We start from the raw sequence: 57,671 nt of genomic DNA on the forward strand, positions 1-57,671 counted from the left end.
AGCCATTGAAGATGAACCGTTGGATTCTGTAATTTCAGAAACTACGCGTACAGTGTACGGGAAATCTTCAACAGAAGGCATAACCGCTAGAACGCCACGTTTAGCAAGGCGGCCATGACCAATCTCACGACGTTTAGGTGAGCCTACAAAACCAGTTTCACCAACACAGTATGGAGGGAAGTTGTAATGCAGCATGAAGTTATCTTTCTTCTCACCCATTAGACTGTCAATAATCTGAGCGTCACGTTGTGTACCGAGTGTTGCAGTCACTAACGCTTGTGTTTCACCACGTGTAAATAGCGCACTACCGTGAGTACGTGGTAACACGCCCGTCATCACATGAAGTGCACGAATACTTTCTGGATCGCGACCATCGATGCGAGGCTCACCTTTAATAATACGTGTACGCACAACTGTTTTTTCTAAATCATGCAGGTATTCACCAACTTGCTTAGCGGCTAATTTTTCATCTGCGGCTAATAATTTTTCTTTAACTTCAGTGGTAATAGCTTTAACAGCGTCGTAACGAAGCCCTTTATCACTGATTTGGTAAGCTTCTTCAAAACGCGCTTGCGCTTCAATCGCAACAGCCGCATCTAATGCTTCGTTACGTACCGGAGCAGCCCAATCCCAAACAGGACAAGCTACGTCGCTAGCAAATTCTTTAATCGCATTAACAACAACTTGTTGTTGATCGTGACCATAGACAACCGCACCAAGCATCACATCTTCACTTAATATGCCAGCTTCCGATTCAACCATTAATACAGCACTATCAGTACCCGATACAACCAAGTTAAGATCACTTGTTTCTAATTCAGTTTTGGTTGGATTTAGTAGGTATTGACCTTCTTTATAACCAACACGTGCGCAACCAATAGGACCGCCAAATGGCATGCCAGAGATAGAAAGCGCCGCAGATGTTGCTATCATTGCAACAATATCAGGATTTATTTCTGGGTTAATAGAAACGACAGTGGCAATGACCTGCACTTCATTTTTAAAACCTGCTGGGAAAAGCGGACGCACTGGACGGTCAATAAGACGTGCAATCAACGTTTCTTCTTCACTTGGACGGCCTTCACGTTTAAAGAAACCACCTGGTATTTTACCCGCAGCGTATGTTCTTTCTTGATAGTTTACTGTTAGTGGGAAGAAATCTCGCTCTTGATCATCAGCGTTTTTACCAACAACAGAAACAAATACACAGGTATCGTCCATACTACACATAACAGCAGCAGTCGCTTGACGTGCCATTACACCCGTTTCGAGGGTGACAGTATGTTCACCATACTGAAAACTTTTTACAATAGGAGTCACTTTTATATCCTTTATTTAATTTATAATTTTTTCGCTTTTTATCGCGCCGATAGTATACGTCAACACTCAGTATTTAAAACAAATTTAAAGAAAAAAATTTGTTTTACTTCACTATTTAGCTGGCGTTTATTGGATTTCACGCTTTGTTAAAATATGAACATTAATTAGTAATAGCAAAGGAGTTGATGAAGTAATCAATTCTTACGCAGGAAAAATTGGCACTCACAAAACATGGGTTATAGGAGAGAGTAGCCCTCGCCTCAGAAAATTGTCTGCAGTGATTTTGAACTGCTTTTGATTTTCTTGGGGATAATAATATCAGGTGCATATTACAGTAAGTTACTGAAGGTAAAGAGCACAGAAAAATAGCGATGGATTAGAAACAAAAAAGAGCCATATAGGCTCTTTTTGAAATCAGGTATCAATTCGAATTAACGACGTAGACCTAACTCTGCAATTAATGCTGTGTAAGCAGCAACATCTTTACGTTTTAAGTAGTCAAGTAATTTACGACGTTGACTAACCATGCGTAATAGACCACGACGGCTGTGATGATCATGGATGTGCTCTTTAAAGTGACCTTGTAAATGGTTGATTTGTACTGTGTACAAAGCAACTTGGACTTCAGAAGAACCAGTATCGTTCTCAGAACGACCAAATTTAGCTACGATTTCAGCTTTCTGTTGTGCACTTAGTGACATAACATACTCCGATATTTTACGGTTAAGTGAATTAACCTATTTAAATTATTATCGCCGATCACTAATTCAGCGATAAAGTGAAGTGCAGATTTTATAGATTAAGAGAAAACTACGCAATGTTTATTTGCACCTTATTTCTGCTTATTAGACAATTCAAGCTAATTAAAAATTAGTCTATAGATAATTGCATTTTTTAATGAAAACAGTTTATTGTTAAATAGATAAATGTATTGACCACAACAAATACAAAATTCATCTAATTAAATCCGTGGATTATATGGAGAAAGTTTACTTACATGACTGTATTTCTGATTATAACAGGTGTATGTTTTTTACTTGCCAGCCTTAAACCGATTCTTTTTATCTGCCAACAAGATAGTAATGTTGGTTGGAAAATTTTACTGGTTTTTATTATCTTATTTATCTTCAGTTACCTGCTTTTTCTTTATTTTTTATACGGTAACGCTTCACACACTTTGGTTGAAAAAAGCCTATCTCTGATTCTATTTTTAGGCGGACTTTTTGTTCTGATGGTTATAAAATTGGGTCAGAAAAGCATTAAAAAAATTCAAAATGCTTCCTATCAAGAAAAATATAATTCACTTCACGATTCCTTGACAGGGCTTGCTAACCGTCAACATTTTTTAAACGTTATCAACAAAAAAATAAATCAAGGAAAACCCTTTTCAGTCTTCGCTTTAGATATCAATCACTTTAAAAAGATAAACGATATGCTCGGGCACCTTTCTGCTGATCAGATGCTAATAAAAATAGCATCCGTTATAAAAAAACAATTCCTAGCGAATGTTTTATTGCTCGGGTCGGTGGTGATCAATTCATACTAATATCGAATGTCGTTACAGATAAAGATATTGAGAATTTAATGCGCACTATCCACCTGGCACTCAAACGTCCCTTTTGCATCAATAGCTATAACCTTAAAATCAGTATCTCGATTGGTGGCGCTATCTGCCCCAAAAATTGCACTCATGTTCCTATTCTATTACAACAGGTAGATGCAGCAATGAGTGCGGCGAAAAAGAAACAGAGCGAATATATAATTTATAATGAGAATTTAGAGAGCGATGCTCAATTTCACCTTGAAATATCCAGTAAGTTAAACAGTGCCCTTGAGAAAAATGAGTTCGAAGTATATTACCAACCACTAATCAAAATTAAAACAAGCACTGTCTACCACTTTGAAGCACTGATTCGCTGGCAAGTCGCACAAGGAAGCTTCATTCCGCCAGATAAGTTTATTCCCATTGCAGAGCAGAACAATTTGATCAAAGGGATAACTCTTTTCGTCTTAAATGAAATTTGCACACACTTGCTGGTACTTAAACAAGCCAGTATTGATGCCTGCATTCATATCAATTTATCTGCGTTAGATCTACTTGATGACTGTTTTTCAATACAGCTCGATAAGCTTATTAAAGAAAACAGAATTTTACCACATCAATTGGTTTTAGAAGTGACTGAAACAGCGGCGATGAATGATATGGCCACCACTAAAGAGGTATTGCGGCGGCTATCTAGACAAGGCTTTTTAATCAGCCTAGATGATTTTGGTACTGGGTACTCTTCTCTTTCCATGCTCCTAGAGCTACCAATTAAACAAATTAAGATTGACCGCTCCTTTGTTAACTTGATGCAACAAGAAAATAACAATTATTCAATTGTTAAGTCGCTTATTTTTTTGGCTCACCAGTTAAATTGTTCGGTGGTAGCGGAAGGCGTTGAAACGAAAGAACTTGCAGATCAATTAATTTATTTAGAATGTGATTATTTACAAGGCTACTATTACAGTAAACCGTTACCTATTGGCCAACTTCTTTGTTATTGCCAGCAAGCCGGAAATTAAAATACATGCTTATGTAGATAACTCAGGTTGTTGTAAAAGATTATAAAATTACCACAGAGACCACGGAGACGCTGCGCGTTACACCGAGAAAACCCAAATATAAGTATTTTTCTCCTTTAAACTCTGTAATTGAATGTAAACCAAAACATAGTTTTGCAGTTGCATGAAATTTGTGTGATAAATATTTACTTTTGTGTATTGATCTGAGTTAAGTGCATAGTCATGTTAAAATATAAATCATTATACTGACGTCACGGTTGGCGCATGTGCCCCCTGTCACCTTCATCTAGCTTTGCCATATAAATCTACCAAGCTGGTTAGAATCCATCAGTGAATCAATTAACGTGACATTATTCTTGCTAATGAAGAACCTGATGCTGCAGCAAGCTATCCTCAAGTCCGAATAGTGTGGAAAATGGCGCTAATCAGCCATCAATTTAGTCTATTGGAAGATAATGGTAATAAAGGACCGATAGTAAAATGTGCAAAGAGGTTATATTTCCAACTCAAGACCAATACTCGTGCAGCCCTTCTCGCACTCCACTCCCACATCACTTTTAGTGGAAACGCTTAATTTAAGCGGCCTTTGGCAAGCAACGCAGAGCACCGTTTCACCCCTGCCTATTCTTTTAATCAAATTACGCTGTTCATTAAAAGAGTTTGCCGTTGATTTATTGATCGCTGAAAAGTCTAATTTAGCCATTATTATCACTATGGTTGTCACTGTAGAAATCTGATTGATAAAAATAAATGCCCTGATAGAGATCCGAGCATTTTTATTGTTTTTATAAGTTAGCTAATCGCTTAGGTGCGATTAAGCCATCATCGTTCATCTGCCCGACGCCAATAAAGGTATGCTCATCACCCACTGTCAAACGCACAATCGTATCATCTGGGGCGCCAGAGATTTGTACAGGCTGGCCATGCAAAATATAATCCCCCATCTCCAGCGATAGATTAATTTCCGGATAGTTTTTTACGGCGCTGTCCATGGCTAATAAAAGCGGATCTAATAGTTCATAAGGGCTGACATCCGACTCTTTCGCCTGCTCAATTAACGCTTCTAGCTGATCGACAGTCACCATCCGTTGATAGGGGTAATCTGCAACCTGCGTACGACGCAGCATCGACACATGTGCACCACATCCGAGTAATTCGCCCAGATCGTCAACAATAGTGCGGATATAGGTACCTTTACTGACATGAATGTCTAAATCAACTTCATTATTTTCAAATCGTAATTGATTGATTTCATAGACTGTAATCGGTCTGGCATCACGTTCGATGGTAATACCTTCACGCGCATATTTATAAAGCGGTTGGCCTTTATGTTTTAATGCCGAGTACATCGACGGCACCTGCATAATATCGCCACGAAAAGTATTGAGTGCATCATCAAGCTGCTGCTGATTAACTGCAACGGCACGCTCGCTAACCAGATCACCTTGTGAGTCACTGGTTGTTGTACGAATACCTAAAGTTGCAGTGACCGTATAACGCTTATCAGAATCAAGTAAGAACTGAGAAAATTTGGTTGCTTCACCTAAACAGATGGGCAGCATCCCCGTTGCAAGTGGATCCAACGCGCCTGTATGTCCTGCCTTATTAGCAAAGAAAATACGTTTAACACGTTGTAATGCATGGTTTGAGCTGATACCCGTTGGTTTATCCAATAAAACAATACCATTTATTGAACGCCCCTTTCCTCGTCTTGCCATTACTCGTCGTCCTCTTCCGTACGCTCAGATTCAGCCAGTTTGGTTTTGTCTACTTTGACCGCATTGCTGACCAACTCAGAAATACGCAAACCTTCCGTTAAGGTTTCATCAAAACAAAAGCGCACTTCCGGCACAATACGTAAACGCATCGCTTTACCCAGTAATCGGCGGATATATCCCGCTGCCGCGTTAAGGCCTTCTAAGGATTCATCATTAGTTTGTTCCCCAATTGTTAAAAAGGTAACAAATACTTTTGCGTAAGCAAGATCGCGAGTGACATCTACACCAGAGATAGTCACCATACCAATACGTGGATCTTTTACTTCCTGTTGTAATATACGCGCCAACTCTTTTTGAATCTGTTGAGATACGCGCGAAGTGCGGCTATATTCTTTTGCCATTTTTAACTCCAGAATTACTTGTGTGATTATTCTTTATAAATACGAATGGAGGCATAAAGCCTCCATTTTTACAGTAAAGTTAATTTGTACTTATAGAGTACGTTTAACTTCAATTATTTCAAATACTTCAATCTGATCGCCAACACGCACGTCATTGTAGTTCTTAACACCAATACCACATTCCATGCCATTACGCACTTCATTGGCATCATCTTTAAAGCGACGTAGGGACTCAAGTACACCTTCGTAAATAACGATATTCTCACGTAATACACGGATAGGGTTATTACGTTTAATCGTACCTTCAGTCACCATACAACCGGCAATTGCGCCAATTTTAGGTGATTTAAAGACTTCACGAACGTCTGCAATACCAGTGATTTCTTGTCTAAATTCAGGAGCTAATAGACCGCTCATTGCAGCACGAACTTCATCGATTAGATCGTAAATAATGCTGTAATAGTGTAAATCAACGCCTTCATTATCGATCAGTTTACGTGCAGAGGCATCCGCACGCACGTTAAAGCCAATAACAATAGCACCTGAAGCAGAGGCAAGTGATGCATCGGTTTCAGTAATACCGCCAACACCACGGATAATGATGTTAACTTTCACTTCATCAGTCGATAATTTGTTTAATGACTCACAAATAGCTTCGAGCGACCCTTGTACATCTGCTTTAAGTACGATATTAAGCTCAGAAACCTCGCCCGCTTCCATATTTGCAAACATGTTATCAAGCTTCGCTTTCTGTTGACGAGCAAGTTTGATATCACGGAATTTACCTTGACGGTATAGCGCGACTTCACGTGCTTTTTTCTCATCTTTAACAACAGTCGCTTCATCACCTGCCATTGGCACGCCCGAAAGACCTAATACTTCGACAGGGATAGATGGACCCGCCACTTCGATAGGTTGACCATTTTCATCACGCATTGCACGAACACGGCCATATTCAAGACCACAAAGCACAATATCGCCCTGCTTAAGTTCACCATGCTGAACTAAAATAGAAGCTACCGGACCACGGCCTTTATCTAGACGGGATTCAATAACCACACCTGATGCTGGACCTGTTGCTACTGCAGATAAATCTAACATTTCAGCTTGTAGAAGAATACTGTCTAATAATGCGTCAACACCCGTTCCCTCTTTTGCAGAAACGAAAGCAAAGATATTTTCGCCACCCCATTCTTCGGAAATAATGTTGTGCTGAGAAAGCTCACTTTTAACACGATCAAAATCAGCACCCTCTTTATCAATTTTATTAACCGCAACAATTAATGGCACTTTGGCAGCTTTAGCATGTTGAATTGCTTCAATAGTTTGCGGCATAACACCATCGTCCGCGGCAACCACTAGTATTACGATATCCGTCGCTTTAGCACCACGAGAGCGCATCGACGTAAACGCCGCATGTCCTGGCGTATCTAAAAACGAAATCATGCCTTTAGCAGTTTCTACGTGATAAGCACCGATATGCTGTGTAATACCACCCGCTTCACCATCAGCCACTTTTGCCCGACGAATGTAATCTAACAGCGATGTCTTACCATGGTCAACGTGACCCATAATAGTTACAACAGGTGCACGAGAAGTACGTAAGCCGCCTTCCTGCTGCGCCTCAGCCATGACCGATTCTTCTAATTCATTTTCTTTGGTTAGAATAACCTTATGACCCATCTCTTCTGCAACAATCGTAGCCGTTTCTTGATCTATCACTTGGTTAATGGTCGCCATAGCGCCCATTTTCATCATCACTTTGATGACTTCTGTCGCTTTAACTGCCATTTTATTAGCAAGCTCAGCAACAGTGATAGTTTCACCTATTCTCACATCGCGCTCGACAGGAGCAACGGGCTTTTCAAAAGCTTGTTGTAATGCAGAAGGAGTGTTAGGTCGCATTTTTTTCTTACCACGACGAGCACGACGTCCCTTCTCTTCTTCTTGTATAGAAGCAGCTGCTTTTTTCTTTTTCTTACGGCGAGATGGACCTTCTGCTTTTGAATCAGATACGTCTTCTGCTGCTCTTGCCTCTACAGATGAGGTCATATGATAGTCAACATCGGCAGCTTTTTTACGCGCTTCTTCTTCTTCTGCCCAGCGGGTAGAGTTTTCTTCAGCTAATTTTTTCGCTAATTCGACCTGTTTTTCCGATTCTTGCTCAGCTTTAACTAAGGCATCATGCTCTGCTTTTTTAAGAATATCAGCCGCTTCTTTCTCTGCCAATATTTGTTCAGCTGTTTTTTCCGATTTAACATGCACCTGCTTTTCTTTATTAGCTGCAGCCGCTTTTTTGGCCTTTTCATCAGCCAATTTTTTAATAGCTAATTTTTCAGCTTGTGCTTGTTCTGCAATTGCTTTTTTGGCATTAATATCCGCTTGGACTCTTGCTTCTTCAGCTTGAATAGTTGCAAGTTCAGCTTCTTTAGATGCTTCTATTTCGCTATCTGTACGTTTAACATAAGTGCGTTTTTTGCGTACTTCAACATTAATTGCATTCGCTTGACCTTTAACATTTAAAGTCGATTTCGTTTTACGCTGCAGGGTCATTTTCTGTTTAGACTCGCCACCATGCAATTTTTGTAAAAAGTTAGTAAGTGTTTCTTTTTCTTTTAAACTCACTTTATCTGATGCTAATTTATTAATACCGGCATCCGCGAACTGTTTAACCAATACTTCTTCCGATTTATTTAAATCTTTGGCAAGGTCTTTTAGTAATATATCTGACATTATTATTTCTCCTATCTGATGCTTATTCAGTGTCTTCGCTGAACCAACAGATGTTACGAGCAGCCATAATCAGCTCCCCTGCTTTTGCTTCATTCAGTTCATCAATTTCGATTAGATCATCAACTGCTTGTTCTGCTAGATCTTCAAGCGTAATGATACCTTTACTTGCAAGTACGAATGCCAAATGGCCTTCTAAGCCTTCAAGTGCAAGTAGATCGGCCGCTGGTTTAGCGCCTTCTAAACTTTCTTCTTGTGCGAGTGCTTTCATTGCCAAGACGTTTTTAGCACGTGCGCGCAACTCGTCCACCATCTCCTCATCAAGACCTTCAATTTCTAATAACTCATTAATTGGCACGTAAGCAATTTCTTCTAGTGAACTAAAACCTTCAGAAACCAATATACCGGCAAACTCTTCATCTATTTCCAATGCATCAGTGAATACGCTAATAACACTATCCGCTTCTGCCTGATGTTTTTCTTTTAACTGTGCCACTGTCATTACGTTTAACTCCCAACCGGTAAGTTGAGATGCTAAGCGAATATTTTGTCCGTTACGGCCAATTGCCTGCGCAAGGTTTTCTTCCTCAACGGCAATATCCATACTGTGAGAATCTTCATCGATGACAATAGAAGCGACTTCTGCAGGAGACATTGCGTTAATTGCAAATTGTGCTGGATTTTCATCCCACAAAATAATATCAACACGCTCACCGCCTAGCTCACTTGATACAGCTTGTACGCGAGCACCACGCATACCGACACAAGCACCGACAGGGTCAATACGTTTGTCGTTGGATTTTACAGCGATTTTTGCACGAGAGCCAGGATCACGAGCCGCGCCCATAAGATCAATCATCTCTTCCGCAATTTCAGGCACTTCTAAACGGAATAATTCCGTCAGCATTTCTGGCCGAGTACGTGTCATAAATAACTGTGCACCACGCGCTTCCGGTCGCACATCAAACAGTAGACCACGTAAACGGTCACCAGGACGGAAATTTTCACGTGGTAACATCTCATCACGGAAAATAACAGCTTCGGCATTGCCGCCTAAATCAAGTAGGATGTTGTCACGGTTCATACGCTTAACCACACCGGTGATTAACTCACCTTGTTGCTCTGCATATTGCTCAACCACTTGCGCACGCTCAGCTTCACGCACTTTTTGTACAATAACTTGTTTCGCTGTTTGTGTGGTTATGCGGTCAAAGGTGACAGATTCAATTTCATCTTCAATATACTCACCCACTTTAATTTCTGGGTTATCATATTCCGCCGCTTCAAAAGTTATCTCTTTACAAGGGTTTAACATCTCTGCGTTGCTTTCAAGTACTAACCAACGACGAAATGTATCAAACTGACCCGTTTCACGATCAATTTCGACACGCACTTCGATATCGTTCTCATATTTCTTTTTAGTTGCAATTGCTAACGCGCTTTCTAATGCTTCAAAAATTGCTTCACGAGGAAGGCCTTTTTCGTTAGATACTGCCTCTACGACAAGTAAAATCTCTTTATTCATCTATAACCGCCTTAATTAATCAAATTTTGGAACAATATTCGCTTTTTGGATATTACTCAGTGCAAAACGTTCTTCAGTACCATCAACGTTTACGCAAATAATTTCGCCTGCTACAGAGGAGATAATACCTTTCCATCTGCGACGGTTTTGAATAGGCATTCTTAATTGAACTTTCACCTCTGAGCCAATAAATGCGGCATATTGTTCAGCAGAAAAAAGAGGCCGCTCTAAACCTGGAGATGAAACTTCAAGTGTGTATTCATTGGTAATTGGATCTTCGACATCCATTAACGCACTGATTTCACGGCTTACCGCTGCACAGTCATCAACTAAAATACCATTTTCATGATCAATATAAACACGCAGTGTTGAATGCTTACCTGCACGAATATATTCTATACCCACTAATTCGTAGCCAAGATCTTCAACATTGACTTTAAACATCGCGGTTAAACGTTCTTCTAAACTTGCCAAAGTTACCCCCTTTTAGAAACAAAAAAAGGGCATATAGCCCTATTTAATTAACAACTTATGTTTATTAAAAACAAAAATAAGTTGTTATGTAATAAAGTTGAAAAGCAATTCCAACTCCCTAAATAACAAAAAAGCCCCAATAAATTGGAGCTTCATTCATTTTTTATCCGCTGACTTGGATAAACCACTCTATTCTGATAAGAGCATTGAATGTTGCTGATTGTACCTACTTAGCTATTCCTAAGCAATCACTATTATCAACATTAACAACAAATATTTGGTGCGGATAGAGAGACTTGAACTCTCACGACCTAAGTCATAGCCCCCTCAAGGCTACGTGTCTACCAATTTCACCATATCCGCAAATTTATAAAATCTATTTTATTCTGGTATTTTATCTGAGAGGTCAACATCAATGGGTTGTTCAATAGGTGTCAAATCAGAAAAGTCATCATTGACTGATACTTTATTTGATGACAGATTGCCCAACACTAGACTGAGTGCAAAAAACATAACAGCCAGAACAGCCGTCGTGCGTGTCATAAAATTACCCGCACCGCTTGCACCAAATACTGTATTTGAAGCACCTGAGCCAAAAGAGGCACCCATGCCGGCTCCTTTCCCCTGTTGGATTAAAACAAATCCAACCAAAATAATTGCAACAATTAAATAAACTACTAACAGCATCTCGTACATAAGAATATATCCAATTTTTCCAGAAAAACTTCTTTAAGCTCCGTTAAAGAAGCGTGCAAATACTACCCAAAAGAGCTTGAAACCACAAGAGATTATACACATAATTTGTTAATTTTAGCGGCCATATCACTTAACCGCTCAAAATTAATACAAACAGTCGCTATTCTGCTCGCTGCTTTATTTTACTTCTCACCATTATGCTTTCACTTTATCTGCAATCACTTGCGCATAACCACGAACAACCTCTTCTTTATCATCCGCTTCGACCATCACTCTAAACACCGGTTCAGTACCTGATTTACGTAATAATACACGGCCACGGTCTCCCAATAACTGTTCAACACGTTTTACCTCGGTCAGTACGTCTTCATCTTGTAATGGATCTATTTCATTATTAAAACGTACATTGATCAATATCTGCGGGAATTTTTTAATACCTTGTCGCAAATCATGCAATGTCATACGACTTCCTTGCATCGCACTTATCACCTGTAAACCAGAAACAATACCATCACCCGTTGCAAGATAATCCGAGCAGATAACATGGCCTGAATTTTCTGATCCTATTGACCAATTATTTTTCTCCATCAACGCCATTACATGACGATCGCCCACATCGGAACGCTCAAATGGAATCGCGAGCGCTTTTAAAGCAAGCTCTAGCCCCAGATTGGACATTTTGGTCCCTACCGCCCCGCCTTTCAGGGTACCCGAACGTAATTTTTCTCGGGCAATAATATACAGGAGTTCATCACCATCTAAGACGTATCCCGTGTGATCAACCATCATGACACGATCGCCATCACCATCAAAGGCAATTCCAAAATCAGCCTTCTCTGCAACAACTCGTTTAGCAATTGCCTGCATACTGGTCGCACCACAATTCAAATTAATGTTGACTCCGTTTGGTTCAACCCCCATTGCGATGACTTTTGCGCCAAGCTCATTAATGACCAAAGGTGCGATATGATAAGTTGCACCATTCGCACAATCGACAACAATTTTCAAGCCTCTTAAATCGTACTTATTTGGAAACGTGCTTTTACAAAATTCGATGTAACGTCCAGCGGCATCTTCTATGCGAGAGGCTTTGCCCATATCACTCGATTCAACACAGATCAGTTCTTTTTCAATCTCAGCCTCAATTTCAAGCTCTATTTCTTCAGAGAGCTTCACGCCTTGATCGGAGAAAAATTTAATGCCGTTATCATAATAGGGATTATGAGAAGCGCTAATAACAATACCAGCCGTTGCGCGGAAAGTATGCGTTAAATATGCCACCGCAGGTGTCGGCATAGGTCCCATCAGTACAGGGTGCAAACCTGCAGCAGTCAGCCCAGCTTGCAGTGCAGCTTCTAACATGTAACCGGAAATACGTGTATCTTTTCCTATTAATACTTTCTTAGAGCCCGATTTAGCAAGCACACGTCCTGCCGCCCACCCCAATTTCAATGCGAATTCAGGGGTAATCAGAGAGGCGCCTACTTTGCCGCGAATACCATCTGTACCAAAATATTTCTTTTTCATTATGTTCTCGATTATTAAAATTTATTCTTTGAATGAATTTATATGTTGCAACACCTTAAGTACATCAACCGTTTCTGCAACGTCATGAACGCGGATGATTTGCGAGCCTCTCTGCGCTGCTATTAAAGCCCCCGCCAAGCTGCCTGATAAGCGATTTTTTATATCTCGATTGAGTAATTTGCCAAACATTGATTTTCTTGAAACGCCGGTTAGTAGCGGATACCCCAGTGCTACAAACTGTTTAGTAGCAGCTAACAACTGAAAATTATGTTTGAGTTGCTTACCAAAACCAAACCCTAAATCTAAAATAATAGCTTCTTTTTTTATCCCTGCATTGAGACAAGTTTTAACCTGTTGTAATAAAAACTGTTCGACTTCTTCAAGCAGATTGTTGTATTCAGGTGCACATTGCATAGTGCGCGGCAAACCTTGCATGTGCATCAAACAGACTGCAACGTCAGCTTTTGCTGCGACAGCGAGCGCCCCTTCATCACGTAACGCGCGTATATCATTAATGATATCAGCACCCGCATTAACGGCCTCTTCCATGACTTTAGCTTTACTGGTATCAATAGATATCCAGCAATCTAAATTCTGATTTATCTTTTCGATGACAGGAATGACACGATCTAGCTCATCTTGCAACGAAACATCAGAAGCGCCAGGCCGGCTAGATTCGCCACCAATATCAATAATAGCAGCTCCTTGCTGCACCATCGTTTCGGCTTGTTTTAATGCTCGCTCTACATTGCTAAATAAGCCACCATCAGAAAATGAATCAGGTGTTACATTTAAAATCCCCATTACCTTAGGCGCGCTTAAATCGAGCATTTTATTTTTGCTATGCAGATGCATTTTATCTCTCCATCATAAAAAAGGAAGTAAAAAAAACCTAAGCAAGCTTAGGTTTTTCGGTGATAACGTTAATTAATCATGCATTAATTATTTATCGTCTTTATTTTCTTCAGTTTCAGCAGCTGGGGACGCTGCTATTGAATCATTATCAGCAACCGTTTTGTCTTCGCTGCTTTCTTTAATTGGCTCTGCTTTCGCTGGATTATCTTTAGCCACTTCTGCATCTTCTACCCAATCTGTAGGTGGACGCACTTCAATTCTCGCCATTAAATCAGCGACTTGATCGCTATCAATTGTTTCATATTTCATTAATGCATCTTTCATTGCATGCAGTATATCAATATTATCATTTAATATTTTCTGTGCACGTTGGTAATTTTTATCAATAAAGAATTTAACTTCATCATCGATCAGTTTACCCGTCTCATGAGAAACGACATTAGAGCGCAGTGTATTTGCATCCACGGTTAATAAAATGGGTCCTAATTTTTCGGAAAAACCCCACTCGGTAACCATAGCTCGCGCAATCGCAGATGCTTGTTTAATATCTTGAGAGGCACCTGTGGATACTTTATCAAGACCATAAATAATTTCTTCTGCAATTCGCCCGCCATAAGCAACCGCAATACTACTTTCTAATTCAATCCGATTTTGACTAATCTGATCGCCTTCAGGTAAAAATTGTGTCACGCCTAATGCGCGTCCACGCGGAATAATAGTAACTTTATGAATAGGGTGATGCTGTGGTACTAATTTAGCGACAATTGCATGCCCCGCTTCATGGTAAGCAGTCGATTCTTTATCTTCTTCGCGCATCACTAAGCTACGTCGCTCAGCCCCCATTAAGATTTTATCACGCGCTTGCTCGAAATCTTGCTTATCAACTGTACGTTTATTGCTACGAGCCGCAAAAAGAGCCGCCTCGTTGACTAGATTGGCAAGATCCGCACCTGAGAAACCAGGCGTTCCTCGGGCAAGTACCATCGCTTGAACATCATCACTTAGCGGCACTTTGCGCATATGCACATTAAGAATCTGCTCACGCCCACGCACGTCAGGTAAGGAAACAACGACTTGTCGGTCAAAACGCCCCGGACGTAATAAAGCAGCATCAAGTACATCTGGGCGGTTAGTCGCTGCAATCACGATAATGCCTTCATTACCTTCAAAACCATCCATTTCAACTAATAATTGGTTGAGTGTTTGCTCGCGTTCATCATTACCACCACCGACACCTGCACCACGTTGGCGACCTACAGCATCAATTTCATCTATAAATATAATACAAGGCGCTGATTTTTTTGCTTGTTCAAACATATCGCGCACGCGCGAGGCACCTACACCAACAAACATCTCCACAAAATCAGAGCCGGATATAGAAAAGAATGGCACTTTAGCTTCACCCGAAATCGCTTTTGCCAACAAGGTTTTACCCGTACCAGGAGGACCAACTAAAAGTACACCAGTAGGGATACGTCCACCTAGTTTTTGAAATTTTGTTGAGTCTTTTAAGTAATCAACAAGTTCCTTAACATCTTCTTTGGCTTCATCACATCCCGCTATATCAGCAAAAGTGGTTTTGATTTGATCTTCACCCATTAGCTTGGCTTTACTTTTACCAAATGACATGGCTCCGCCTTTGCCCCCTCCCTGCATATTACGCATGAAGAATATCCATACGCCGATTAATAGCAACATAGGGAACCAAGAAACAAAAATAGACGCTAAGAAGCTTGTTTCTTCCGGAGGTGTACCTTTAACTAGTACATTGTTTTTGATTAAATCATTCAGCAAGTCAGGATCCGACGCGGGAATATAAGTAATAAATTTACTTTGATTACTTCTTATACCCTTGACTTCTTGCCCGTCAATTTGGACTTGTTGAATTTGTCCTTGGTTAACTTCGTTGACGAATGTTGTGTAGTCTATTTGGGACTGTTTTGCTTCATCTTTTCCAAAACCTTGGAACAGAGACATCAATACTACTGCGATGACTAACCACAATATCAGGTTCTTTGCCATATCGTTCAAGATGTAAACCTCATGTTAAGAAATAAAAATTTAGATTGTAGGTTACTACAGTTTAAAACCGGTCGCTACTAAATATACTTCACGTGAACGCGCGCGTGAAGAATCAGGTTTACGCGTTTTAACTGTTTTAAATAATTTACGTACTTCAGCCATAAACGGATCAAAATCAGATCCCATAAAGACTTTAACAATAAAACAGCCATCTTTAACTAATACCGAACGACACATATCCAAAGCAAGTTCGACTAAATACATCGATTTAGGTTGGTCCATAGCTGCATTGCCACTCATATTGGGTGCCATATCCGACAGCACGACATCAACCTTTTGCTCGCCAATGCGATTCAATAATGCTTTTAAGACCATCTCATCGCGAAAATCACCCTGCAAAAAATCGACACCTGCAATAGAGTCCATGGGTAATATATCGCAGGCAATTACTTTTCCTTTCAAGCCAACTGTATCAACAGCCCACTGTGACCAGCTGCCCGGCGCAGCCCCTAAATCAACAACGGTCATGCCCGAGTGAATTAGCTTGTCTTTTTTGTTGATCTCTTCCAGCTTAAAAACGGCACGTGAACGTAATCCTTTTTTATTTGCCTCTTTGACATAGAAATCATTTACATGCTCTTGCATCCAACGTTTAGAGCTACCTGAACTGCTTTTCTTCAATACACCGGGCTTAGACGCACCCGAATTAACTCTTTTACCCATTAATTTATTCCTCGGTATTGCTACACTGCAATTATTTATAATGAATAAACAGGATAAATAACAATCAAAATAGTAAAGATTAATAATTAAGGGTAGAATGCTCTGTTTTCAACCCTTAAATGAAAGAAATTCGTATGAAATTATCAAATAAACAAAAGCAACACTTAAAAGGTCTTGCTCATACCCTAAAACCCGTTGTATTACTTGGCCAAAATGGCTTAACTGAGGGTGTACTCGCAGAAATAGAGAATGCTCTTAACTTCCACGAATTAATTAAAGTCAAAATTGCTACCGATGATCGTGACGTAAAACAATTAATTATTGATGCAATAGTACGTGAAACAGAAGCCATTAATATTACCAAAATTGGTCATATTGTGGTGTTATTTCGACCAAGTGAAAATAAAAAAATTGAATTACCACGTAAGTAGTCAAAGTAATTTAACCTAACTTATAAAAAAGCCCAGTGCTCACTGGGCTTTTTATGAGGTAAATTACATATTAAACAGTATATTGTACCTTGATAATCTCATATTCAATTGTCCCACCCGGTGTTTCAATCGTAATTTCATCATCTAGCATTTTACCAATTAGGCCACGTGCAATAGGAGAGCTCACAGAAATTAAATTTTTCTTAATATCAGCCTCATCATCACCCACAATACGGTAAGTCACTTCCTCATCAGTAGCGACATTAACAATAGTGACCAGTGACCCAAAAATAACTTTACCACTATTGTTTAGCTTACTGATATCGATGATCTGCGCATTGGATAATTTAGCTTCGACATCTTGAATTCGCCCCTCACAAAATCCCTGTTGTTCCCGTGCTGCATGATATTCAGCATTTTCTTTTAAATCACCGTGCTCACGTGCTTCTGCAATTGCCCTGACAATCGCGGGGCGTGTCACCGTTTTCAATTGCGCGAGTTCAGAGCGTAATATTCCAGCGCCATTGACTGTCATAGGATATTGAACCATTAAAAATTACCTTTATATTCACAAGAAGTTGTAGTTAAATAATACAATTATTTTACCCTTATTTTCTTCGTTAGTCATTATTTAAGGAAAAAATGCTGGTAGTATTTTTAACAATTTGTGCCGCCAAGCAACTTTTAGATTCTGTTCGTAACAAGCATAACGACTCAAAAATAGTGATCAAATTAAGCGGGCAATTAAAGCCACCTTTTTGTAAATAAAGGGGGCTACCGGGGGCATCGGTTTCTAACAATAAAGATCTGATAGGTAATCGGCTAATTGTTTTTTTTGTTTTTGTGGCGTTTGGGTAAGTGATCACCCCGCCAATACCAAGTTTAAAGCCCAGCTTGATAAATTCCATCGCAACCTCATAACTACCGGAGAAAGAATGGTATACACCACCTTGTTTAAAATTTACGGCTTTTAATATTTCCAGTACCCGCCCCTGTTTTTTAAGCACATGTAAGATAATAGGTAAACTACACTTTTCTGCTATCTGTAATTGCTTAATAAACACATTTTCTTGAAGCGCCGTATCTGCTTGAGCGTATTTATCTAAGCCAATCTCCCCTAGCGCCACACATTTTTTATCCGCGGTAATCAATGATTTTTCTAAGAAAAGTAAGTCATCTGCTTGGAAAGTATCAAGGAAATGGGGGTGGATCCCTAACCCATAATAACACTGAGTATAAGTCGAACATAATTGCTGGATAGCACCCCAACTCTTTTTTTGTGTCCCAGGAATAATGACATTGGTTATTCTATTTTCTTCTAACTGTGATAAAAGAGGAGCAAGTTGCGTTGCAAAACAAGGAAAATCCAAATGGCAATGACTATCAATAAACATGCATTCACCTAGAACGTTAAAGCGACTATCGAGCAAAAGCAATACGTCAGCATAAATACACCACGGTGTTTATGCTGACGTTAGCAGCGCAAATTAATGTTCGCGGGTTTTTCTAAAATTAATAGCGGGATAACGTTCGATTGCCAGATTTAAATTAACCATAGTAGGCGCGACATAGGTCAAGTTATTACTGCCATCTAACGCCAAATTATCATATGCCTTACGCTCAAATTCAGCAAATTTGAGTGGATTATCACTATCGACCCATAACGCGGTGGCAACACCAATCCCCTCATAGAGGGCTTCCACTTTGTATTCTGACTTTAAACGCTGAACAACAACTTCAAACTGCAACACACCAACCGCACCCACAATCAAATCATTGCTGCGTAACGGCCGAAACACTTGCACAGCCCCCTCTTCTGAAAGCTGCATTAGGCCTTTTAGTAACTGCTTCTGTTTAAGGGGATCTTTTAAGCGGATACGACGGAACATCTCCGGTGCAAAATTTGGAATGCCTGTAAATTTAAGCTCTTCATTGCTGCTAAATGCATCACCAATTTGAATCGTTCCATGGTTATGTAACCCAATAATATCGCCAGGATAAGCTTCTTCAGCAGCGCTTCGGTCACCGGCCATAAAGGTTACCGCATCAGAAATACTGACCATTTTACCGGTGCGCACATGGCGCATTTTCATCCCTTGCTCATACTTACCGGAACACACTCGCATGAAAGCAATGCGGTCACGATGTTTTGGATCCATATTAGCTTGAATTTTAAAGATGAAACCAGTAAATTCATTTTCAGTTGGCTCGACAATACGCTGTTTAGTTGCGCGAGATAACGGTGTCGGTGCCCATTCAACCAATCCATCTAATATATGATCAACACCAAAGTTACCTAATGCAGTACCGAAATAGACTGGCGTTAGTTCTCCTTTCAAAAAAAGATCATGATCAAACTTATTGGATGCACCTAACACCAACTCTAATTCCTCACGTAGCTGAGCGGCAAAAAGTGGTATCGCTTGATCTACCTCAGGGTTATTTAACCCTTTAATAACGCGACTTTTTTGAATGGTATGACCTTGGCCTGATGAGTATAAAATAACTTCATCACGTATTAGGTGATAAATACCTTTGAACTCTTTCCCCATCCCAATCGGCCACGTAATAGGAGCACAGGCGATATTTAACACATCTTCCACTTCGTCCATTAAGTCGATTGGATCGCGGATATCACGATCGCATTTATTCATAAATGTGATAATTGGCGTATCACGCAGACGTGTAACTTCCATCAGTTTAATGGTGCGTTGTTCAACACCTTTTGCTGAATCAATAACCATTAAGCAGGAGTCAACTGCGGTTAAAGTACGGTAAGTATCCTCCGAGAAGTCTTCATGTCCCGGCGTATCAAGCAAATTAACTATCGCATTGCGATATGGGAATTGCATAACCGAAGTAGTAATCGAGATACCACGCTCTTTTTCAATCTCCATCCAGTCAGATTTTGCATGCTGACCTGATTTTTTACCTTTCACCGTACCCGCTTTTTGTAGCGCGTTACCAAACAGAAGTACTTTTTCAGTGATCGTTGTTTTACCCGCATCGGGGTGAGAGATAATAGCAAAAGTTCTTCTTTTCCTTACGTTCTCTATAATGTCTTTGTTTGGCATTTATCTTTTTCTCTGATTATGTACGCACATCTGTAAGTACATCTTTTATTAAAAAATGGGAATCTAAACGATATTGCGCACATGATAACAAATTTTAGCTTGCAAGCTAAAAGGTATTATTTAATGAAGGTTAAAATTTCAGTCAATTAAGCTGGGATATTAAACACCTAAACAGAGAAAGTTAGCAAAAATAGGGCCTGCAGAGCATACCCGATAGATATCACACTCATTTATAATATTGAAGCGCACGAAAAAGACCGGGCTAGGTAACTTCATGACATAAAAAAAGGAAGTAAAAAACTTCCTTTTTGTAGATGTGTTTATGGCGTAGCGCTGGGGTCGCCCCCATTAGTCACTCAATGTAGCCGCCAGCAGTCGCTATTTTGATGCATTTTTCGCGATAACTTGTATCTGACGAGAGCTTGTCAATAACCGACTTAACCTTATTAGCGGCTATTTCGCTATTACTATAAGCGACAAAAGCACCACCTTCAGGAGCAAATTCAATATCTGATAACAGTGCCGCATTTTCAGTCGTTAATGCCGCTTTGACCAAAGCCACCCAAGTATAACCACTACCTTGTAAATTGGCATTGGTAAAATGAAGGGCGACATCTTCATTAAAATTATAATAATTTATCGCATACTGGCCATCGACATTTCGAATAGTCGCATGTTGTTCTTCATCTGCTGCAAAAAGACTTATAGAAGCCAGAGTCAAAATCAGTAAAATAATACTACGCATAGTAGTGTTCCTTTTAAGTTGTAAAATTCCATAGAAAGAAGCATTACATGCTTCTATTAACAAACAATTTGTAATAAAAATAAACTCTAGCATGATTCAAAAATGTTTATCAAATGCTTATATTCGTGAATCGGGGCTACTTACCATAAATAGATTAAATAATTTAATATTTGCGATAATCGCAGTAGATTCAATACCTTTAATATGAGGCCTATTTATTATAAACTTCGCCACTCGTGAAGCGGCTTATTAGCCCCATCATGTTCGGTATATAAGCTATTTTAACCTCTACTCGAGAAAATGAAAAACAAATAAGCAAAAGAAATATGCCTGAATACCTGTTAATATGAACTACTTAAAATTATTTAAAATTAAAATGGTGCCCCATGAAATTACTCGTACGCAATCTCGCAACGGCGACAACCGAAGAGAAGTTATTAAGTCTATTTAGCGAATATGGAAAGGTACAATCTTGCACCTTGGTTTTAGATAAAAGCACTGGAAAATCAAAAGGTTTTGGATTTATTGAAATGCCAAAGGTTGGTGAAGCTAAAATTGCAGTGCATAAACTAAATGGTTATAAACTGGCAGGTAACATCATTCGCGTCAAACGGGATGAGGCTAAAAAAGAAATAGCTGAAGTGTCATCTGCAACAGAAGAAATAGAGCACTCTAAAGTAGTAAATGCAGACATTAAAAAAGACGTAGTCGGCTTAGGCGAAGTACAAGGTAATGAAAATAATAAGAACAACATTTACGGCACCATAAAAAAATAACACTTTGCACTCAAAAAGCGACTAAATAGAGGACGTTTGGCTTTTGCCACCTCTATTTAGGAGCTAATTTTTTTTCTTGCATTTTTCTGGATAACAGGTCAAAACGTATTAAACAAAATTGACCTAAGTTTTCTGGATCAATCTTAGCAAGCTTAGCCATTCCAATTTTTTCTTCAACAATTACAATATCTAATTGCCCTTCTTGGTAATCTTGGGCTTTTAATAAACTATCATCGTACATTTCACTGTAATAATTAAGCATGGCTTTATCTCCCATTTCTAGGGAGAGTTTGCTGCACATATGATAATTGGCTAAAGTTTGTCCTATTGTTTTCAATTCGTCATCAGTAACAGCACTAGCCAATATAATTGAATGATAAAGAAATAAAAAAATGCCTATCCTTTTTTTCATACTCCCTCCTAAAAAACGCATTATTTTTACTGCTGCAGGCACTTACACTGCTAATTTCACACTCTACTTAAGCGAAAAAAACAGAATAAAATCAACATTTTTAACCACAACAGCTCGTTCGTATGATTACAAATGTAGAAAAAATCTGGCATTCATTTTAACAAGTATAAATGGCTAGGCTATTAGTAACGTTGCTATAATTACGCAAGCGCTTGTTTAAAGTCGGCGAGTAAATCAGCACTGTTTTCAATACCAATCGAACAACGTACCATCGTCTCACTGATCCCCATTTGCTTACGTACTGCTAGTCCCATTTCACCATAAATAGTAGGAGCAACAGGTAACGCCAAAGTACGGTTATCGCCTAGATGGGTCGCATTGATGACAATATCTAGTTTATTCAAAACCTTACAACAATCCTCATCTTTAATTAGATCAAAACTTAAAATTGCGCCAAATTTTTTAAATAAACGCTTTGCAAGATCATGCTGAGGATGAGAGTTAAGGCCAGGATAATAAACTTTCGCAACTTTAGGGTGTTGTTCCAAGAATTCGGCTAGCAGCAGTGCATTATCACATTGGCGATCCATACGTAATTCCATCGTTTCACTACCCACTGAAATTAAATGTGCGATTTGCGAGCTCATACATCCCCCCATATCACGAAGGCCTTTTTTCTTGATCTGGCTGATGCCCCACATTTTGCTATCACCTTTACGGTAACCCTCAAAAATATTTGGGTAAGCTTGCCAGTCAAATAAACCACTATCTGTAACCGCACCACCTAATGCATTGCCGTGGCCAGCCACATATTTAGAAAGAGAGGTAATAATCAGGCTGGCTTTAACTGTTGTCGCATCGAATAGGTAACACGAAGCCATCGTGTTATCAATCACGTAGACTAACTTTTCTTTTTCACAGAAATCACCAATTGCATCAAGCGCACTAATTTGGGTAACTGGATTAGCAATGCTTTCGGCAAACACCATACGGGTATTGTCTTTTTGTGCCGCTTTAACTTCTTCAATATTAGTGGTGTCTACCAGAGTAACCTCGATTCCGTAACTTTGCAGAGTACCCATTACGCTGTTAGTGTTACCAAATAAAAAACGGCTACAAATCAGGTGATCGCCAGATTTCAACAAGCTTAAAAAGGTAGTCACAATAGCAGCCATACCAGAAGCAAATGCCAGCGTTGCATAACCATTATCCATTTGACATAACTTATGCTGCAACGCATCAATTGTTGGTGTTGATTGGCGCGCATAAGCATGCCCAGGTTGACCTTGGAAAATATTGATCAAATCTTGCACATCGTCAAAACCATATGGAACAGAATTGTGAATGGGTGCGTGAACCGCCCCATATTCTAAATTCAACAAGCGGTCTGAATGCACTATCTTTGTTGTAAAACCTTGCTCTGACATCTTAGTTCCTTGAGTTGTTTTTTATACCAAATCCATTGAATTCTATTCATTGAAGTTTGCCGAAATGAATACTCGTTAAAGGCAAATAATATTTGCGTATTTGTTATTGATTTTGTAATTAAGACAACGAGTTGCTGCAATCAACACATCTACTTTATTGGTTTATCATGCGTCTGAAGGGATCTTTTAATTAATACAATGGGGAGTTAATCCTGATCCACATTAAATAAATTAGATTTAAAAATATTCAGACACAAATTAATAAGTTTGAATATTATACAGAGATCAAGAAGTAAGTTGAAACCGAATCTATATAGTTTTTTGGTCTTTCTTATCTGTTTATGCATTACCTGTTGCGTACATACCCTAATAAAATTAAAACTGTCAAAACCAATACTAGCGTATAGACATATCTCCATGATACATCAAGGTGCTAAATGCTCGCTTTTACACCTATCGGTTAGATGATTAAGGAAAATAATCGTTCACAAGGTCACCATGCTAAGTCAGATTCTGGTTTTCGAGCCGAGTCCTCATTGGGTACCTAAAATAAAAAAAAGGCTTGCTTATCAGAAGTTAAATCAGTAATTAATAGAGAGGAAATGTTATAAAAGTAATAAAATAAGCTCTATCCTTATTTTATTACTTTTTAGCTGTGCTTTCATTATCAGCATGGCGATAAATGGAGATATTTAGTTGTCTTGGCTAATTCGGCTCGCCACTGCACCTTGCTGCTCTTGATATTTCGCATTAGTACGTTTGTTATAAGGCCTTGCCGCAGGCGCGGATAGTCGTTCAAAGTTCAATGCTGCGATAATCATTTTAGGGCGTAATGCCAAGGGTAATTTACCACTATTATAAAACTCTAAGACAATTTTTCCTGACCAGCCAGGATCGATTCTATGCGCTGTGACATGGACCATTAAACCCAAGCGAGCCAATGAAGAGCGGCCATCTAACCATCCAACAATATCAGCAGGCAAGGTCACATCTTCGTATGTAACCGCTAACGCAAGCTCACCAGGATGCAAAAAGAATGCTTGATCTTCTTTGATGACGATGACATCACTCATTACTTTATCTAACGATGCAGCTACCTCTTCTTTAGGACCAGAGAGATCAATATAAGGCGTAGTGTGTTCACTAAACACTCTAAATTCATTACCTAGGCGGATATCGACACTAACACCTGATATAGCAGATTGAGGCGGCCGAGGATTTATAATCAACTTACCTGCATCTAAATATTCTTCGATATGGGTATCACACAGGCGCATTTTCTTCTCCAGAAAGCTAAAGTCATTATCAATTTAGTGCATTATATAGGTAATGTGGATTACATTAAATATTTGCAGCGTTCGAATTTTTTCAAAGGGGGTAGATATAAAACATGATCGCTAGCCATTTTATAACAGGCATAAAAAAAGCAAGTCAATGACTTGCCTTATTGTTCAATCAGAATGAGCTAATTAAAGCTCATCGAAGCAATATTAAAGAGCTACGATGTTTTCTGCTTGAGGACCTTTTTGACCTTGAGTTACAGTAAACTGTACTTTTTGGCCTTCAGCAAGAGTTTTAAAACCAGTGCTTGCAATTGCAGAGAAATGTGCGAATACGTCAGGACCGTTTTCTTGCTCAATGAAACCAAAACCTTTAGATTCGTTAAACCATTTTACTGTACCAGTAGTAGTTGTAGACATAATAGTATCCTATTTAATTTGAGTAATTTAACCTTGTAAATCAAGGCAGTTGGCGAGAAGTGTTGCTATTACTTATGAAGTATAGGATCGGTACATAATACGGAACATCGAACATAAATATAAAACGAACTTTCAAGCTACAAAGAATTATATATTGCTATCGTTATCTGTCAACTGCTATTTGAATTAAAAATCAATTTTTTGCAAAAAACTCTTTTAATTAATTAAAAACCCAAGTCGAGTGGCTAAATACAATGAATTACATTTAAGCGTACGTTAATTTTAATCAAGATACCTTGTTAGAATTCAGTTCTGAGCCCTCAATTCGGCAGCACATGTACGCCTTTACCGCGATTAATTTCGTTAACGCGCTGTCTATAGGTGTAAAGGCAAATATCGAGCCTTCTTAATAGAAGACTTTTATCAAATACTGTGAGGTTATATTGATTTTAAGCCGTTCTAGCAGGGCAGCTTAAAGTCGTACCAATTTTATTAATTACGTGATTTTTTTCGGTGTAGTAAAAATGTATTGAAGCGATACAGGGACAACAGTAAGCACTTGTTCTAATTGCACATAAACAACAAAACACCAATCAGCATTGTGTTTAACTCGTATTCATCTTAACAAACATAAATGAATAGATAATTGCTATATTTGCTATAACATAGGTGTACAACAATGCTCTAAATTTCCCTGCGACATTGATGTAAAAGTGGCCGCAAAAACATTGCATTCCCTTATAATTAAAGAGATGAAGTAATGACTATTTGGATTGATGCAGATGCTTGCCCAGTGGCGGTAAGAGATATGGTTCTACGGGCAAGCCAACGCACAGCAACCGCACTGGTTTTTGTGGCAAATAGCCCATTACCCATAGCGACTCGCCCTCTCGTTAAAACAGTGCGCGTATCACAAGGTTTTGACGTAGCAGATAACTATATTAGTCAGCATGTCGAACTAAATGACTTAGTGATAACTCAGGACATCCCTTTAGCGGCTGAAATTGTTGAAAAAGGCATTACTGCGTTAAATCCTAGGGGAGAGCTATATACGCAGGAAAATATTCGTCAACGTTTAGCAATGCGCAATTTTGCAGAGGAACTGCGCTCGATAGGACAGATGAGTGGCGGCCCTAATAAATTTGCGGATAAAGAAAAACAAGCCTTTGCCAACGCATTGGATCGCTGGCTACAAAATAGTAAGAAATAAGAGAGGGATCCCCCTCTCTTATATTCTTAAAGAATGCGCTCTGCGCTTTTTAGTTTTTCTATGCGCGCGGCTTCAACATTCTTTTTTTTACGATTGTCACAAGGCTCTGGACAGTCACACTCTTTATCAATACCCACAGAAGCCAAGCCTCCACAACTGCCTGCGATTGTTTTTTTGTTTAAAATATAACCAATAGCCATTGCTACTGTCACAACTAAAAAAACAACAAAAGTCGCAATAAAATAGATCATTCTTTTTTCTCAAAAAAATAAGGCTCAAAATCAGGCGTGTAATGTTCGATAATTTCATCGCCTTTTTTAACTAATAAAAACACAGGTATCTGCTGTTTTTGAGCGAAGGCGAATCCTGCAGTCGGACCCAACACAGTAATTGCAGTAGCCAATCCATCTGCGACCATACTACTTTTATGAATCACGGTAACCGACACTAATTTGTGGCTAATAGGTTTGCCGGTTTTCGGATCAATAGTATGTGAATAACGTATGCCATCAGATTCAAAATAATTACGATAATCACCAGATGTGGCAATGGCATTATCACCGATATGTATTAATCTTTGTACATTTTGCCCTGCCACTGGCCGCTCAATAGCCAGAGTCCATGGTTTCTTACCCGGTTTATAACCATGTACTCGTAATTCACCACCAATATCGACTAGGTAATTACTTATACCTAACTCTTGTAAATAATCAGCAATAAAATCAACACCGTAGCCCTTCGCTATGGATGAGAGATCGAGATACAATTCGGGTATCGACTTAATCAAGCGATTGCCTTCAATAGATAAATATTGGCTACCGACTATCTTCCGTTTTGCCGCAATAAGCGCATCAGAAGGTACTTTATTTGGTTTTTTATCTGGCCCAAACCCCCAAAGATTAACCAGCGGGCCAACGGTAATATCATAAGCACCGCCACTTTCTTTAAACAAAGACAGCGCGACCTCGACAACAGAACTTGTCGCATCTGACACCACTAGTGATTTTTCTGCTTGATTAAAACGCGACAGTTCTGAATTTGGACGGTAGGTTGACATCTGATCGTTGACTAACTCAAGGCGTGAATCAATTTGCGCCTGTATGTTATCAATGGACAACTCTGAATTATTTTTCTGAGCGTCAGAAAGCACATATTTAACTTGGTAATATGTGCCCATCGTTTGCCCTTTAATCTGCTCTATTTTAGGATCATTTTTAGCACATGAGGAGAGCAGGGAAGAAACAATAAAGGCTAGCCCGATGAAGGCCAGCCGTTGTAATAAAAGTTTAAGCACTAATATTAACCACCAAAATCATCAAGGAATATATTTTCGTCTTCAACGCCTAAATCTTTAAGCATGGCGATAACTGCGGCATTCATAACCGGTGGACCACACATGTAATACTCGCAGTCTTCTGGTGCGTCATGATCGCGTAAGTAGTGCTCATATAAAACATTATGAATAAAACCGGTGTAACCATCCCAAGCATCCTCTGGTTGCGGATCACTTAAAGCAACATGCCACTGGAAATTTTCATTTTCGGCTGCAATGCTGTCGAAATCTTCGACATAAAACATTTCTCGCTTCGAACGGGCGCCGTACCAGAAACTTACTTTACGCTTGGTTTTTAAACGACCGAATTGATCAAAAATGTGCGAACGCATCGGTGCCATACCTGCCCCACCACCTATAAACACCATTTCATTTTCAGTTTCCTTGGCAAAGAACTCACCAAATGGGCCGGAAATAGTGACTTTATCGCCTTTTTTAAGACTAAAAATATAGGAAGACATTTTACCACAAGGCAATGCTAGATTACGTGGAGGTGGCGTTGCAATACGTACATTCAGCATAATTAATCCAGCTTCATCGGGATAGTTAGCCATTGAATATGCACGGATGGTTTCTTCATCAACTTTTGACTCTAACTTAAAGAAGCCGAAATGCTCCCAATCACCACGATATTGTTCTTCAATATCAAAATCACTGTATTTTACATGATGCGCAGGCGCTTCAATTTGAATGTAACCGCCAGCCTTGAATGGCACAGTTTCACCATCAGGGATCTGTAATTTAAGCTCTTTGATAAAGGTTGCCTGATTGTCATTAGAGATAACCGTACATTCCCATTGTTTCACACCAAAAATCTCTTCGGGTAGCTCAATACTCATATCATTTTTAACACTCACTTGACATGCTAAACGTTCACCCTCTTTCGCTTCACGTTTACTAATATGATCAAGCTCAGTAGGTAAAATGTCTCCCCCACCAGACTTCACTTTAACGCGGCACTGTCCACAGGTACCACCGCCACCACAGGCTGAAGAAATAAAGATGCCCGAGTTTGCAAGCGCACCAAGTAATTTATTACCGGCCTGAGTAGTGACATTTTTGTCTGGATCATTATTAATTGAAATTGTGATATCACCTGTGCTTACCAGTTTTGCTTTTGCTACTAAAATAATAATAGCTAACGCGAGAACAATAATGGTAAACATGGCAACGCCGAGAAATATTTCCATCGACTTTTTCCTTGTTTTGAGGGGGACTTTGCCCCCGAAATTACATTAAATCTAAAACAGCAAAAATTACAGTTGAATACCAGAGAAAGACATAAAACCTAATGCCATTAATCCAGCCGTTACAAATGTAATACCCAATCCACGTAATCCATCGGGTACATTTGAGTATTTCATTTTTTCACGAATCCCCGCTAATGCGACGATAGCTAAGGTCCAACCTACACCACTACCGACCCCATAAACAACTGATTCTATTAAGTCATATTCTCGCTGCACCATAAACGCGACACCACCGAAGATGGCACAGTTGACTGTAATGAGAGGCAGAAAAATACCTAAGGCTTGGTATAAAGCAGGAAAGTATTTATCCAGTACCATCTCCAATATCTGCACTAATGCGGCAATCACACCAATAAAAGTGATAAAGCCTAAGAAGCTCAGATCTACATCAGGAAACCCCGCCCACGCTAGGGCTCCTGGTGCTAGCAAATTGAAGTAGATAATCTGGTTAACAGGTACCGAAATTCCCAGTACAACAATTACCGCTATGCCCAGCCCCATGGATGTTTTTACTTTCTTCGAAACGGCCAGAAAGGTACACATGCCAAGAAAGAATGCCAGTGCCATATTTTCCATGAAAATAGAACGCACGAATATACTAAGATAATGTTCCATTCAAATTACTCCTTTGGCTCTACTTGTTCGGGTTTAAGCGTTCTGATGATCCAAATAAGGCCACCAATAATAAAAAACGCACTAGGAGGAAGCAGTAATAAACCATTACTTTGATACCAGCCGCCATTCGATGTTAAGGGTAATATTTCGATACCGAATAAAGCACCAGCGCCAAATAACTCACGGAAAGCACCCACTATAACCAGAACAAATCCATATCCTAATCCGTTACCGACGCCATCCATAAAGCTGGCGAGCGGTTTGTTTTTCATCGCAAACGCTTCAGCGCGGCCCATTACAATACAGTTGGTAATAATCAAACCGATATAAACGGATAACTGTTTAGAAAGACTAAAGGCGTAAGCCCTTAACACTTGGTCAACCACAATAACCAGAGAGGCAATAATGGTCATCTGCACTATAATTCGCACGCTATTTGGAATGTGGTGACGGATCATGGAGATAAACAGATTAGAAAATGCAGTCACAAAAAGGACTGCCAGCGTCATTACAACAGCAGTTTCGAGGGTACTGGTTACCGCCAATGCCGAGCAGACACCCAAGACTTGTAGTGCAATAGGGTTATTATTGACAATTGGCGATGTTAATACCGCTTTCAATTCACTTGATTTAGCCATTATTTAGCGCTCCTTCTTGAACTTTGCTAAGGAACGGTCCGAAACCTTCCGAACCGAGCCAAAACGTAAAGGTATTCTGTACGCCGTTACTGGTCAACGTTGCGCCGGATAGCCCATCAATTTCATGCGTTGAACCTGCAGAAGCCTGCCCTTTTACAATTTTAATTGCCGGTGCACCCTGTTCATCAAATAACTCTTTACCTTCCCACAATGAGCGCCAGCGTGGATTTTCAACTTCCCCGCCTAAGCCAGGCGTTTCACCTTGATCATAATAAGTGATTGCTTCAACAGTGTTACCATCTGGTTTAATCGCAACGAAAGCATACATCGTTGACCATAATCCCGCCCCATGAACAGGTAAAATGATACGTTGCAGTTTACCTGTATCATCAGAAACCAAATAAACAGTAGCGAGATTGGCGCGACGGCCAATCTTTGCAACATTTTGCTGTTCACTGAGTTTGATACTGCGTGCTGGATCTTTAGCCGCTTTACGTTGGTCATAGTTTTTTGAATCAACATTCTCAACAAAGTCACCCGAGTCTAGATCGACGAGTTTTGTCTGAATATTTGAGTCGAAAATTTCAGCGCTTGTTTTATCGGTGTTTAAGCCTGCAACTGCAAGAATATTACTTTGCTTATCTTTTTCTTTATTCGCTAATTGTGTTGAACGCAGGCCAACCGCAGAGCCGGCCACAATTATTGAACAAGCTAAACAAACGGCGAGTACCACCCATATTGTTCTGGCGAACGTTTCATGTTTATTAGACATTGCGTGCTAACCTCCGTTTAATATTTCCTTGCACCACAAAATAATCGAACAGCGGTGCAAATAGATTGGAAAATAAAATCGCTAACATCATACCTTCAGGGAAAGCGGGATTTACAACGCGTATTAATACGACCATCAAACCAATCAAAAGACCGTATGCCCACTTTCCTTTATTAGTAAAGGCCGCGGAGACTGGATCGGTTGCCATAAAAATCATGCCAAAAGCAAAACTTCCGACAACTAAGTGCCAGTACCAAGGTAGTGCAAACATCTGATTGGTATCACTACCGATAAGGTTAAAAAGGGTAGAAGTAGCCATCATACCGAGCATTACACCGCCAATAATACGCCATGAAGCAATGCCTGTTATAACAATAAATACACCACCTATTAAGATCGCAAGTGTAGATACTTCACCGATACTGCCTTGTATATTGCCAAGAAAAGCATCCATCCAAGTAACACCCGATTGCGCGACAGCATCTAAACCGCCTTGTGCAGCAGCACTTAAAGGGGTCGCACCAGAGAAACCATCTGCAGCAGTCCAGACGGCATCACCAGAAATGTTGGTAGGATAGGCGAAAAACAGAAAAGCTCGGCCAGCTAACGCAGGATTTAAGAAGTTACGCCCCGTTCCACCGAAAATTTCTTTTGCCACTACCACACCGAAGGTGATCCCTAAAGCCACTTGCCATAATGGAATAGTCGCCGGTACGATCAGCGCAAAAAGGACAGATGAGACGAAGAAGCCTTCATTCACTTCATGTTTACGTACACTGGCAAATAATACTTCCCAAAAGCCACCCACCATAAAAGTAACGGCATAAATGGGGACGAAGTAGATGGCGCCATATAGCAAGTTATCGAAAATACCCGCATCAGACCCCATCGTTACGCCAAGCATGTTTAAAATAGCTATTCGCCAATCATCAAATGCCGTAAATCCCGCAACAATTGCCTCATTAGCTTGAACACCTGTATTGTACATCCCGAAAAACATAGCGGGGAACGTTGCTAGCCAAACAAAAATCATGATGCGTTTTAAATCGAGGCCATCTCGTACATGAGTAAGTCCTTTGGTAACAAGCCCCGGAGTATAGAGAAAAGTCGCCGTTGCTTCATATAAGGCAAACCATTTTTCATAACGCCCGCCCGCCTCAAAATGCGGCTCTATTTTCTCAAGTAAATGCTTAAGATTCATTCTTAGCCTTCCTTTTCAATTTTGCTTAAATTACTGCGTAAAATTGAGCCGTAATCATATTTACCGGGGCAAACATAAGTACATAATGCCAAATCTTCTTCATCTAATTCCAAGCAGCCCAATGTTTGCGCGCCATCACTATCACCAACAATTAGATCGCGTAATAGCACTGTAGGTAAAATATCTAGCGGCATAATACGTTCATATTGACCAATAGGTACCATCGCTCGCTTACTACCACCCGTTGTCGTAGTGAAAGCAAAACGTTTTGCTGTCTTTAAAGCTGAAATAAACACCTTGGCGACAGAGAACTTCTCACTTCCAGGGACTCCCCAACCAAATAATTCTTTCTCATAACCTTCAATTAGAGCGGAAACTTGATTGTGGTATCGCCCAAGAAAAGCATGCGCGCCACCAGCACTCACACCACAGAATACTGAACCAGAAATGCTGCGGACTTCACCTTGAATGAACTCGTTTTCGGTTAATTCAGTAATAGATGCACCAAGAATCGTGCGTAATAGACGTGGTTTTTTTACCGCAGGACCTGCAAGCGAAATTACTTTGTTAACGTAAAGCTCACCACTGGTAAATAGCAAACCAAATGCAATCACATCTTGGTAGTTAATTGACCAGACTGATTTAGTTATCGACACAGGATCAATAAAATGAATATGTGTGCCTGCGAGCCCTGCTGGGTGAACACCCGAAAAAACCTTTTCTTGTACATTTTTCTGCGTGGCTTGAGGTAAACTAGATTCACCTTTACACACATAAACGTTACCTACAGTTAATTGTGATAGCAACGCCAAACCATCGATAAATGCTTGCTGATTTTCATTAATAATCAACGCGGCATCAGCAGCCAAGGGGTTAGTATCCATTGCGGTGACAAAGATAGAAGCGGGTAGCGCTTTAATTTCAGGCACTTTACTGAATGGACGCGTACGAAACGCAGTCCAAGCGCCTGACTCGACCAAGTTGTCCACAATCTTACTACGCTCTATACTGGAAAGTTGCGCACTCTCATACTTACAAAAAGAGAGACTCTGCTGTCCGGAAACTGAAATAACAACTGACTGTAACACGCGTTTTGCACCGCGATTTATCGCTTTGACGATTCCCGATGCTGGCGCGGTAAATTTAACACCCACATTCTTTTTATCACTAAAAAGTAGCTGCCCTTTTTTAACGGCATCACCGACTTTGACCGCCATTGACGGACGCATTCCTATATATTCTTCCCCCAGTATCGCAACTTCAGTAATGGTAGGACCATTATGAATAACCTGTTCTGGCTCACCTGATATAGGAAGCTTTAGCCCTTTTTTTATAGTAATCATATTCTCTCGCACTATGTTTACGGGAAGCAAAGTTAGATGCCTAGTGGCATAAAAACATTGCATAATTTCTAGTCGCCTACAAAACAGCAACAATCAGTTAACATGCAGACCGAAAAATTTCTGAGGTATAATATCATTATCAATGGGAAATTTTCCATCTTAAAAACGGGCTAATTGATTGCAGATCAAATTTTAATGCGAAAATAATTTACATAAATAAATATTTTTTAACATTTAATAGTGAATCGAATAATCGTATAAATAAGCACTTTTTTTAGATATGTAGTAGTTAGCCTTAAATAAGTCGTTATTTCCCACCACCTAAGCAATCAGCGGAATCAGGTGACAATCTATTTTTAGCGATCCACTGAGCGGTCGTGTAAGTATGCAAAGCAAGCGCATGAACGGGGCCTGCTAACTCTTCTCTCAATAACTCATTTAGCAAACGGTGGCGTGCGATGAGGGGCATTCCCTCAAACATTTTGCTCACGACAGTCACTTTAAAGTGTGTTTCTGAATGGGCAGGCACCGCATGACGGTGACTTTCGTTTTCAATCTGTAAAAATTCAGACGAAATATTCGTCATTATTTTTTTTTCAATTATTTTATGCACACTCATTTTTACTACCTTGTGATAATGTTAATATTTCACTCAAAACTGTAACAAACACAACACATTTATACTCATGATACACTAGGGTGCTTTATACATGTTGAAGTAACATCGCTACTGTCATGTTTATTGACCATATTTAACGCCCATAGGTGAAATTTGTCCACTCAAAAAGCCCTATTAAATGTCGCCATAAGTGATGCATTCCCCTGTTCATATCTGAGCGATCAGCAGGAACAGCTACTGCTGCTTATCGATCCGCAGCTGAATGGTCGGCATTTCTATCCGACTTTATTGGCAAATGGCTTTCGCCGTAATGGTGATCAGCTCTATCGCCCACACTGTAGACTTTGCCAAGAGTGCCAATCACTGCGCACCCCTGTTCAACAGTTTAAAGCTTCGCGAAGCCAGAAACGGTTAAATAATAAGAACAAAAAATTTCGTGTGCAAATAAGTACCAACACCAGCACACAATACTTCAGCTTATATCAAAATTATATTAACAAAATTCATAAGGACGGCCCGATGTTTCCGGCATCCGTAGAGCAATATGATGATTTTATTAACTCGACTTGGAATGAGCCGTTATTTATTGAAATTTATGACCAAGAAAAACTAATTTCAGTGAGTGTAACAGACCAAGTAAAGAGTAAAAAAAATCAATCATGGAGCGCATTCTACTGTTTTTATGATCCTACTTATCAGCACTATTCACTTGGTAAATTTGCCATATTAAGCCAGTTAAAATTAGCGAAAAAACTTGGAATTGATTGGTTATATCTCGGCTATTACATAGAAAAATGCCAAAAGATGAATTACAAAACAGGGTTTATGCCCCACCAGCGATTTATAGGTGAACAGTGGTTTGATTTTAATTAAAACAGCTAATTTAGCTGCGCTCACTCTTTACTTACTATAAATATCATAAATGGCTCAATAAACAAGCAACAATACTTTACCCTATTGGATAATTCTGGCATTATGCGCCGATTGAAAATATTTAAGTTTGCTCAAACTATTTGGGTATATATAAAATACAAAGGATTCATCGCCAATGGCAAAAGAAGATAGTATTGAAATGCAGGGCACAATCTTAGATACACTGCCTAACACAATGTTCCGTGTAGAGTTAGAAAATGGTCATATTGTTACAGCACATATTTCAGGTAAAATGCGTAAAAACTACATCCGTATTCTCACCGGTGATAAAGTAACCGTTCAACTTACACCTTATGATTTATCTAAAGGTCGTATTGTATTCCGTGCGCGCTAACTTAAATGTAGTAAATATAGCTCTTTAATGTTCATTTGAAAGAGCAATAAAAAACCAGCTTCAGGCTGGTTTTTTATTGGCTGTTAAAAATAAATCAGCTTAAAACTGACGTTTTAGCATAGTGAAAGACGATTTCCTTGTCCTCGGTATCAAAGGAAACAGCGACACTTCCCCCATTTTGTAATTGACCAAATAATATCTCATTAGCCAGTGGTTTTTTTAGTTTCTCTTGAATTAAACGCGCCATCGGACGTGCGCCCATCGCACGATCATAACCTTTCTCCGCTAGCCAGTTACGCGCGGTTTCACTGACCTCTAAAGAGATCTGTTTTTTATCTAATTGCGCTTGTAACTGCACAATAAATTTATCAACGACCCGATGAATAACAGCGAGATCCAGGTGATTAAACCAAATTATATTGTCCAAGCGATTACGGAACTCTGGCGAAAATAACTTATTGATTTCATCCAACACCTTATGTGAATCTTTTTGATCTTTAAAACCAATACTTTGTTTTACTGTTTCGCGTGCCCCTGCATTGGTTGTCATCACCAAAATAATGTTTCTAAAATCTGCTTTACGGCCATTGTTATCGGTCAAAGTCCCATGATCCATCACTTGCAATAGAATATTGTAAATATCACTGTGTGCTTTTTCTATTTCATCCAAAAGCAGCACCGCGTAAGGCTGCTTAATAACCGCATCAGTTAATAACCCAGCTTGCTCATAACCAACATAACCAGGAGGAGCCCCCAATAAGCGCGAAACCGTATGCTTTTCCATATATTCGGACATATCAAAACGCAATAGTTCGATGCCCATGGCTTTTGCAAGCTGCTGCGTCACCTCTGTTTTGCCTACACCAGTAGGACCGGCAAAGAGGAAGGATCCAATAGGTTTCAGCTCTTCAGAAAGTCCCGATCTATTTAAATGAATGGCATCGGTTAGCGCATCAATTGCATCATTTTGACCAAACACGGTCATTTTTAAACGCTCTGATAATTTCGCTAACTGATCTTTATCTGAACTGCTTACGGATTTTTGTGGAATACGCGCAATTTTTGCAATAATGTTTTCAATTTCGGATACACCAACGGTTTTTTTACGCTTGCTTGCGGGTAATAAACGCATTTGCGATCCCGCTTCGTCGATCACATCAATCGCTTTATCGGGCAGGTGGCGATCATTAATATATTTTGCACTCAACTCTGCAGCGGCTGTTAATGCTTTATTGGTATAACGAATATGGTGATGCGCTTCATAACGAGAGCGTAAACCGAGTAGTATTTTTTCCGTTTCTTTAACGGAAGGTTCGAGCACATCTACTTTTTGGAAACGACGCGCTAACGCATGCTCTTTTTCAAAAATTTGACCAAATTCTTTATACGTTGTGGACCCCATACAACGTAGTTTACCGCCACTTAGTAAGGGTTTTAATAAATTAGCCGCATCAAGTTGCCCTCCTGTTGCCGCCCCTGCACCGATAATAGTATGAATTTCATCAATAAATAAAATGGCATTATCTTGCGCCTCTAACTGAGTTAATACCGTTTTAAAGCGTTGCTCGAATTCACCGCGGTATTTTGTGCCCGCCAGTAATGCCCCCATATCAAGCGAATAAATAATATTATCTTCAATCACTTCGGGTACATTTTTATTAACAATACGGTACGCAAGTCCTTCTGCAATTGCTGTTTTTCCGACCCCTGCTTCTCCAACCAATAAAGGGTTATTTTTACGGCGGCGACAGAGGATCTGAACACAACGTTCGATCTCTTTATCTCGCCCAATTAGCGGATCGATAATACCGGCTTCTACCTGCTCATTTAAATTGATGGTAAAAGGCATCTCTTCAGTTTGCTCAATAAGGGTTTCACTTTCCTCACCATTTTGTAAGAATTCAGGCCTGTAATCGCTTCGGCTAGCTGCCCCATGAGAAATATAGTTGACAACATCTAAGCGTGAAAGCTGTGCTTTTTTAAGAAAATATACCGCTTGTGATTCTTGCTCGCTAAAAATCGCCACCAATACGCTGGCGGCAGAAACCTCAATATTGCCAGAAGATTGAACATGAAAAATAGCACGTTGTAACACACGTTCAAAAGCGATTGTGGGTTGAATTTCAACCTGTTGGGCCTGCACTTCGGGTATGCCAGGAATGCCCTGTAAAAAGGTAACGATATCCACATGCAAGGAGACTAAATCAACCGAACAAGCGTTTAATAATGTCTTAATTTCATCATTTTCTAAGAGTGCAAGCAATAGATGCTCTACCGTCATAAATTCATGAGACTTTTCAAAGGCAAAATGAAAGGCTAAATCTAAACTGTTTTCTAATGCTTTATCTAACATAAAAGCCTCCTTAAAAGTTAATTACTGCGAGAACATAGGCCATATTTATGATTCTTTTTCCATCGAACAACGCAGTGGATGCTCACTTTGTTGCGCATAAGCCATGACTTGTGCCACTTTTGTTTCCGCTATTTCGGCAGTGAATGTCCCACAAACACCGATCCCTTTGTAATGAACGTTGAGCATAACTTCTGTCGCTCTTTCATTATCTAATCTGAAGAAACGCTGCAGCACCTCAATCACAAAATCCATCGGCGTATAATTATCATTATGTAACAATACATTATACATCGACGGAGGCACCAGCTTAGTTATTGATCGCGCTATCGTCGCAGATTCATTACCTGTTTGAGAGGAGGTCTTATCGCTCATTTTTAAGTTTAGTCTTAATTAGTAAAGTTAGGAAAAATTTAATTTTCGGTCAAAGTAATCTGTTAATAGGTATAACCACTATACCTCAATATTTTTTATCAGGACTCAGTTCAGAGACCAGAATAAGGTGCAGTATCAGGCCTTTCGAGCGATTAACTGCGTTAATCCTCTACCGACAGATGTAAATGCGGATTCCCTTATCGAATGCTGCAACGCAATACTAGTTTTCGAGCAGATCCTCGCAGGGCAAGCCAAATTGCATATTCAAATATCATGGGTATAGATTAATGCTTCGTTTGCAAATGTGCAAACAGTGCGTCTTAGTAAGACCATAACTTATGATGTTATAACAGAGCAAATTAATATGCTAATTTGCTATAAATTAACTTAGCAATAACTCACTATTGCCCCCCCTCACATTAACAAACGCAAACCCATCTCCCATTCAATGATACAAAGACCAACCAGACTGTCATCTCATTGTCACTTAGTTCCTTATAATAGTAGAAAAATATGAGCGATATATTTAAGCTCCGCTCGGAGTAATGAAATATAATTTACCATTAAAATCATCAAGTTAAAATATAACAACATGTAATGTTAATCATTTTTTATAGTGCCAGCAACTCAACGAACAATCGCGGGCTATTGCTCGTTGGATTAACGCAGAAATACACGAAAATAGCTGTACTGTATCGATTTACCTGTTCCGAGCTGAGGGTATTTATATCAAGCAACCATTTTTAGTATAAAGACAGGAAATGCAATGTCAGAGCAGACTGGGCACTTAAACTTAAATCCGCAATTTAAAAAGCAACTTGGCTTGTTACAAGCAACGGCAAAAAGCGAATTTAATATTCATATCTCACTCGATAAAATGGCTCAAGATAAACAATATAGAGAAACCGTACTGAATGAACTCAGCGAGTTAGGTAATGAAACATTAAATGAGCAAGTGCACCTGTTAAGACGAGTTCGCATCTATTTAAAGTCTGCTCCCAGCTCTTTAGTGTTAGATTCTTTACCCTCTCCAGTGCCTTCAAACGGGAAAAAGGACTGTCAATTTAATCTACTCGCTTTCTTTTTTTTACTGTTCGTTTGCCTATCCGCTATTGCGGCATGGCAGAACGGCTACCTATATATTTCCTTAAGCCAATGCCCTATCACAGATCCCCCCCTGCTTATTGCAGATAAACAAGCACGATTCATCACCGAGACGGTAATCGCAACGCCCACTATAAGGGAGATAACGACACCGGCTATGAGTAAAAAAACGCTGACTTTACCGAGCGAAGATCGAACCATTAGTTTACGTTTACATGGTTCAAATACAATTGGTGAAAACCTCGCGCCCGTATTATTAGAGAATTATTTAAAATCGCAAGGGATCTTGGATATGCTTTGGATCAAAGGAAGTGAACAAGCTGAACGCGAATTACAATATATTAAAGACGGGCATATTTATGCGATTGAATTACTGGCGCATGGTTCCAGCACCGGCTTTAAAGATATTATAAATGGCCAAGCTGATATGGCTATGTCATCACGGAGAATTAAAAATAAAGAGGTGCAATTATTGCGACCTTTATACGGCGATTTAGGATTATCCGCACAAGAATATATTATCGGGTTAGATGGACTGGCTGTCATTGTCAATCCTAATAATCCTATTACACACCTGACAAATGAAATTTTAGCAAAAATATTCTCTGGAAAGATAGTTAATTGGATAGATCTCGGCGGCCCTGATTTAACCATTAACGTCTATGCCCGCGACCAAAATTCAGGTACTTGGGATACTTTTAAAAACTTAGTACTAAAGGCCAATGGACAGCAATTAATAAGCTCAGCAAGACGTTATGAGTCTAGTAGTAAGCTTTCTGAAAAGGTGGCGAAGGATCCCGGTGCTATCGGTTTTATTGGGCTGCCTTATGTTAATAACAGTAAAGCCCTTGCTATCGCCGCATCAGACACTACGATACCTATCTACCCGACCCGTTTTACCATCAGTACAGAAGATTACCCGCTTTCACGGCGCTTATATGTTTATGCCCCTTCAGTCGGTAACAAAATGGTCAAAGAGTTTGCTCATTTTATTACCTCCCATGCAGGGCAGGAAATTGTTGAACAGATAGGGCTTATTTCACAAAATATAAAGCTAGAAACTATTTATAAAATTAAAAATGCACCGCAGGTTTATAACGATTACAGCGGAGTGGCGAAACGCCTTTCGGTCAATTTCCGTTTTGAAAGTAGTCGTAATGAACTAGATAACAAGGGCAAACGCGATCTGTTACGCCTAATTGAGTATATGGCCGATAATCCTGGCCGCCGTATCGTCCTGATGGGGTTCTCAGATTCACTCGGCGATCCTGAAAAAAATAAAAATCTGTCTTTACTACGCGCCAGCGTTGTTGAGCAAGCATTAATAGAAAGGGGGATAAATGTGATTGCCGTTGAAGGTTTCGGTGAGCAATTGCCGATAGCCTCTAATCACAATGCACTGGGTCGAAGTAAAAATAGACGCGTAGAAGTCTGGTTTTTCTGAAAATACGCGGTTATCCATTAAGGAGATAAGAATGCATTTACTAGATAAAATTAAAACCACATTAGTTGATTTTTTCAACAGCTTTGATCCGCAACAAGCGGTAATGATGGCACAGAACATTCAAAAAAAATTAGTAGAGCCACTGTCACCAGCACATCAAGTATTACTTTTAATGGACGATAAAAACATTAAATTGGATGATTTTTCGGCTGACAAATACCTTCCATTGCTGCATTTTTATTTGCCCCCGATTAAAATGCAGCAAGCTATCTTTTTATCTCAAGCAAAACTTGCACAGCTGCAACAATCATTTCACAGCACGAAAACATGCGATTATTTAGATTGTTTTTATCAACTACAGGCGGGTAAATTACAGGTAGTCAACACTCAGCAAAGCTTTCATCAAAATATGATCTTATATAGTGAATTATCGCCGCTACAGCAATTAGAAGCACAAAAATTACTTAAGCAAAAAAGAAATGTGGCATCGGCTTAAACTCTCATAAAAAATCCTATTAACCTTCTATTAATTAGCTGCAAGCCCGTATCCCGTTAGTAAATATATATAGAAAAATAATATAAAAAAAACATAATAAAAGGGTGGGAATTCGCATTATATTGTCCTATACCTATTCTGAAAGATGGGACTTTCCACACGACCAGCAATATTTATAAGGAGTCAATAATGAAAATTGTACCCAGAGATTCATGGTTTACCATGGATAATTTTTTTGATGACCTGTTTGCACATAGGCGCTTAATTGGTGATTCAGGCTCTTTTCAACCTCGGGTTGATATTATCGATAAAGACGATCAGTATGTATTTATCGCTGAGCTTCCCGGTGTAAAAAAAGAAGATATAGGTGTGAATCTGCAAGAGGGTGTATTAACCATTGAGGCTAAAGTAGACGAAGAGAAAACATCAGAAACTGATCGTATGATCCGCAAAGAAAGGCGCTCAGGTTTCTTTAGTCGCAGCATTAACGTCGGAGAAAATATTGATGCTGCTGATATTAAAGCGGAGTTTATCAATGGATTACTGAAGCTCACTGCACCTAAGCCGCAACAAAGCAGCAAAGAGATTAAAAAAATAGAAATCCTTTAATATGTTGGCAGGCAGTCTTAATATAAGTGTCGGCAACGTTCGGCACTTTACAGTCTCTCCCCCTTAAAATTTGTATACAACATGAAAAACCGGATACCCATCTATTTATCTAATATTTAAGAAAAAAATCAATAGCATCGGCTTGATACTTATTTACAAAACAGATCAAGTAGAGTGAAGTATTTGCTAGCCCACAATTAAAAAATAAAAAAAAAAGGAATAAAGTTAACGGCTTTATTCCTCTATTTTATATAGAATGGTTATTTAACGCTTTTATCAAAACGGTGAACAACCTGATTAGCACTGCCACGCCAGACTAGGTTTGGCTCAACTAACTGCTCAATAAACTTTCCATCAATGAGCACATCAATTAGGGAAACAATCTCTTGCTGCTGAGCATTAAGTTCCGAAAACAGGTATCCAGTCCAGAGCCAGATATCTTTGTTAATGCATTCTGCTTTAACACGTTTGATCAGCCTCAGTACCTGACCTAGATTAGCTGGATGCAGTGGGTCACCACCAGAGATGCTTAAGCCCTGCTTTTTAATACGCTGATCATTAAGGTCGGCAATGATCTGATCGGCAAGTTCCTCTGTAAAAAGTTCCCCCGCATCAGGCGACCAAGTTGACTGGTTATAACAGCCTTTACATTGATGTATGCAGCCAGAAACAAATAGCGTACACCGGGTGCCCTCACCATTTAACACATCAAGCGGATAATATTTGGAATAATTCATCTATCAATTCCTAAAATAAAAAACCCCACATTGAGCGAGGTATTTTTATATTAAATAAGAAGATTAAAGGTGCTTAACACGACGCTTTACTTCTTCTTGCTTACCTTCATTAAACGGACGAGCATCCGGGCTACCTAAATAACCGCATACTCTGCGGGTCACGGCTACTTTTTCTGAATCTGAATTACCACAACTTGGACAAACAAAGCCTTTGCTGGTGCAATCAAACTCCCCATGAAAACCACATTCATAACACTCATCGATGGGTGTATTAGTCGCATAATATGGAACACGTGAATAGCTATAATCCCAAACATCTTCGAGTGCTTTAAGGTTATTCTGCATGCTCGGATATTCACCGTAACAGATGAAACCACCACTAGCGATTTCAGGGTAAGGCATCTCAAAATCGAGTTTATCGTAAGGATTAACCGCCTTTTCAACGTCTAAATGGAAGCTATTGGTATAATAACCTTTATCAGTGACGCCTTCTAACACACCGAACTGCTTTGCATCCAAACGACAGAAACGATCGCATAAATTTTCTGACGGTGTGGAGTATAAACTGAAACCATAGCCCGTTTCTGCGGTCCAGCATTCTGTAGCCTCTTTTAAATGGCGGATAATCGCAACGGCTTTTAGTTGCTTATCTTTATCATCAAACAGATGCTGCGTACTGCCATACAATGCATTAATCGTTTCATGCAGACCGATATAACCAAGAGAGATAGAAGCACGCCCATTTTTGAAAATATCGGCAACACAGTCATCCGCTTTTAAACGAACACCACAAGCGCCTTCCATATAGAGGATAGGTGCGACACTCGCTTTGACTTCAGATAAACGTTCAATACGTGTATCCAATGCTTTTTTAACTAACTGTAAACGAATATCTAATAATTTATAAAAAGCTTGTTCATCACCTGCCGATTCTAATGCAATGCGCGGTAAGTTAATGCTTACGACACCAAGATTATTGCGGCCGTCATGAATTAATTCATTATTTTCTTCGTAAGTACCTAAGAAGCTACGGCAACCCATTGGCGTTTTAAACGAGCCAGTTACTTCGACCACTTTTTCATAGTTTAAAATGTCAGGATACATACGTTTTGAAGCACATTTTAGCGCGAGCTGCTTAATATCGTAATTTTGATCTGTGCTTTTATGGTTAACACCATCTTTTATCGCAAACACTAATTTAGGGAAAATAGCCGTTTTGCGATTTTTACCGAGACCGGCAATGCGGATATTGAAAATTGATTGTTGGATTAAACGCGATTCCCAACTTGTCCCCAAACCAAAACCAAAGGTCACAAAAGGAGTTTGTCCGTTCGCTGTATGTAACGTATTAACTTCATATTCGAGCGATTGAAACGCATTAAAACACTCTTTTTCTGTCTGTTGCATGGCGTACGCTTTACTATCAGCGATTCCCCACTCCTGCGCGGTTACTAAATGTTTTTCATAACTTTTAGTCACATAGGGTGCAAGGATTGTATCGATACCATTAATAGTCGTACCGCCGTAAATATGACTAGCAACTTGTGCAATAATTTGTGCAGTCACAGCGGTTGCTGTTGAGATTGATTTTGGCTCTTCGATTTCTGCATTACCCATTTTAAAACCTTGGGTAAACATCCCTTTAATATCAATTAACATGCAATTAAACATAGGGAAAAACGGCGCGTAGTCTAAATCATGATAATGCAGCTCACCTTTATCATGTGCTCGCACAACATCACGCGGTAAAATATATGACTTAGCGTAATGCTTAGCCACGATCCCCGCCAGCAAATCTCGCTGTGTCGGAATCACCTTACTGTCTTTATTAGCATTTTCATTGAGCAATGAGGCATTACTTTGCTCAATCAAACCATAAATTTCACTGTTGAGATGACTTTTGCGTTCACGCGCAATATCTCGGTCATGGCGATATTCAATATACACTCGCGCAAGCTCAGTATGGCCACTTTTCATTAAACAGACTTCAACCGCATCTTGAATATCATGGATATCCACTTCATGCTGGTTTTCTAATTGGCTCTCGACTTCATTGGCAATCGAAAATGCATCAACACCTTTACAGCGCGCGGCACCTGAGGCTTTTAGGATGGCTTCCGCAATACGCAAGGCATTAAAAGGGACTTGACTACCATCTCGCTTAATAACGACAGGTTTCATAATAGGCTCCGATAAAAAATAAAAACACAATATGTAGTGGGTGCGAATAATACATAACACTATATGTAGAGTATTGATGTAAATCAATTTTAAACTAAGGTAAATATTTACTGTTAAAAAAGTGCTTCTTTATTGCACTTTTTGTTTTTTTATCTTGCTATTTTCAGTGGCCATTTGTGTGATGCTTTATAACAATAGTCATCCCCCTCCAACCAATCCGATAATGAAAATAGACAGCAGAGATTAATTAATAGGCATAAGGACAAAATATTGGGAAATAGTCGTTTCCATGAGCTGCCGATAAGATAACTACACAAGCAGACTACTTTTTCACTGATTATCTACTAATTTATTGCTATCATAGTGCTCTATTTTGCGCTAGCAAATCCCTTACATAAGTAGTGGAATTAGATTCTTATGAGCGACTATGTTTTACTGTTTTTTGGCACGGTACTGGTTAACAACTTCGTATTAGTAAAATTTTTAGGTTTATGCCCCTTCATGGGGGTTTCAAATAAAGTGGAAACTGCGGTTGGCATGTCTTTTGCGACCACCTTTGTTTTAACATTAACAGCGGCACTCTCTTATATCGTCAATACTTATCTGCTCATGCCGCTTGACTTGATTTATCTACAGACCTTAAGCTTTATTTTGGTGATTGCTGTTGTTGTGCAGTTTACTGAGATGGTGATGCACAAAACCAGTCCGACTTTATATCGGTTATTAGGCATCTTTTTACCCCTGATCACCACTAACTGTGCCATTTTAGGCCTAGCACTCCTTAACATTACTGAAAATCATGATTTTGTTGAATCTATCATTTACGGATTTTCTGCAGGTATCGGTTTTTCTTTGGTATTAGTGCTGTTTTCTTCAATACGCGAGCGCTTAGCCAGTTCAGATGTACCACTTCCTTTTAAAGGCGCATCCATTGCGATGATCACAGCAGGCTTAATGTCACTGGCCTTTATGGGCTTCACGGGCCTTATTAAGTAATAAGCGACAACATACGGAATAAACCAGATGCTAATCAATATTGCCATCGCTATTTTTACACTCGGGATTTTAGGAGCTATTTTTGGCGCCATATTAGGTTACTCGTCACTGCGTTTCAAAGTGAAAAGCGACCCTATTGTTGAAGAACTTGATGCTATTTTGCCACAAACACAATGTGGTCAATGTGGTTATCCCGGTTGTAAGCCTTATGCTCAAGCGATTGCCAATGGAGAAGATATTAATAAATGTCCACCAGGTGGCGATGCGGTGATGCGCCAACTCGCGGAGCGCATGGGCATTGAACCTAAAAATTTAGAAGGTGAAGAGAAACCTAAATTGATTGCTTTTATTCGTGAAGATCAATGCATTGGCTGCACGAAGTGTATTCAAGCCTGCCCTGTCGATGCAATTATAGGCGCGACGAGGCAAATGCATACAGTGATCACAGATGAATGCACTGGCTGTGCACTGTGTGTCGATCCTTGTCCCACTGACTGCATTGATATGGTTCCGGTTGTTTTAACCACACAAAATTGGCAATGGGATCTTAACCTTATCCCCACTAAAAACAGCACTGAGCGCTAGTATGACAACAACCCCTATTAATCTGCTCAGTGAAGAGCAGCTTGCAGAAATATCATCAGGGAAACACTGGTCTTTTCACGGAGGTATTCACCCTCAAGAGAATAAACAGCAAAGTAGCAAAGCAATTATTAAAGATGCTGGGATCCCCCCTTTTTTAGTTATAGCCGTTGAGCAGAAAGGAGAGAGCCCCTTACTGCTAGTTAATATTGGTGATTCCGTATTAAAAGGACAAGCTTTAACGAAAGCAACTGACGTTATGGTCGTACAAAACGCGAGCAGTTCAGGTACTGTCACGGCTATCGAGAAACGCACCGACCTTCATCCCTCTGGCTTACCTGTTTTGTCCGTAGTCATTGCAACTGATGGCTTGGATCGGAGTGTAGAATATAGCCGCTGTGCTGATTATAAAGCGCAAACAAATACACAACTTATTGAAAAAATTCAAAATGCAGGCATCATCGGGTTAGGTGGAGCGGGTTTTCCAACACATTTAAAGCTGGCCCATTATGCAGCTATTAAACTACTCATTATCAATGCGGTTGAATGTGAACCCTATATCACTGCAGATGACCGCTTAATGCAGGAGCATGGCGATGAAATTATTGATGGGATCACGGTACTGCAGCATATTCTCAAACCTCAATTAATTGTGATAGCCATTGAAGATAATAAACCAGATGCTATTGCAGCGATCAAGCGCGCATTACAAAAAAAACAATCATCACAAAGCGCTAATATCATTATTCGCACTATTGCGACTCACTATCCATCGGGTAGTGAAAAGCAGTTAATTGAGATTATTACAGGGCAACAAACGCCTATTGGCAAACACCCTAGCGAGCTAGGAATTGTCATGCACAATGTGGGAACTGTTTTTGCGATTAAAGAAGCGATTATAGATGGTAAACCGCTCACCTCTCGTATTGTCACGCTTACCGGTGAGGCTTTTCGCAAAAAGGGAAATGTTAGTGTCCGTATCGGCACGCCGATTCAGTACCTATTAGATAAATATGAATTCACTCCCACGGCATCACAAAAGTTAATTATTGGCGGACCAATGATGGGATTTTCGATCACACATGGTGATGTTCCGGTCACAAAAACCTGTAATTGTATTGTTGCACCGACCTTGCAAGAGATGCCCGAATCGCCACCTGAAATGCCCTGTATCCGCTGTGGGGAGTGTGCAGAAGTTTGCCCTGCACAGCTATTGCCACAGCAGCTTTTATGGTATGCAAACAGCAAAGATAACTCTAAATTAGATGAGTACAATCTTTCATCTTGTATTGAGTGTGGTGCTTGTGCATTCGTTTGCCCTAGCCATATTCCATTAGTGCAATATTACCGCATCGCTAAAGCTGAAATAAGCAGTGCCAAACAGCAAGCGGAAAAAGCAGAAATTGCACGCATTCGTTTTGAACATCGCGCGGCTCGCTTGCAGCAAGCCAAATTAGATCGCCAAGTAAAACATAAACAAGCGGCTGAAAAACGTAAACAGCAGTTACAAGAGACAAACGGCGGTGAAGATTTAATTGCCGCCGCTATCGCCCGTGCTAAAGCGAAAAAACAGGCAACAGCTGACCCTAGCGACGCGCCTGCCGATAACAAAAAAGACGCCGTAGCTGCTGCCATTGCCCGTGCTAAAGCAAAGAAACAGGCTGCCGCCGAGCACAGCGACGCGCCTGCCGATAATAAAAAAGACGCCGTAGCTGCTGCCATTGCCCGTGCTAAAGCAAAGAAACAGGCTGCCGCCGAGCACAGCGACGCGCCTGCCGATAATAAAAAAGACGCCGTAGCTGCCGCCATCGCCCGTGCTAAAGCGAAGAAACAGCAAGCCTTAGAATCGACGCAGATAAATACAGAAATAAATCCCGAAAACAGTGCGGCTATAGCAGCACGTAAAGCGCGTAAAGAGCAAGCAAGATTACATAAGCGACAAGACCTGCCAGCACAAATAATTGACACAACGATCGCTGAGCCGCAAACGATTGACACAACCATCAAGGCGAGCGACGACAAAAAAACTAAAATTGCAGCCGCCATTGCGAAAGCGAAAGCGAAAAAAATTGCACAAAAGGATCAATAAAGATGGCATTTATCAGTTCAAGCTCCCCTTATCAACGCGTCCGACGCAGCACTTCTGAGATTATGTTGTTAGTGCTGTTGTGTTTAATTCCGGGAATATTTTTACAGAGTTATTTTTTCGGGCTAGGTAACTTATTGCAGATATTACTGGCATCTACTGTTGCCCTGCTCAGCGAAACGCTGATCTTAATATTACGAAAGCGACCAATTTTAAGTACCATAAAAGATGGCAGCGCATTATTAACCGGCGTACTTATCGCCATTGCCATTCCTCCCCTCGCCCCTTGGTGGATTGCGGTTATTGGCACTGTTTTTGCGGTGATTTTTGTTAAACAGTTATATGGCGGACTTGGGCAGAATATTTTTAATCCAGCCATGGCAGCTTATGTGCTTTTGCTGATCTCTTTTCCAGTACAGATGACAACTTGGATCCCAGTGCAATCGTTGCACCCATTTTCACTTACAGTGATGGATCAGATAAACGCATTGTTTACAGGGTTCACCTTGGATGGTTATTCTGTTGCACAGATTAGCACCAGTATTGATGGTTTAACCATGGCAACCCCGCTTGATACCGCAAGGAACGCCTTGAATTCGGGCAAAACAATCAGCGAAATATTTAACAGTCCTGAATACAAGGCTTCCTCTTGGCAAGCGATTGAGTGGGTTAATCTAGGCTTTTTAATCGGGGGGTTAATTTTACTCTATAAGCGCGTTATTCTGTGGTATATCCCAATTGCTTTTTTGGCCGGTATTAGTATTTTTTCTTTTATCGCTTTTGCCTATAATCCCGATCTAAATATATCACCGCTTTTCCACCTTTTTTCCGGCGCAACCATGCTCGGGGCTTTTTTTATATTAACCGATCCGGTTACAGCGTCAACAACCGTCAAAGGGCGCATTTTTTACGGGGTATTAGCCGCTTTAATTGTCGTTGTCATCCGTAACATCGGCGGTTATCCTGATGCACTGGCATTTGCCGTATTACTTGCCAATATGTGTGTGCCTTTTATTGACTACTATACTCAACCAAAAGTGTATGGGAGGGGACGTTAAGATGTTAACCACAATAAGCCGTAACGCTTTATTATTAGCTGTATTTGCAATTATATGTACCGGCGCAATCGCTATTATTAGCCAGTTAAGCCAACCGATAATTGCACAGCAAGAGCAAAAAGCACTGTTAAAAACACTTAATCAGCTGATTCCAAAAGCATCTTATAATAACGATATCTTTGCCAGCTGCTTTATCGTCAACGACGATAATTTACTCGGTAAAGGTCAATCACAGCAAGTCTTTGTCGCAAAAAAAGATAATCAACCCGTTGCCTTGATGCTGCAGGCGAGTACCTTTCAAGGCTATGCGGGTGAAATAAAACTAGCAATCGGTATCCATGAAAATGGCCAGCTTGCAGGAGTACGCGTTATCCGCCATAGCGAAACGCCCGGACTAGGTGATAACATTCAAACCAATAAATCTGATTGGATCTTCTCCTTTAGCGATAAATCTTACCAGAAATCTCAAGATAAACGCTGGGACGTGCGTAAAAATGGAGGCGATTTTGATGCTTTTACAGGAGCAACCATCACCCCTCGGGCAGTGGTTTTAGCCGTGAAAAATGCCTTAATCTATTTTGCAGAGCATAAAGAGACTCTTTTTAAACACCGAGCAAACTGCGGAGAAGCGCAATGAGTGAACGACAAACAGAGGTCACCACGCAACAAATACCCCCTAAAGATCCAGCGGTAAGTTACACCGAGATAGCCTGGCAAGGTGTTTGGAAAAACAACCCCGGCATTGTGCAGTTGCTCGGTTTATGCCCTCTACTTGCGGTCACCAACACAGTAACCAATGCCCTGGGGTTGGGGATTGCCACCCTATTTGTGCTCATTGCATCGAACACTCTCATCTCCCTGATCCGCAGTTATGTGCCACAAGCAATTCGCATCCCCATCTTTGTCATGATCATCGCTTCATTAGTCACCTGCGTACAACTGCTAATGAATGCTTTTACCTATGAACTTTACCTATCACTGGGTATTTTTATTCCGTTGATTGTGACCAACTGTATTATTATTGGTCGAGCGGAGTCATTTGCCTCTAAAAACAGCGTTAAATATGCTGCTTTTGATGGTCTGATGGTGGGGTTGGGCTTCAGCCTAGTGCTAATATTATTAGGTGCAAGTCGTGAAATTTTAGCTCAAGGCACTCTTTTTGCGGGCATTGATGCATTATTAGGAGATTGGGCTAAAGAGTTAACCCTTGAGCTTTATCACGCTGACAGCCATTTTTTACTGGCAGCACTGCCACCAGGCGCTTTTATGATTATGGGTTTGATTATTGCGTTAAAAAATAAAATTGATCAGCGAGTCAGCAAATAGTGAATAAAATAAAGCGTCGTGAAATATTAACTCGCCTGCGTGCTGAAAATCCGACTCCACGAACAGAGCTTCACTATCATTCTCCATTTGAGTTACTGATTGCGGTTATTTTATCAGCACAAGCTACCGACGTCAGCGTTAATAAAGCGACCGCTAAACTTTACCCCGTTGCCAATACGCCGGAGTCAATTGCCGCTTTAGGCGTCGAGGGCCTAAAGCAGTATATAAAGACCATCGGCCTTTATAATAGTAAAGCGGCTAATGTGATTAAAACCTGCCAAATGCTCGCCGAACTTCATCACAGTCAAGTTCCGGAAAACCGCAATGCGCTGGAAGCCCTGCCAGGTGTCGGCAGAAAAACAGCCAATGTGGTTTTAAATACCGCTTTTGGCTGGCCAACTATTGCCGTTGATACGCATATTTTTCGCGTATCAAATCGCACTAAACTGGCTGTCGGAAAAAACGTTGAACAAGTGGAAGAGAAGTTGCTAAAAGTGATCCCTGCTGAATTTAAAGTAGATGTACACCACTGGCTTATTTTACATGGCCGTTATACCTGCCTCGCCCGTAAACCTCGCTGTGGATCCTGCATTATTGAAGATCTCTGCGAGTACTCTCCACCAAAAGAAAGCGTAAAGAAAAACAAGTAAAAACCTCGGAACAACATACATACACACTCTTGATTGAGTATTTTTCCTTTACAAAATTACAACCACTACCTATAGTAGAATTACGTGTAGGTTAGTCAAGGTTTTGTAATGGTTAATTTCGGTAAAAATATTAAAGTAAATATTTATAGAGATACCATGGGTTACTCATTTCCTTTGGTGGTGCGAAGCAATGTTTTCCCTGCTTGTTTGTATCTCAATGCGTACTTGAATGGTAATCACAACTCACCTTTTTCCAAGGGAAATAAAGGCTCAAGCACGCAAGCGCCAAGTCTAAATACTCGCATAAAGTACGCTTACGAGTTAAAAATTTTGTATTGTTATTTCACAAAAAAGGACATAAATCTAGTTGATAGGGTTGCTGATGGTGAGCTCCTTTCAAGGGTAGAGGTGAAGGATTTTGTTCGAGCATGTAAGCTCTATACTGATGATAACGCTTCGCAAGAAAGCTCGAATGTAACCAGTATTACAGATAAGCGTATCAGAGACGCTATCCATGCAACAGCAAACAGTCACTCGCAAGTATCTGCGCACACCTTTCGTCAGCGCTTAATTCGTCTGAGAAGCTATATTGAGTATTTGTACGTCTGCCATCATTACGACCAAGCCTCTACAGAAGAGAATGCTAAAACTGACGATAAATTCAGAGCTTTTCAGCTCTATATCAATAAGTTTATTTCAGGCTCTCGAAAAGATAACACAATCACAAAAGACGCCTTTGAACCCGCCATTTCAACAGATAAATTCTTTGAGTTGCTCGAAACCATTAAAGAAAGCTCACCGAAAAACCCATTCAAATCGAGTAAGCTGAGAAATCAAATCATCATGCAAATACTGATTGATACAGGTGTTCGAGTCGGCGCAGTTTTAAAGCTCAAGATTAGTGATTTAGTGGATGATTGGGATAACCCTCGATTCCTTCTTACTAGAACGCCTGACGATGCTACGGATACTAGGCGTATACCTGCTGCAAATAAAACCAAAGCACTTTCAATATCGGTCTCGTCAGATTTAATGAAGCTAATCAAGCTCTACGTATCAACGATGCGGGTATCACGATCTAGCGCTCATGAACATGATTTCGTTTTTGTTTCGGAAAAAGGAGTTACATCAGGCCAACCTATATCTTACAAGGCAATTCACAAACTGGTGGATAAGTTTGGTGACGCAGTTGGTATCAATTTGCACCCTCACAAGCTAAGACACAAGTGGAATGAAGTTTTTACTGACAAAGCGGAAGAGGCAGGTTTTGAGCCGGCGCAGATTGAAGATATGCGTAAATACAGCATGGGTTGGGTTGAAGACTCCAAAATGGCGCAAACCTACAATGAGTTTAAATTGGCGGTAAAAGTTCAAGAACTCTCTGCGAAAAATCAATGTAAATCTGTACCAAGTCTTGGAGGCGTTAATGAATAAATCTCAGCTCTTCACCTTAAACAAAGAGTACACTGGTCAAAGAACGTTCTCAGCTAGAGAAAATGGCTACACATTTGATATATTGTCTGATGAATGGTCGCTTGGATATAAAAACACACTTTATTTAGAGTGGATGAATGAACTGAGCGTCGATAACGCCACTTTTCTCGATTTGAGGCTATCAATAGCCCATTCTACTTCGTACTATGCATTCAGTAGCGTGAATGGTCACGTAAGCACACTTAAAACTATCATCAATCACCTTGATATCAATGAATTTAATGCATGGTGGTTAACGCTAGATAGTTACAAAAAAAATGTTCGAAAGGCACTGTTTTTTTTTCAGCGTAGTGATGAATACCACTCATCAACACTTACCCCTTTGTATGACTCAATTAAAGAGGTAAATCTAGGTGGCTGGAATCATATTAAAGGGATTCTTGACATAAAAAAAGGCGCTTACAGTGAAATTGAGCATGATAATCTTCTAGAGGCACTTCGTATTGAAACCCTTCAAGCGCTAAATGGCGAAATATTGACCCACAAAACATTTACACGTTTTCGGAACGTGATTGCAAGCCAACTCATGGTGGCAATTGTAAGGCGGCCTGTTCAACTTGTGAAAATCAAATGGTGTGATGTTTTACGAGTTGGTCAAGAGTTTCAGTCGCACAAAGAACCTGACCGAGATTGGCACCCCATTACACAGCATCTATTTTCAGATGTCGAGCAGTTACACCTTCGAACTTTTAAGGGTAAGGATGGGGAGTTTCGTTTTAACGCAGAATCACGTTCACACCGTTTAGAGCCTGATTTTTCTAGAGTGTTATTATGCTATTATCAGGCTTATGAAAACCTCCTTTCAAACCAGTTACATAAAAGCAATATCAATCTATGTGGTGATGAAATGACAGAGTTAATGAGGCGTTTACCCCTACTGCCAGAGCAAAGCCTCTTTAGTTCTGGGTATCAATCAAAGCCTGAGATTTTCATGGCAATCAGTGACACCTCGAAAGCATACCACATGACTTCAAATAACCTGTCTTCAGGCATCACCTATCTATTTAAAGCAAAACTCAATGCGCAGAGTGATCGATTGCTCAATAAACCCTTAGTTCTTTCAAACAATCGGTGGAGACACACGCAATTAACGCAAGCAATTTGGCAGGGATTCAGCCCTGCGCAAGTGGCATCAATTACAGGCGTGACCATTGAAGCCATTTTGCCCTACATAGATCTCAAGGCTCAAGAGCGCGTCAAAATAGACCAAGCTTACGCGGATAACCATATTATCAAGAGGTTTGATACTGCATCGGTTCAAGAGTTACAAAAGGACAAGGCGTTTTATGTCAAAAGTCAGTTTGATGAAGAAGTGGGATACAAGTTAACCCCTGAAAATTGCTCAAGTTGCAAATCCAAAGGTGGTGCACCAATGGGTTGCTACCCCTGTGACAACTTTAGGCCGATCGAAACAGCAAACCATCAGCAGTATCTTAATAAGGCGCAGCGTAAGCTTGAAATCAATAGTCAATCGGCGCACCCTTCGACGGTAAAAAGACTCAAGAAAATCATCATTTACATCAAGGCAACCATTGCCCTTTGTGAAGAAAGAAAGACATTGAAGCTCGGAGGTAAAAAATGACAGCATTTAACCGCTATATTGCTAACCAACGCGCCTACATTGAAAATAAAATGCTGCAACCTTTAACGGGCTTTAAGAATCAAAAAGGAGAACAAGCCAAATGGGATGATATCGCGGTCATTTTTACGAATGCAACAGGGGTAACAGCAAACTTCTTATTCAATAATGACAATCAATCCAACGCAAAAATAGGCAGCGAGTTCACCAAGGAAGACAGACTAAATGCAGAGACGCATCAGTTGCTTTTCGCTTATTTACTGGATGTACTTAAAAAGAATGTCAGTATAAATACTAAGAAAGCTAGGTTAGCCATCGCCAAGCAGTTTCTTATTAAACATGGCAATAACGTTGCTTCAACCAGTTTGACTGATATTCAGCGCACCATTGACAACATGGCTTATAGTCAAGGGTTAGTCTCTTTCCTTAACTGGCTTCATCAGCATAAAATGCTTGCTACGAGCTGTAGTCCGAGTATTCCAGTACAGATACGTGGAATGAGATCTAAATCTGGGCATGAGGCAATTGAGGCAGAAAATAGCAAACTTCCCGACGAAAAAGCGCTCCTCGCGTTAGGCGCTATTTTTCATGATGTTATTCCTCCTTTCAAAAGCGAGCAATCCGATCTAAGCGCTTGGCAGCACCTTGTCCACCTTTCGTTATACCAACTTGATGCCTTTACTTGTACCATGGTAGCTCTCGCTATGTCATCGCCTAACCGAGCAGCAGCAGAGCAAGTTCTTCTGACGAAGCAGCGTTTAAAAAGCCATACCGAAACCGTTAAGGGAAAACAGGAAACCGTTTATTATCTTAACTGGCGTGGCTCTAAGGGATATCTAGATAACCAAAAGCATTTCAATGCTGAAATGGCGAAAAGCCTTGATCGGGCTTTGCATTACACAAGTATTGTGACTGAGCCAGCAAGGGTGTTAGCAAGATTCTATAAAAATCCCGCTCAACCACTGAAAGATGTTCTTGGTGAGTTCAAACCAAGCATTGAGAATCTTAAATTGCAGTCCCCTGCGATGGGAAAGCCCATTACCCTCATACATCTTGCGTTACTCTTAGGTTTTTTCGATGGTACAGATAAAGTCGCCCGAGTGACACACGATACGCAAGGATCAATCGAGGCTCCAAACCCCAAAGGACAACCAAAACACATTAAGCCTATTGCAGAGCTTTCCCCTTTCGATAAGCTATTGATGATATCTCAATGCTCTTGCGCTGCTGCACTTCTTGGGGTGAAGCTACACACAAAAAAGCAGTTTGAAAAATATTGCGCGGGGAGGAAAGTGCTCACGGTTGCAGAGTTTCAAAATCACTTTGTTCACACCAACCAGCCAAGCCTGACGGGTTACAATAGAAAACAAACCAAGCAAGTGGATTATGAGAACGCCCTATTCGCCTTTACCGCAAAGCAATTAAACGAGCAAAAAGCGTCACATTTTCTATTGGTGCCTATCTCATCTTTGGAGCAATTCTTCTCTCAGGACTTAATAAAAAACAAGGGAAAGACTCAAAAAACCATCTTTGAGCGACACGGTTTTTCTGCGGATTTTTTTATTAAACCTCATCAATTTAGGCATTGGCAGAATGATTATTTGGCTAAAAAGGGCTTACCTCACCTACTCATCACAATGTTGTCAGGTCGAAAAAGCGCAGAGCAAACCTTAACCTACATACACACAACAGACGCTCAAAATTCCTCAGTTATCAGTGATATCATGTATGACCAAGAAGCTGAATGTGAGGTTGAAGAAAACGTAGGTAAGCGTATGCAAAGTAAAACTCAGTATGACGCCGCGACTGAAAACCTCACTCCAACGTTCGTAACAGAAGTGGGGTTTTGCGTTCAAAACCTCACATTATCACCTTGTACATACATGACTGAATTTGTAACTCAATGCACATTATGTCCATCTTCCTGTCATGTTGCTCATGATGAGGAAGCCATTGAACTATTAAAGAAAGACCTCAAGGTGCAAACCTATGATTTAGAGCGAGTTCAAGACGCAATTAACTTCACCACGAGCGATGGGATGCAACAATGGTACTTAACGCATTATCGTAATACCTGTATGTTAAAAAATTTAATAGAGGTACTTTCAGACAAGACCATAAAACAAGGTTCGATTGTACGGTATCTCACAAGCTCAAATATAATACGCATTACAGACTTGGATACTAAAACAGTTTCTGAACGAAAGTTGACCCTACCGAATCCAAACAAGGCGTTACAAGCTGCAATTGAAGCAAAAACAAAACCCGATAACACGATTGCCAAAAACAATTTTTTAGGCTTTTTGGGTTCTATATAAGGAAACGAGAAATGGCATCAAAGTCACTTGATACAGAGCAACAAATCTCAATACAAGCTGTAATTCGCAGTTGGGATGGTAAGTTAACATGGGATTTACTGGTCACGAAAATTGAATCTAGCCTTGCAATTACGACGTCTCGACAGACGCTGGACACATACGTCAACATCAAAAATGAATACAAAGAGAAAAAGCGTTTACTTAAAGGTAAGCCTATCTCAACAACAGATACAAAGCTTGTATCGTATCTTGAGAAGGACATTGACTTAGCTGAAAAAGTTATTCAATTAGAAGCGGAAGTGAAAGTGGCAAAGGATGAAGTTGGCTACTTGCAAGCCTTTATACAGAAAATTGCCAATATTGGTGAGAGTAATCCTGCTGTAATGGATGTTTTCAATAGAACATTGCAAGACATTGAGTCTAAAGCTAAATAACACTCTTCTATAATAAAATATGTTAAACCTTAATCGAAAAAAACAGAGGTCTAATAATGGCAAGTGGTCAGCAAAAAGCGCAGCAAAACCTTGAGGCATTTGAGGTATGGAAAGCGACACAAACCGATGATGACTTTAAACAAATCGTGTTCAGAGGTCAGCTTAACCGCATCGAAGTGGCAAAAAGCATCGGCTGTGGAAAATCAGCCCTAAATCAAAACCCAGCCCTCAAAAAAACACTCAAGGCATTAGAAGATGAACTACGTGACAAAGGTGTGCTCCCTCCTTTAACGGAATCGGCCAAGAAGAATGCGGATAAACCCAAAGCCTACGACAGCACTACTAATCGTAAGTTACTGGATTCAAAACGGGTATCGTCATTAGAGGTAGAGAACATTGAATTGAAAGCCAAGGTCAAAGAGCTTGAAAAGCGACTTGAACGCTTTGGTGAGCTGTCTGAGACTCTATCTGAAATGGGATTAA

The 57,671-nt window shown here is 40.1% G+C and carries 55 protein-coding genes, 1 tRNA gene and 1 pseudogene (2 of these 57 cut by a window edge); 23 read left to right on the top strand and 34 right to left on the bottom strand.

Going from position 1 to position 57,671, the window contains the following annotated elements:
• Both pnp and rpsO read right to left on the bottom strand, forming a co-directional pair.
• Window positions 1–1,320 carry the 5' portion of a polyribonucleotide nucleotidyltransferase gene (pnp, locus tag KSO91_RS01100; protein WP_238740478.1) on the bottom strand. It extends 786 nt beyond the left edge of the window, so the window shows 1,320 of its 2,106 coding nt (coding positions 1–1,320); it begins with the start codon at window positions 1,318–1,320; its stop codon lies beyond the left edge, outside the window.
• A 431-nt stretch (window positions 1,321–1,751) separates the two neighbouring features.
• A complete protein-coding gene (rpsO, locus tag KSO91_RS01105) occupies window positions 1,752–2,021 on the bottom strand; it encodes a 30S ribosomal protein S15 (protein ID WP_238740480.1) in 270 nt (89 codons plus the stop codon).
• A 530-nt stretch (window positions 2,022–2,551) separates the two neighbouring features.
• Between rpsO and KSO91_RS01110 the strand changes: the two are divergent.
• From KSO91_RS01110 to KSO91_RS17825, 3 genes and pseudogenes are all read left to right on the top strand, one after another.
• Window positions 2,552–3,009, top strand: a pseudogene (locus KSO91_RS01110) (GGDEF domain-containing protein); the annotation flags it as partial.
• 9 nt (window positions 3,010–3,018) lie between these two features.
• Entirely contained in the window at window positions 3,019–3,885 is an 867-nt protein-coding gene (locus KSO91_RS01115; protein ID WP_338049725.1) for a putative bifunctional diguanylate cyclase/phosphodiesterase, read from the top strand.
• A gap of 482 nt (window positions 3,886–4,367) precedes the next feature.
• Complete coding sequence (locus KSO91_RS17825) at window positions 4,368–4,622, top strand: hypothetical protein (protein WP_420830891.1); 255 nt, start codon at window positions 4,368–4,370, stop codon at window positions 4,620–4,622.
• Between the two features lie 48 nt (window positions 4,623–4,670).
• On the opposite strand, the gene truB is transcribed toward KSO91_RS17825, so the two are convergent.
• The 11 genes from truB to rlmE form a co-directional block, all read right to left on the bottom strand.
• On the bottom strand, window positions 4,671–5,603 hold the full coding sequence (gene truB, locus KSO91_RS01125; RefSeq protein ID WP_238740484.1) for a tRNA pseudouridine(55) synthase TruB: 933 nt from the start codon (window positions 5,601–5,603) through the stop codon (window positions 4,671–4,673).
• The gene (rbfA, locus tag KSO91_RS01130; protein WP_238740486.1) at window positions 5,603–6,004 is read right to left on the bottom strand and encodes a 30S ribosome-binding factor RbfA; all 402 of its coding nucleotides are present in this window, start codon (window positions 6,002–6,004) and stop codon (window positions 5,603–5,605) included. The genes truB and rbfA overlap by 1 nt, the downstream gene beginning before the upstream one ends.
• A gap of 90 nt (window positions 6,005–6,094) precedes the next feature.
• Entirely contained in the window at window positions 6,095–8,737 is a 2,643-nt protein-coding gene (gene infB / locus KSO91_RS01135; protein ID WP_238740488.1) for a translation initiation factor IF-2, read from the bottom strand.
• Window positions 8,738–8,759: 22 nt separating this feature from the next.
• On the bottom strand, window positions 8,760–10,259 hold the full coding sequence (gene nusA, locus KSO91_RS01140; RefSeq protein WP_238740490.1) for a transcription termination factor NusA: 1,500 nt from the start codon (window positions 10,257–10,259) through the stop codon (window positions 8,760–8,762).
• Between the two features lie 15 nt (window positions 10,260–10,274).
• Entirely contained in the window at window positions 10,275–10,733 is a 459-nt protein-coding gene (rimP, locus tag KSO91_RS01145) for a ribosome maturation factor RimP (protein ID WP_238740492.1), read from the bottom strand.
• A 278-nt stretch (window positions 10,734–11,011) separates the two neighbouring features.
• Window positions 11,012–11,096 (bottom strand) — tRNA-Leu (locus tag KSO91_RS01150).
• A gap of 18 nt (window positions 11,097–11,114) precedes the next feature.
• Entirely contained in the window at window positions 11,115–11,429 is a 315-nt protein-coding gene (gene secG, locus KSO91_RS01155) for a preprotein translocase subunit SecG (protein ID WP_238740494.1), read from the bottom strand.
• A 195-nt stretch (window positions 11,430–11,624) separates the two neighbouring features.
• Window positions 11,625–12,956, bottom strand: a complete 1,332-nt coding sequence (glmM, locus tag KSO91_RS01160) for a phosphoglucosamine mutase (protein WP_238740496.1) — start codon at window positions 12,954–12,956, stop codon at window positions 11,625–11,627.
• 21 nt (window positions 12,957–12,977) lie between these two features.
• Complete coding sequence (gene folP, locus KSO91_RS01165) at window positions 12,978–13,811, bottom strand: dihydropteroate synthase (protein ID WP_238740498.1); 834 nt, start codon at window positions 13,809–13,811, stop codon at window positions 12,978–12,980.
• A gap of 87 nt (window positions 13,812–13,898) precedes the next feature.
• A complete protein-coding gene (gene ftsH / locus KSO91_RS01170; RefSeq protein WP_238740500.1) occupies window positions 13,899–15,842 on the bottom strand; it encodes an ATP-dependent zinc metalloprotease FtsH in 1,944 nt (647 codons plus the stop codon).
• Window positions 15,843–15,887: 45 nt separating this feature from the next.
• Window positions 15,888–16,556, bottom strand: a complete 669-nt coding sequence (gene rlmE, locus KSO91_RS01175; protein WP_238740502.1) for a 23S rRNA (uridine(2552)-2'-O)-methyltransferase RlmE — start codon at window positions 16,554–16,556, stop codon at window positions 15,888–15,890.
• 134 nt (window positions 16,557–16,690) lie between these two features.
• On the opposite strand from rlmE, the gene yhbY reads away from it, so the two are divergent.
• Complete coding sequence (gene yhbY / locus KSO91_RS01180) at window positions 16,691–16,987, top strand: ribosome assembly RNA-binding protein YhbY (protein ID WP_238740504.1); 297 nt, start codon at window positions 16,691–16,693, stop codon at window positions 16,985–16,987.
• A 70-nt stretch (window positions 16,988–17,057) separates the two neighbouring features.
• On the opposite strand, the gene greA is transcribed toward yhbY, so the two are convergent.
• The 4 genes from greA to KSO91_RS01200 all read right to left on the bottom strand — a co-directional run bounded on the left by greA (window position 17,058) and on the right by KSO91_RS01200 (window position 20,806).
• Entirely contained in the window at window positions 17,058–17,537 is a 480-nt protein-coding gene (gene greA / locus KSO91_RS01185) for a transcription elongation factor GreA (RefSeq protein ID WP_238740506.1), read from the bottom strand.
• A 70-nt stretch (window positions 17,538–17,607) separates the two neighbouring features.
• The gene (locus KSO91_RS01190; RefSeq protein WP_238740508.1) at window positions 17,608–18,381 is read right to left on the bottom strand and encodes a TatD family hydrolase; all 774 of its coding nucleotides are present in this window, start codon (window positions 18,379–18,381) and stop codon (window positions 17,608–17,610) included.
• A gap of 93 nt (window positions 18,382–18,474) precedes the next feature.
• Window positions 18,475–20,061 carry a peptide chain release factor 3 gene (gene prfC / locus KSO91_RS01195; protein ID WP_238740510.1) on the bottom strand — a complete coding sequence of 529 codons (1,587 nt, stop codon included), beginning with the start codon at window positions 20,059–20,061 and terminating at the stop codon, window positions 18,475–18,477.
• A 352-nt stretch (window positions 20,062–20,413) separates the two neighbouring features.
• Window positions 20,414–20,806 (bottom strand): Imm51 family immunity protein, encoded by a 393-nt coding sequence (locus KSO91_RS01200; RefSeq protein ID WP_238740512.1) that lies wholly within the window; start codon window positions 20,804–20,806, stop codon window positions 20,414–20,416.
• Window positions 20,807–21,192: 386 nt separating this feature from the next.
• Between KSO91_RS01200 and KSO91_RS17735 the strand changes: the two genes are divergently transcribed.
• The gene (locus KSO91_RS17735) at window positions 21,193–21,582 is read left to right on the top strand and encodes an RNA recognition motif domain-containing protein (RefSeq protein ID WP_338049721.1); all 390 of its coding nucleotides are present in this window, start codon (window positions 21,193–21,195) and stop codon (window positions 21,580–21,582) included.
• A 52-nt stretch (window positions 21,583–21,634) separates the two neighbouring features.
• On the opposite strand, the gene KSO91_RS01210 is transcribed toward KSO91_RS17735, so the two are convergent.
• The 4 genes from KSO91_RS01210 to KSO91_RS01225 form a co-directional block, all read right to left on the bottom strand.
• A complete protein-coding gene (locus tag KSO91_RS01210) occupies window positions 21,635–21,994 on the bottom strand; it encodes a hypothetical protein (protein WP_238740514.1) in 360 nt (119 codons plus the stop codon).
• A gap of 200 nt (window positions 21,995–22,194) precedes the next feature.
• On the bottom strand, window positions 22,195–23,421 hold the full coding sequence (locus KSO91_RS01215; protein ID WP_238740516.1) for a cystathionine gamma-synthase family protein: 1,227 nt from the start codon (window positions 23,419–23,421) through the stop codon (window positions 22,195–22,197).
• A gap of 692 nt (window positions 23,422–24,113) precedes the next feature.
• Window positions 24,114–24,698, bottom strand: coding sequence for a dCTP deaminase (dcd, locus tag KSO91_RS01220; protein WP_238740518.1), 585 nt, complete (start codon window positions 24,696–24,698; stop codon window positions 24,114–24,116).
• A 213-nt stretch (window positions 24,699–24,911) separates the two neighbouring features.
• Window positions 24,912–25,121: a cold-shock protein gene (locus KSO91_RS01225; protein WP_028866731.1), complete on the bottom strand. Its 210-nt coding sequence runs from the start codon at window positions 25,119–25,121 to the stop codon at window positions 24,912–24,914.
• 760 nt (window positions 25,122–25,881) lie between these two features.
• On the opposite strand from KSO91_RS01225, the gene KSO91_RS01230 reads away from it, so the two are divergent.
• Window positions 25,882–26,331 (top strand): YaiI/YqxD family protein, encoded by a 450-nt coding sequence (locus tag KSO91_RS01230; protein ID WP_238740520.1) that lies wholly within the window; start codon window positions 25,882–25,884, stop codon window positions 26,329–26,331.
• 26 nt (window positions 26,332–26,357) lie between these two features.
• On the opposite strand, the gene nqrM is transcribed toward KSO91_RS01230, so the two are convergent.
• The 9 genes from nqrM to KSO91_RS01275 all read right to left on the bottom strand — a co-directional run bounded on the left by nqrM (window position 26,358) and on the right by KSO91_RS01275 (window position 34,102).
• Entirely contained in the window at window positions 26,358–26,582 is a 225-nt protein-coding gene (nqrM, locus tag KSO91_RS01235; RefSeq protein ID WP_238740522.1) for a (Na+)-NQR maturation NqrM, read from the bottom strand.
• The gene (locus KSO91_RS01240; RefSeq protein WP_238740524.1) at window positions 26,579–27,625 is read right to left on the bottom strand and encodes an FAD:protein FMN transferase; all 1,047 of its coding nucleotides are present in this window, start codon (window positions 27,623–27,625) and stop codon (window positions 26,579–26,581) included. Before KSO91_RS01240 ends, nqrM begins: the two co-directional genes overlap by 4 nt.
• 5 nt (window positions 27,626–27,630) lie before the next feature.
• The gene (gene nqrF, locus KSO91_RS01245) at window positions 27,631–28,854 is read right to left on the bottom strand and encodes an NADH:ubiquinone reductase (Na(+)-transporting) subunit F (RefSeq protein WP_238740526.1); all 1,224 of its coding nucleotides are present in this window, start codon (window positions 28,852–28,854) and stop codon (window positions 27,631–27,633) included.
• A 66-nt stretch (window positions 28,855–28,920) separates the two neighbouring features.
• Window positions 28,921–29,529: an NADH:ubiquinone reductase (Na(+)-transporting) subunit E gene (gene nqrE / locus KSO91_RS01250; protein WP_238740528.1), complete on the bottom strand. Its 609-nt coding sequence runs from the start codon at window positions 29,527–29,529 to the stop codon at window positions 28,921–28,923.
• Between the two features lie 5 nt (window positions 29,530–29,534).
• On the bottom strand, window positions 29,535–30,167 hold the full coding sequence (locus tag KSO91_RS01255) for an NADH:ubiquinone reductase (Na(+)-transporting) subunit D (RefSeq protein ID WP_238740530.1): 633 nt from the start codon (window positions 30,165–30,167) through the stop codon (window positions 29,535–29,537).
• Entirely contained in the window at window positions 30,160–30,939 is a 780-nt protein-coding gene (locus KSO91_RS01260; RefSeq protein ID WP_238740532.1) for a Na(+)-translocating NADH-quinone reductase subunit C, read from the bottom strand. The genes KSO91_RS01255 and KSO91_RS01260 overlap by 8 nt, the downstream gene beginning before the upstream one ends.
• Complete coding sequence (locus KSO91_RS01265; protein WP_238740534.1) at window positions 30,932–32,140, bottom strand: NADH:ubiquinone reductase (Na(+)-transporting) subunit B; 1,209 nt, start codon at window positions 32,138–32,140, stop codon at window positions 30,932–30,934. The genes KSO91_RS01260 and KSO91_RS01265 overlap by 8 nt, the downstream gene beginning before the upstream one ends.
• 2 nt (window positions 32,141–32,142) lie before the next feature.
• Window positions 32,143–33,483 (bottom strand): Na(+)-translocating NADH-quinone reductase subunit A, encoded by a 1,341-nt coding sequence (locus tag KSO91_RS01270; RefSeq protein ID WP_238740536.1) that lies wholly within the window; start codon window positions 33,481–33,483, stop codon window positions 32,143–32,145.
• Between the two features lie 307 nt (window positions 33,484–33,790).
• Entirely contained in the window at window positions 33,791–34,102 is a 312-nt protein-coding gene (locus KSO91_RS01275) for a BolA family protein (RefSeq protein WP_238740538.1), read from the bottom strand.
• Window positions 34,103–34,255: 153 nt separating this feature from the next.
• On the opposite strand from KSO91_RS01275, the gene KSO91_RS01280 reads away from it, so the two are divergent.
• The gene (locus KSO91_RS01280; protein ID WP_238740540.1) at window positions 34,256–34,975 is read left to right on the top strand and encodes an arginyltransferase; all 720 of its coding nucleotides are present in this window, start codon (window positions 34,256–34,258) and stop codon (window positions 34,973–34,975) included.
• Between the two features lie 175 nt (window positions 34,976–35,150).
• Window positions 35,151–35,369, top strand: a complete 219-nt coding sequence (gene infA / locus KSO91_RS01285; RefSeq protein WP_238740542.1) for a translation initiation factor IF-1 — start codon at window positions 35,151–35,153, stop codon at window positions 35,367–35,369.
• Window positions 35,370–35,463: 94 nt separating this feature from the next.
• On the opposite strand, the gene clpA is transcribed toward infA, so the two are convergent.
• Together clpA and clpS are read right to left on the bottom strand one after the other, a co-directional pair.
• On the bottom strand, window positions 35,464–37,722 hold the full coding sequence (clpA, locus tag KSO91_RS01290; RefSeq protein WP_238740544.1) for an ATP-dependent Clp protease ATP-binding subunit ClpA: 2,259 nt from the start codon (window positions 37,720–37,722) through the stop codon (window positions 35,464–35,466).
• 45 nt (window positions 37,723–37,767) lie between these two features.
• Complete coding sequence (clpS, locus tag KSO91_RS01295; RefSeq protein ID WP_238740546.1) at window positions 37,768–38,094, bottom strand: ATP-dependent Clp protease adapter ClpS; 327 nt, start codon at window positions 38,092–38,094, stop codon at window positions 37,768–37,770.
• Between the two features lie 766 nt (window positions 38,095–38,860).
• On the opposite strand from clpS, the gene KSO91_RS01300 reads away from it, so the two are divergent.
• The 3 genes from KSO91_RS01300 to KSO91_RS01310 all read left to right on the top strand — a co-directional run bounded on the left by KSO91_RS01300 (window position 38,861) and on the right by KSO91_RS01310 (window position 41,747).
• Window positions 38,861–40,642 carry a phosphate ABC transporter substrate-binding/OmpA family protein gene (locus tag KSO91_RS01300; protein WP_238740548.1) on the top strand — a complete coding sequence of 594 codons (1,782 nt, stop codon included), beginning with the start codon at window positions 38,861–38,863 and terminating at the stop codon, window positions 40,640–40,642.
• A gap of 31 nt (window positions 40,643–40,673) precedes the next feature.
• Entirely contained in the window at window positions 40,674–41,138 is a 465-nt protein-coding gene (locus KSO91_RS01305; RefSeq protein ID WP_238740551.1) for a hypothetical protein, read from the top strand.
• Window positions 41,139–41,327: 189 nt separating this feature from the next.
• Complete coding sequence (locus KSO91_RS01310) at window positions 41,328–41,747, top strand: Hsp20/alpha crystallin family protein (RefSeq protein WP_238740553.1); 420 nt, start codon at window positions 41,328–41,330, stop codon at window positions 41,745–41,747.
• A gap of 260 nt (window positions 41,748–42,007) precedes the next feature.
• Here KSO91_RS01310 and nrdG read toward each other — a convergent pair whose 3' ends face one another.
• Entirely contained in the window at window positions 42,008–42,484 is a 477-nt protein-coding gene (gene nrdG / locus KSO91_RS01315; RefSeq protein WP_238740555.1) for an anaerobic ribonucleoside-triphosphate reductase-activating protein, read from the bottom strand.
• Between the two features lie 63 nt (window positions 42,485–42,547).
• Entirely contained in the window at window positions 42,548–44,665 is a 2,118-nt protein-coding gene (gene nrdD, locus KSO91_RS01320) for an anaerobic ribonucleoside-triphosphate reductase (RefSeq protein ID WP_238740557.1), read from the bottom strand.
• A 417-nt stretch (window positions 44,666–45,082) separates the two neighbouring features.
• Here nrdD and rsxA point away from each other — a divergent pair, with 417 nt between their 5' ends.
• From rsxA to KSO91_RS01380, 12 genes are all read left to right on the top strand, one after another.
• Window positions 45,083–45,661 carry an electron transport complex subunit RsxA gene (rsxA, locus tag KSO91_RS01325; RefSeq protein WP_238740559.1) on the top strand — a complete coding sequence of 193 codons (579 nt, stop codon included), beginning with the start codon at window positions 45,083–45,085 and terminating at the stop codon, window positions 45,659–45,661.
• Between the two features lie 27 nt (window positions 45,662–45,688).
• Window positions 45,689–46,246, top strand: a complete 558-nt coding sequence (rsxB, locus tag KSO91_RS01330; RefSeq protein ID WP_238740562.1) for an electron transport complex subunit RsxB — start codon at window positions 45,689–45,691, stop codon at window positions 46,244–46,246.
• A gap of 1 nt (window position 46,247) precedes the next feature.
• Window positions 46,248–48,332: an electron transport complex subunit RsxC gene (rsxC, locus tag KSO91_RS01335; RefSeq protein WP_238740564.1), complete on the top strand. Its 2,085-nt coding sequence runs from the start codon at window positions 46,248–46,250 to the stop codon at window positions 48,330–48,332.
• Between the two features lie 2 nt (window positions 48,333–48,334).
• Complete coding sequence (rsxD, locus tag KSO91_RS01340) at window positions 48,335–49,387, top strand: electron transport complex subunit RsxD (protein WP_238740567.1); 1,053 nt, start codon at window positions 48,335–48,337, stop codon at window positions 49,385–49,387.
• Window position 49,388: 1 nt separating this feature from the next.
• Window positions 49,389–50,024 (top strand): electron transport complex subunit RsxG, encoded by a 636-nt coding sequence (gene rsxG, locus KSO91_RS01345; protein WP_238740569.1) that lies wholly within the window; start codon window positions 49,389–49,391, stop codon window positions 50,022–50,024.
• Window positions 50,021–50,713, top strand: coding sequence for an electron transport complex subunit E (locus KSO91_RS01350; RefSeq protein ID WP_238740571.1), 693 nt, complete (start codon window positions 50,021–50,023; stop codon window positions 50,711–50,713). Before rsxG ends, KSO91_RS01350 begins: the two co-directional genes overlap by 4 nt.
• Complete coding sequence (nth, locus tag KSO91_RS01355) at window positions 50,713–51,363, top strand: endonuclease III (protein ID WP_238740574.1); 651 nt, start codon at window positions 50,713–50,715, stop codon at window positions 51,361–51,363. The genes KSO91_RS01350 and nth overlap by 1 nt, the downstream gene beginning before the upstream one ends.
• A gap of 108 nt (window positions 51,364–51,471) precedes the next feature.
• Complete coding sequence (locus tag KSO91_RS01360; protein ID WP_238740576.1) at window positions 51,472–52,797, top strand: tyrosine-type recombinase/integrase; 1,326 nt, start codon at window positions 51,472–51,474, stop codon at window positions 52,795–52,797.
• Window positions 52,790–54,439 (top strand): hypothetical protein, encoded by a 1,650-nt coding sequence (locus KSO91_RS01365; protein ID WP_238740578.1) that lies wholly within the window; start codon window positions 52,790–52,792, stop codon window positions 54,437–54,439. Before KSO91_RS01360 ends, KSO91_RS01365 begins: the two co-directional genes overlap by 8 nt.
• 50 nt (window positions 54,440–54,489) lie before the next feature.
• Entirely contained in the window at window positions 54,490–56,754 is a 2,265-nt protein-coding gene (locus KSO91_RS01370; RefSeq protein WP_238740580.1) for a hypothetical protein, read from the top strand.
• 11 nt (window positions 56,755–56,765) lie between these two features.
• The gene (locus KSO91_RS01375) at window positions 56,766–57,188 is read left to right on the top strand and encodes a hypothetical protein (protein WP_238740582.1); all 423 of its coding nucleotides are present in this window, start codon (window positions 56,766–56,768) and stop codon (window positions 57,186–57,188) included.
• A 56-nt stretch (window positions 57,189–57,244) separates the two neighbouring features.
• A protein-coding gene (locus tag KSO91_RS01380) for a VPA1267 family protein (protein ID WP_238740584.1) crosses the window boundary here: on the top strand, window positions 57,245–57,671 show its 5' portion. It continues 11 nt past the right edge of the window; 427 of the gene's 438 nt are visible here — the first part of the coding sequence; its start codon is at window positions 57,245–57,247; its stop codon lies off the right edge, out of view.

The organism is Psychromonas antarctica, assembly GCF_022267535.1.
Taxonomy (GTDB): Bacteria; Pseudomonadota; Gammaproteobacteria; order Enterobacterales; family Psychromonadaceae; genus Psychromonas; species Psychromonas antarctica.

Bases quoted from the DNA above. Each gene is read 5' to 3' on its own strand.
- clpA (WP_238740544.1), bottom strand. From the start codon at position 37,722: ATGTTAGATAAAGCATTAGAAAACAGTTTAGATTTAGCCTTTCATTTT.
- rsxC (WP_238740564.1), top strand. From the start codon at position 46,248: ATGACAACAACCCCTATTAATCTGCTCAGTGAAGAGCAGCTTGCAGAA.
- KSO91_RS01360 (WP_238740576.1), top strand. From the start codon at position 51,472: ATGGTTAATTTCGGTAAAAATATTAAAGTAAATATTTATAGAGATACC.
- KSO91_RS01305 (WP_238740551.1), top strand. From the start codon at position 40,674: ATGCATTTACTAGATAAAATTAAAACCACATTAGTTGATTTTTTCAAC.
- clpS (WP_238740546.1), bottom strand. From the start codon at position 38,094: ATGAGCGATAAGACCTCCTCTCAAACAGGTAATGAATCTGCGACGATA.
- infA (WP_238740542.1), top strand. From the start codon at position 35,151: ATGGCAAAAGAAGATAGTATTGAAATGCAGGGCACAATCTTAGATACA.
- truB (WP_238740484.1), bottom strand. From the start codon at position 5,603: ATGGCAAGACGAGGAAAGGGGCGTTCAATAAATGGTATTGTTTTATTG.
- glmM (WP_238740496.1), bottom strand. From the start codon at position 12,956: ATGAAAAAGAAATATTTTGGTACAGATGGTATTCGCGGCAAAGTAGGC.
- nrdG (WP_238740555.1), bottom strand. From the start codon at position 42,484: ATGAATTATTCCAAATATTATCCGCTTGATGTGTTAAATGGTGAGGGC.
- KSO91_RS01210 (WP_238740514.1), bottom strand. From the start codon at position 21,994: ATGAAAAAAAGGATAGGCATTTTTTTATTTCTTTATCATTCAATTATA.
- KSO91_RS01275 (WP_238740538.1), bottom strand. From the start codon at position 34,102: ATGAGTGTGCATAAAATAATTGAAAAAAAAATAATGACGAATATTTCG.
- folP (WP_238740498.1), bottom strand. From the start codon at position 13,811: ATGCATCTGCATAGCAAAAATAAAATGCTCGATTTAAGCGCGCCTAAG.
- KSO91_RS17735 (WP_338049721.1), top strand. From the start codon at position 21,193: ATGAAATTACTCGTACGCAATCTCGCAACGGCGACAACCGAAGAGAAG.
- prfC (WP_238740510.1), bottom strand. From the start codon at position 20,061: ATGCCAAACAAAGACATTATAGAGAACGTAAGGAAAAGAAGAACTTTT.
- secG (WP_238740494.1), bottom strand. From the start codon at position 11,429: ATGTACGAGATGCTGTTAGTAGTTTATTTAATTGTTGCAATTATTTTG.
- KSO91_RS01270 (WP_238740536.1), bottom strand. From the start codon at position 33,483: ATGATTACTATAAAAAAAGGGCTAAAGCTTCCTATATCAGGTGAGCCA.
- nqrF (WP_238740526.1), bottom strand. From the start codon at position 28,854: ATGGAAATATTTCTCGGCGTTGCCATGTTTACCATTATTGTTCTCGCG.
- KSO91_RS01225 (WP_028866731.1), bottom strand. From the start codon at position 25,121: ATGTCTACAACTACTACTGGTACAGTAAAATGGTTTAACGAATCTAAA.
- KSO91_RS01200 (WP_238740512.1), bottom strand. From the start codon at position 20,806: ATGCGTAGTATTATTTTACTGATTTTGACTCTGGCTTCTATAAGTCTT.
- rpsO (WP_238740480.1), bottom strand. From the start codon at position 2,021: ATGTCACTAAGTGCACAACAGAAAGCTGAAATCGTAGCTAAATTTGGT.
- KSO91_RS01310 (WP_238740553.1), top strand. From the start codon at position 41,328: ATGAAAATTGTACCCAGAGATTCATGGTTTACCATGGATAATTTTTTT.
- dcd (WP_238740518.1), bottom strand. From the start codon at position 24,698: ATGCGCCTGTGTGATACCCATATCGAAGAATATTTAGATGCAGGTAAG.
- KSO91_RS01375 (WP_238740582.1), top strand. From the start codon at position 56,766: ATGGCATCAAAGTCACTTGATACAGAGCAACAAATCTCAATACAAGCT.
- nqrM (WP_238740522.1), bottom strand. From the start codon at position 26,582: ATGATCTATTTTATTGCGACTTTTGTTGTTTTTTTAGTTGTGACAGTA.
- rsxA (WP_238740559.1), top strand. From the start codon at position 45,083: ATGAGCGACTATGTTTTACTGTTTTTTGGCACGGTACTGGTTAACAAC.
- KSO91_RS01260 (WP_238740532.1), bottom strand. From the start codon at position 30,939: ATGTCTAATAAACATGAAACGTTCGCCAGAACAATATGGGTGGTACTC.
- KSO91_RS01365 (WP_238740578.1), top strand. From the start codon at position 52,790: ATGAATAAATCTCAGCTCTTCACCTTAAACAAAGAGTACACTGGTCAA.
- KSO91_RS01265 (WP_238740534.1), bottom strand. From the start codon at position 32,140: ATGAATCTTAAGCATTTACTTGAGAAAATAGAGCCGCATTTTGAGGCG.
- infB (WP_238740488.1), bottom strand. From the start codon at position 8,737: ATGTCAGATATATTACTAAAAGACCTTGCCAAAGATTTAAATAAATCG.
- KSO91_RS01255 (WP_238740530.1), bottom strand. From the start codon at position 30,167: ATGGCTAAATCAAGTGAATTGAAAGCGGTATTAACATCGCCAATTGTC.
- rbfA (WP_238740486.1), bottom strand. From the start codon at position 6,004: ATGGCAAAAGAATATAGCCGCACTTCGCGCGTATCTCAACAGATTCAA.
- KSO91_RS01230 (WP_238740520.1), top strand. From the start codon at position 25,882: ATGACTATTTGGATTGATGCAGATGCTTGCCCAGTGGCGGTAAGAGAT.
- KSO91_RS01370 (WP_238740580.1), top strand. From the start codon at position 54,490: ATGCTGCAACCTTTAACGGGCTTTAAGAATCAAAAAGGAGAACAAGCC.
- KSO91_RS01190 (WP_238740508.1), bottom strand. From the start codon at position 18,381: ATGTTTATTGATAGTCATTGCCATTTGGATTTTCCTTGTTTTGCAACG.
- KSO91_RS01300 (WP_238740548.1), top strand. From the start codon at position 38,861: ATGTCAGAGCAGACTGGGCACTTAAACTTAAATCCGCAATTTAAAAAG.
- KSO91_RS01215 (WP_238740516.1), bottom strand. From the start codon at position 23,421: ATGTCAGAGCAAGGTTTTACAACAAAGATAGTGCATTCAGACCGCTTG.
- nusA (WP_238740490.1), bottom strand. From the start codon at position 10,259: ATGAATAAAGAGATTTTACTTGTCGTAGAGGCAGTATCTAACGAAAAA.
- nqrE (WP_238740528.1), bottom strand. From the start codon at position 29,529: ATGGAACATTATCTTAGTATATTCGTGCGTTCTATTTTCATGGAAAAT.
- greA (WP_238740506.1), bottom strand. From the start codon at position 17,537: ATGGTTCAATATCCTATGACAGTCAATGGCGCTGGAATATTACGCTCT.
- KSO91_RS01350 (WP_238740571.1), top strand. From the start codon at position 50,021: ATGAGTGAACGACAAACAGAGGTCACCACGCAACAAATACCCCCTAAA.
- nrdD (WP_238740557.1), bottom strand. From the start codon at position 44,665: ATGAAACCTGTCGTTATTAAGCGAGATGGTAGTCAAGTCCCTTTTAAT.
- rsxD (WP_238740567.1), top strand. From the start codon at position 48,335: ATGGCATTTATCAGTTCAAGCTCCCCTTATCAACGCGTCCGACGCAGC.
- rsxB (WP_238740562.1), top strand. From the start codon at position 45,689: ATGCTAATCAATATTGCCATCGCTATTTTTACACTCGGGATTTTAGGA.
- rlmE (WP_238740502.1), bottom strand. From the start codon at position 16,556: ATGGGTAAAAGAGTTAATTCGGGTGCGTCTAAGCCCGGTGTATTGAAG.
- rsxG (WP_238740569.1), top strand. From the start codon at position 49,389: ATGTTAACCACAATAAGCCGTAACGCTTTATTATTAGCTGTATTTGCA.
- yhbY (WP_238740504.1), top strand. From the start codon at position 16,691: ATGAAATTATCAAATAAACAAAAGCAACACTTAAAAGGTCTTGCTCAT.